Source organism: Klebsiella sp. CN_Kp106 (genome assembly GCF_040064575.1).
In the GTDB taxonomy this organism is placed as follows: Bacteria; Pseudomonadota; Gammaproteobacteria; order Enterobacterales; family Enterobacteriaceae; genus Klebsiella; species Klebsiella michiganensis.
Genome location: NZ_JBEAIG010000001.1, coordinates 115,344 through 173,014, shown reverse-complemented (window position 1 = coordinate 173,014; position 57,671 = coordinate 115,344). Strand labels below are relative to the sequence as shown.

Here is a 57,671-nt window from a genome sequence, read left to right as displayed (position 1 = left end):
AGACAGACTGGCGGAACTGGGCTGCCTGAAGAAAACAAGTCAGCTTGTCGTCTCGCATATTTCACACAGCGGCGGTCTTCTGCACGATGAGCTAGTAGCAGCATGCGATAAAGAGAACATTCTTGTTGCCTGGGACGGGCTTAACCTGAGCATTAACCAATAAAGGATATGCAATATGGACCTTAATAAAACACCACGCCTGTTAATTATGATGTTCATACAGTACTTTATGCAGGGTGCCTGGAATATGACCATGGGGCTGGTATTAAGTACCTATGGAATGGCGACCATAATCGGCTCATCCTATGCCTTGCTCGGATTAGCGACAATTATTTCACCGTTATTTATTGGTATGGTGGCCGATCGCTTCTTTGCATCACAAAAGGTCATGGCGATCCTGCACTTAATCAATGCTGGCGTTCTGCTGTTTGTTCCGCAATTTATTGAAGCACAAAATACCGGCATGACGCTGACCATGATTTTCCTCGTTGGTCTGCTGTTTTATCCGACAACTGCGCTGGCTAACAGTATCAGTTTTAGCCATATCAATGGGGTTAAATATTTCCCATTCATCCGCGTTTTTGGCACCTTCGGCTTTATGGCAATCGGCTTTATCATTGGTGAAATGGGATATTCCGGCAACACGGTTACCTGGTATATTTCGGCAGCTTCCGGCGTCGTCCTGGGCTTATATTGCTTCACATTGCCGAATACGCCGCCAAAAGCAAAAGGAAACGCTTTTGCGCTGCGCGATCTGTTATGTCTCGATGCTCTGGCACTCTTCAAAGATCGTAGCTTCAGCGTGCTGATGCTGAGTATCTTTGTCTTAATGATCCCCAAAACCGCATATTCCGCCTATATTCCGGTCTTTTTGAAAGCGCTGGGGTTCGATAATGCCGCATCAATGATGCAGATCGGGATTGCCTGCGAAGTGATTTTCATGTTCCTGCTGTCGTTCTTCTTACTAAAAGCCGGCTTTAAAATCACGCTGATGCTGGGGGCCGTTTGCTGGATCATCCGCACGCTATTGTTTGCTCATGCCTCGCTGGATGCCAACATGATGTTTGTGCTGATTGGCCTGATGTTACAGGGATTCTGCTGGGACTTTTTCTTTACCGTCGGCGATATTTATGTCGACCGCAAAGCCGCGCCAGAGATCAAAGCGCAGGCGCAAAGCTTGAGGTTTATCGTCTCCAACGGCGTCGGGCTGCTGTTTGCTTCTACCGTTTGCGGGCAGATTTTTAACAATACCGTGACAGAGCAAGGGCCGGAAGCATTACCGCAATGGGAAACATTCTGGTTAGTTTCAGCCGGTGTGGCCGCGGTAGTGAGCGTCTTCTTCCTGATTTTCTTCCGCGACGATCTGTCAAAACGCAAAACGGATCTCGCATTGAAGAAAGCGAATTCCTGATTGATAACGGATCTTTCATTAAGGTAATAATATGAATAATCTGGCCGCCACGATCGTCGATCACGGATGGTTTCCGTTATTGACCATCGTCAAAATCAGCATTGCGTTTATTCTGGGAGGCATCATTGGTCTGGAAAGAGAATCGAAAGGGAAACCTGTCGGATTCAAAACCTGCGTCATTTTGTCTGTCGCCAGCTGTGTGTTAACCATCGTTTCAATACAGTCGGCGGAATACTATGCTGAAATTTCGATGAACATTCGTAGCGATCCGATGCGCCTGGCGGCCCAGATTATCAGCGGCGTCGGTTTTCTGGGGGCGGGAGTGATTCTGCATCGACACGACGATGCTATTTCAGGCCTGACGACGGCGGCCATTGTCTGGGCATCTGCCGGGGTTGGAATTACCTGCGGCGCCGGTTTTTATTTTCATGCTTTTTTCGCCACGGGTTTGTTCTTATTGGCGATAAAATTAAGCCCGTTCATTATATTCCTGCAAACTAAAAATCAGTTCCCCGGAAAAGTGAAAGTACGGGTGGTTCTTGATGAACGAGGGGCCCTTGAAAAGCTGATAAGCCGTATTCATCAGCAAAAAAATATTATTGAGAATATTACGATTAGAGATCTTAAAAAGGGAAAGATTGAGGTTAATTTGAAAATGGTTATTCGCCAGAAAATGACCTTACCTGACTTATACCACGATCTGTCTCATGTTGATCATGTCTGCGCGCTCGCTCTTGAACACTAAGCTGGCGAGCACATTTGGGATGTAATGGAATTATATCGTCCGGGGAACGCTGAATACGCCGGTTATGACCTGCGTCTTTACTTTGGACCACTGAGCGACAGATATCTGTCGAGGCCAGAAGCGCTGATAAAACCCGGCGACTTACGCCGCCGGGAACGCCATTACTTCATTGCCCCCTCAAGGATAAGTTTGTCCTTTTCTCCGCGGGTGATGCTCTGCTGATGCAGACTGTCAGCGAGCGTCACGTCATTGACGGCGAAAAAAGCCCAGGCCTGCGGCGTATTGGCGAACGTCACCTCATCAAACTGACTGTCGTGCAGGAAGGAGATACTGGTCGCTTTGGTGTTACGGAAGCTGACGTTGGAAAAACGCAGATTCTGGTGATAGGCATCGCGAGAATAGGTAATACCAAACGACTCCGCCATTTCGGCTACCGTCATGCCGTCAATCAGGATGCTGTGCTTAGCCGAAGTACCATCGACGGTGACGTCCTGCACCTGAACGTCGCGGAACTGAGCGGGCTCGTCGGCAGGGGTCGTATCATTCACGTCGGCGCTGTATTTGATAGTAAAAACGAACGGCTCTTTGGCGATATCTTTCATCGCATTATGACGGAACAACACATCCCGCACCCCACCGCCATAGTAGGGGCGGCTTTTCATGCGCAGGCCGACATCGGTCATATACATGACGTTATCCTCGGCGCGGACGTTTTCGATCCACGCGCCGGTGTGGCTACCGGTCACCACGGCGCCGTGGCCTTTGCGGAAATAGTTATTAAAGATCCACGCCCCGCTTTGCGGCTGTTGATGAAAAGTTTCCGCGCCTTTACCAAACCCGGCGGCGAAATTGACGCAATCATCTCCGGTATCGAAGAAGTTGTTGAAGACCAGCGCATTCTGGCTATTGCCGAACTCGACGCCGTCGGCGTTATTGCCGTCAAAGGTCTGGTGGACCAGGCCATTCAGGGTGATATTTTTTGACTCCAGCGCCATTACCCCGTGGAACGCGGGGTTGCGGATTGTCAGCCCGGCAAGATAGAGGTTCTGCACACCGCGCAGGGTCATCAGGCTGGAGCGGCGATTTTTATAGGCGCTATTGCTTTCGATGCCTTCCGCAATAGCCGCTTCGGTCTGATGCTTTGCCAGAATGCCGTCCGCGCTGACTTTTGCCGCACTGCTGGCCCGGTATTGCGGCAGCGCGTTCCCCATTTCGTCGATGATGGTGGCCTCGCCGCCGCTTTTGACGCCCCGGGTCCAGCCGTTGCCGTCAATCGTGCCTTGACCGACGATGCGAATATTGCGAAACGTTCCGGCCGGAGACTCGCCCTTATCGTCCGCTTCCAGCACGTTAATTAATGACGGCGGGCGGCGGGGCTGCGGATGATCGCTGTAGGGATAGAGGTAATAGCCTTTTTCCAGCGGATACTGGGCCGGATCGTCCGAACCCAGCAGGGTGGCGCCAGCGGCAATCTCCAGGGTCATATCGCTGTGCAGAAACAGCGCGCCGGTTTTGAATTCGCCGTCGGAAATCAGCACCTTACAGCCCTGAGGATAGTGCGCGACGGTGCAGCTATCGATCGCCTGCTGCAGCGCCTGGGTATTCAGCGTGGTGCCGTCACCCTTCGCGCCAAAGGTTCTGGCTTCGATGATGTGCGGCGTTTTGCTGGTCCGCGCTTTAATCACCGCGCTATCCGGCGACTCTTTGCCATTGGCGTAGACCGCACGTACCGTAAATGCGTATTCCGTATCCGGCTCCAGGTGGGTGACCGTAAAGGTACGCAAGTCGATTGGCTGCTGCCAGCCGTCGCTGGCGACCCGCTGATAGAAGTTATCAATATAGGGTTTGGCCGGTGAAAAATGGTTTTGATTTTCGCGCGCCAGACCCAGCCGCTCGCCCTGACGGTAAATCGCGTAGTCCACCACCTGCTGCGTCTCTGATTCCGGCTTTTCCCAAACCAGCACCAGGCTATTTTCATCGGCAGAAAGCGCGGGAACGAAGACATTCTGCGGCGCGGAGGCGGGCGCATCCTGCTGATTGTCGCGTGGGGCGCCGCTGTCATTACAGCCGCCCGCGAGGCCAGCCAGCGCGATAGCCAGCGCCAGCATACTGCGTGAAGGTCCAAAGGTATTGCACATAAATTTCCCTTAATGTCATATCGCTTGTAAAAAACAAAATGCATATTCATTTAAAATAAAATGATATTTTATATTTATGGCAAAAAATAAACGCGAGTCAGTTCAATCTTTCAGCAGGTGAAAAATAAAGCGTTGTTGGATAAGAAAAGGCGGCCAGGGCGTTAACCTCCGGCCCGCTTTCTCTTTACGGCGCGGAATATTGAATACGATAGCCGTGCGAGGTCGGTACGATATGCGCAAATCCCGACCCGCCAAGGTGCATACCGGCAATCAGCAGGTTTTCGCTGACGGCCTGGGCGAGGATCGCTTCCCGCGTCGCTCTGGCCTGCGCGGGATCGCAATCAAAAGCAACGGCGGCGGCGGGTCGGGCGGTCTGAATATGCGGAAAATGGACGATGTCGCCCCAAATCAGCAGGCTTTGCGCCGCGGCGTCGATGCGAAACCCAATATGGCCTGGCGTGTGCCCGGGTAGCCATAGCGGGCGGATACCCGCGACGGCCTCGCGCTCATCCAGAAAACCGAGGCTGCGGGAATAGGCGTCCAGGGCGCGGCGGGCGAGCGTGAAGTTGCGCTGCCCCCGCGCATTGGCCCGGTTTAGCATGGCGTCGTCCTGCCAGTACTCGGCTTCCAGAGGGTGCAGATAAAGACGGGCGTGGCGATAGCGCGGCGCGCCGTTGGCATCCAGCAGGCCGCCGATATGATCCGGGTGAGCGTGGGTCAGCAGGACAGTATCCACGTCGTCTGGCGCACTCCCCGCCGCTCGCAGACTGGTTTCCAGCACGCCGCCTCCCGTACCCGCGTCGACCAGAATCGTTCTTCCCCGACCGCGAATAAGATAGCCACTAATGTCGATATTGCCGGGGTCAATGACGCCCGCGCTGCGCTGAATGTCTGCGGCATCGTCGATATTAATACCCGACAGCAGCGCCAGGCCAGCGGCCATGCTGCCGTCGCTGAGGGGCGCCACCTGAAAATCGCCAATCTGGCGGGAGAGAAAAGCGGGTTTGTGCATATCAACCTCTTAGCGTGATGGGGGCTGTATTTCAGTCGGGCTTTGCAACTGACCGGCCATGGGCTCATACATCGAGACGTTTTCCCGTCCCGCCAGCAGCATGGCCTCCCGGCGCGGCAGAACGTACGCCACGCGCTGCGGCGGGTTGTTATCCAGCCCGGCGGCCGAAAGGTTTGTCGGCGGATATCCCAGTTCCGACTCAACGACGTCCAGCGGCTCGGGGTTCAGTAGCAATACATCCCCCTCAGCGACGGCAGGAAAGACGCCGCCGTAGCGATACAGGTTTCGCCGCCAGTCGCGAATATGCGCCTGCCAGCGGGAAAAGCTGCCGCCGCCTTTCTGGCGATACGCTTCACTGGCGAGCGTATCGCCATGCTCGATGGTATGAATAGCAAGATAGACCGGGCAGCCGGAGGAGAGCGCCCTGAAGCGCTGCGAGGCGCGGAATCCGCTGACGGACACCAGCGCAGGCAGCTTGTCCTCGCTGTAAAACCTGTTCCAGCCGGCTTCGCTTTGCGGGTCGGCGTAGCTGCACTCAACGATATATAACATGGGCTGCCCTCTGCATGATGGAATGATGTTATTGACGTTTGATCATGCTACGTTGGGCACTAAGCGCTATAAAACGATATTATTTCACCACTCAATGACATTTCGTCATTGATAAACCTTCAGCAGAGGCGGCGTTCGTGCGAAAAAAACTCCCCAGCAGTACCTCGCTGCAGGCCTTTGAGGCTGCCGCCAGGCACGGTAACTTTGCCCGCGCGGCGGAAGAGCTGTCGCTTACCGAAGGCGCGATCAGCCGGCAAATCGCCCGCCTGGAATCGCTGTTAAACTGCAAGCTGTTTGAGCGGACGGGGAGTCGGGTGCGGCTGAACCCCAACGGCGCGCGCTATGCGCACCATGTCCGCGAGACGCTGGAGCGTCTTGAGCGAGATACGCAGTATCTGATGGGGGCTGCGGACGGCAGCCGAAGCCTGGAAATCGCCGCGCCGCCGACCTTTGCCAGCCGCTGGCTCATTCCCCGACTGGGGGATTTTCAGCGCCGGAATCCGGATATCACGCTGAATATCGCGGTCAGAACCGACCCGTTTATCCTCACCGGCAGCGGTTTTGACGCGGCGGTTCATTTCGAGCATCCCGCATGGGCAGGAATGCGCTTGCGGTTTCTGTTTGAAGAGAGACTGGTGCCGGTATGCCACGCCGGGCTACTTACGGGAGAAGATCTCGCCAGCCAGCTGAACGCGCTGCCGCGTATTCATCGACGGCAGAATCCTGACGCCTGGCAGCGCTATGCTGAAGAGTGCGGGATCGCGCTGGATAATCCGGCGCGGGGCGTGCGCTACGATCTGCATGAGATGGCGATAGCCGCCGCGCTGGCCGGGCAGGGCGTTGCGCTGGTACCGCACGTGTACGTTGAAAAAGCGCTCGAAAACGGGACGCTGGCTGCGCCCTGGCCGCAGGCCCGCAGCCTGAGCAAGCGCTTTTGCCTGGTGAGGCCGCTGGAAAACGGCGTCAACGAATCGGCGCTACAGGCGTTTGAACAGTGGTTATTGGCGCAATAAGGCCCGGTCGCGGGCCGTAGACGCGTTAAGCGCAGCCTCAGGCGTGGGATAAAAGCGGGAACATCAGCTTATTCTCTTTGAAGATATTTTCTTTTTGTCCGTAGATAAACAGAATATCTTCGCCTTCGATTTTTTCATACTCGCCGGTCCGATTCTCTTTGGGGGTAAAGCCGAGAATAGCCTGGTACGTATTTTCATCGGCGAGCTCGTTAATAATGGCCGACAGGGAGCGTCCGCTGTCGCAGAAAATATCAAAACAGATCAGCGCCGGACCGTTTTGCATCGCAATCGCGATGGCCTGGTTTTTGTCGGAATAATAGACGAAGTGCTTCATAAAGGCGGAGCAGTAGAACATCAATAAACCGAAGTTATCCTCTACCCGCAGCTGTGAAAACGGATTCGATTTTTGATAGTACCGCTGTAATCGCGCAACCTCTTCCGGCTGGTCCATATCGAGCTTGCGGAAGTCGCCCGCTGCCGGTACCACCGGCATAATATATTGATGTTCGGCGGTGCGCTCGAAGCCAAATTTCGGATAAAAATCAACGGTTGTCGGGTTAGCAAACAGGAAAAAGGCGTCGGCCTTATCCTGCCAGTCCGTCAGAATCTCCCTGACGAGCTGCCCGGCCAGGCCCTTATCACGATGATCGATATCGGTCATCACGGTGCCGATTTGAATATAGCGGCGGGGTTCGCCCTGCCAGATCAGATCGATAATATTGGCGGAGGCGTTAGCAATCACTTTATTGTTGCTCACCAGGGCGTAGGGAATATAGGCGTCGGTCCAGTACCCTTTGCGGTACCACTCTTTAAAGGAGAGATCGAAGGTTTTAATCGCCAGGTCAATGAAGCTATTTCTTAACACGTCATTGTGCACAATTTGCTTATCTAATTTGTAGTTCATCGTCGACATTCCTTACGCTGCGGGTGAGGCACTGTTTTCGGCCATCTGTTCGGCGGTCCGATCTCTGTCGGGCGAGCTAAAAATAGCATATCCCCACGGATGGGCGACGATTGTCGCGCCTAAGCTTTGCTCAGGTCACACATTCGGGGAAAATAGGGCTAAAAATAGCGCGCTTTCGTCGCCCCAGGGAACATCGCCCTCAGGCAAAAGACGCCTTTAGCAAATGAAAGTTTGCCAGTCATCAAAAACGAAGAGGAATATATTGCGTTCATGGTCATGACCCCTATCATTAATAGGTAGGGTAAATGTGGTATCATCGCGCCTTTCCCTTTTCGTCCTGGGGCTCTTTTTTATGCAACAACCTGTTGTTCGCGTTGGAGAATGGCTGGTTACTCCCTCTGTTAACCAAATTAGCCGCAAGGGGCGTCAGCTAACTCTCGAACCGCGCTTAATCGATCTTCTGGTTTTCTTTGCCCGTCATCCCGGCGAAGTACTCAGTCGGGATGAGCTCATCGATAATGTCTGGACCCGCAACGTTGTCACCAGTCACGTCGTCACGCAAAGCGTTTCCGAGCTACGTAAGTCGCTGAAAGATGGCGACGATGGCAGCCTTGAATATATCGCTACCGTACCCAAACGCGGCTATAAGCTGACGGTGCCGGTGATCTGGTGTACCGAAGAGGGGGAGGAGCCGACGCCGGTTATTCCCGCAGAAACGCCGACGGTCGGGTTTGAGGCGCCGTTGACCTCCCCGCAGCCCGATGCGGCTGCGCCAGACAGCACAGCGGTGGCGAAGCCGGAAAAACGCAAGCGGCTGAGCACGTTTATCGTCTGGGGTCTGTTCCTGCTGGCCCTCGCGAGCTGCGTGGCGCTGGTGGCCCTGTCAACCCTGCAGTCGCGCCCGCCGGTCACGAAAACCCGGCTGCTGCTTAACCCGCGTGATGTCGATATTCACCTGCTCAGCGGCAACACCTGCAACAACTGGTCATCGCAGCACTCCTATGCCATCGGTCTGGGGAGCCTGATTACCACCTCGCTGAACACCTTCTCCACCTTTATGGTGCACGACAAAACCAACTACAACATCAATGAGCCGAGCAGTTCCGGTAAAACCCTGACCATTGAGTTCGTCAACCAGCGGCACTATCGCGCACAGCAGTGCTTCATGTCGGTGAAGGTGGTGGATAACGCCGACGGCTCGACCATGATGGATAAGCGTTACTTTGTCACCAGCGACAATCAGCTTTCGATTCAGAACGACCTGCTGAGCAGCCTCTCTGAGGCGCTGAAGCAGCCGTGGCCGGCGCGGATGCAGGAGATGTTAAAGCAGTATCAGCCGTCGCAAAGTATCGCGCTTACCCATTTCTATCAGGCGCATCAGCTATTAATGAACGGAGACGTTGATTCGCTGGGCAAAGCCAGTAGCCTGCTTGCCGACGTGAATAAGCAGTCGCCGGACTTTACCTATGCGTGGGCGGAAAAGGCGCTGGTTGACGTATTGCGCCATTCTCAGCAGCCGCTGGATGAGAAACAGCTCGCCGATCTTTACAGCGAAATAACCCGGGTGGGTAATATGCCGGGGATTAAAGATATGGCAATATTTTATCAGATTAAAACGGTGGATATGCTGGGCAAAGGAAAAGTGGATGAAGCCTATGACGCGATTAATGCCGGGATTGATCTGGAAATGTCGTGGATGAATTACGTGCTGCTGGGCAAAGTCTACGAAATGAAAGGGCAGAACCGGGAAGCTGCCGATGCCTACCTGACGGCGTTTAATTTACGCCCGGGTGAGAATACATTTTACTGGATTGAAAACGCCGTATTCCAGACCTCCGTGACCCGCGTGGTTCCGTATCTCGATAACTTCCTCGCTTCAGAATAAGTAAACCCTCATCATGGTCATGGTTTTGGTCGTGGTGAGGTTAAAATTATGTTTCTCATGAGCCACAAGGTTGTTATTTTTTATAACCAATCTGGTCCCGCACGCAACACTTTTTCAACACGGAGTTGACCTCATAACCCAATGAAAAACATCTATATTTACCTTTTCCTGATATCAACATGTCATCCTGATATGTTGCGCGAAAAAGGTCAAAATATCATTTGTCTGATGTTTGCAGTTATTTCACTTTATCTTTAGGACTTATCTCGTACTAATCCGTAATCTTGTTGGCAGTTGGTCGGGTCAATAAAAGGTTCATCATCATGATCTGTACCTCCCAAATAAACTTAGGAGAAAAGCAAACATGAGTTCTGCCAAGAAGATCGGGCTATTTGCCTGTACCGGCGTAGTCGCCGGTAATATGATGGGGAGCGGTATTGCATTATTACCTGCAAACCTCGCTAGCATCGGTGGTATTGCCATCTGGGGTTGGGTGATTTCTATTATTGGCGCGATGTCTCTGGCTTATGTTTATGCCCGGCTGGCGACCAAGAATCCGCAGCAGGGTGGCCCAATTGCCTACGCCGGTGAAATATCCCCAGCGTTCGGTTTCCAGACCGGCGTGCTTTATTATCACGCCAACTGGATCGGTAACCTGGCAATCGGTATTACCGCCGTCTCTTATTTATCAACATTCTTCCCAATTTTAAATAACCCGGTGCCGGCAGGTATTGCCTGTATCGCCATCGTATGGATATTCACCTTCGTGAATATGCTCGGCGGGACCTGGGTGAGCCGCCTGACAACAATTGGCCTGGTACTGGTACTTATTCCTGTGGTCATGACCGCGGTGGTCGGCTGGCACTGGTTTGATGCCGCAACCTATCAGGCAAACTGGAACACCTCCAGCACCACTGACAGCCACGCGGTAATCAAAAGTATCCTGCTCTGCCTGTGGGCCTTTGTCGGGGTAGAATCTGCCGCCGTGAGTACCGGGATGGTGAAAAACCCGAAACGCACCGTGCCGCTGGCCACCATGCTGGGCACCGCGATGGCCGGTATCGTCTACATCGCCGCGACCCAGGTGATTGCGGGTATGTATCCTGCCTCTCAGATGGCCGCATCCGGTGCGCCGTTTGCAGTGAGCGCCTCCACCATTCTCGGCGGCTGGGCTGCGCCGATGGTTTCCGCCTTCACCGCCTTTGCCTGCCTGACTTCGCTGGGTTCGTGGATGATGCTGGTGGGTCAGGCCGGCGTACGTGCCGCCAATGACGGTAACTTCCCGAAAGTGTATGGCGAACTCGACAGCAACGGTATTCCGAAAAAAGGCCTGCTGCTGGCCGCGGTGAAAATGACCGCGCTGATGGTGCTGATTACCCTGATGAACTCTACCGGCGGCAAAGCGTCTGACCTGTTCGGTGAGCTGACCGGTATCGCGGTACTGCTGACCATGCTGCCTTATTTCTACTCCTGCGTTGACCTGATTCGCTTCGAAGGCATCAATGTACGCAACTTCGTCAGCCTGATTTGCTCCGTACTCGGCTGCGCGTTCTGCTTCATCGCCCTGATGGGGGCAAGCTCCTTCGAACTGGCCGGTACCTTTATCGTCAGCCTGATTATCCTGATGTTCTACGGTCGCAAAATGCACCAGCGTCAGAACAACGACAACTCCGCTGATAGCAGCACCGCCAGCGCGCATTAATCAGCAACCCTATTCCTGAGGCTCCTTCCATCACCTGTCACGACGTGGCGGGAGGGGCTTTCTTTATCTGGAGATTTGACTATGAACGTTATCGCAATCATGAATCACATGGGTGTCTACTTCAAAGAAGAACCCATCCGTGAACTGCATCGCGCCCTCGAACGCCTGGACTTCCGTATTGTCTACCCGAACGACCGTGAAGACTTATTAAAACTTATCGAAAACAATGCGCGTCTGTGCGGCGTGATCTTCGACTGGGATAAATACAATCTCGAACTGTGCGAAGACATCAGCAAAATGAACGAATACATGCCGCTGTACGCCTTTGCGAACACTTACTCAACGCTGGACGTGAGCCTCAACGATCTGCGGATGCAGGTTCGCTTCTTCGAATATGCGCTGGGCGCAGCGGAAGATATTGCCAACAAAATCAAACAGAATACCGACGAGTATATCGACACCATTCTGCCGCCGCTGACCAAAGCGCTGTTTAAATACGTGCGTGAAGGCAAATACACCTTCTGTACCCCAGGCCATATGGGCGGTACCGCGTTCCAGAAAAGCCCGGTCGGCAGCATCTTCTACGATTTCTTTGGTTCCAATACCATGAAATCCGATATCTCGATTTCGGTTTCTGAACTCGGTTCTCTGCTGGACCACAGCGGCCCGCACAAAGAAGCGGAAGAGTACATCGCCCGCGTCTTCAACGCGGAACGCAGCTACATGGTGACCAACGGGACCTCTACCGCCAACAAAATTGTCGGCATGTATTCCGCCCCGGCCGGTAGCACCGTGCTGATTGACCGTAACTGCCATAAATCGCTGACCCATCTGATGATGATGAGCGACATTACGCCAATCTACTTCCGCCCGACCCGCAACGCCTACGGTATCCTCGGCGGTATCCCGCAGAGCGAATTCCAGCATGCGACCATCGCGAAGCGCGTGAAAGAAACCCCGAACGCGACCTGGCCGGTGCACGCGGTTATCACCAACTCCACCTATGACGGTCTGCTGTACAACACGGACTACATCAAGAAAACCCTGGATGTGAAATCCATCCACTTTGACTCCGCGTGGGTGCCTTACACCAACTTCTCGCCGATTTATGAAGGCAAATGCGGGATGAGCGGCGGCCGCGTCGAAGGGAAAGTGATTTACGAAACCCAGTCCACGCACAAACTGCTGGCGGCGTTCTCTCAGGCCTCGATGATTCACGTTAAAGGCGACGTGAACGAAGAAACCTTTAACGAAGCCTACATGATGCACACCACCACTTCTCCGCACTACGGCGTGGTGGCCTCGACGGAAACCGCGGCGGCGATGATGAAAGGCAACGCCGGTAAGCGCCTGATTGACGGCTCTATCGAACGTTCAATCAAGTTCCGTAAAGAGATCAAACGTCTGAAAGGCGAGTCCGACGGCTGGTTCTTCGACGTCTGGCAGCCGGAACATATCGATGGCGCTGAATGCTGGCCGCTGCGCTCCGACAGCGCGTGGCACGGCTTCAAAAACATCGATAACGAGCACATGTATCTCGACCCGATTAAAGTCACGCTGCTGACTCCGGGGATGAAGAAAGACGGCACCATGGATGAGTTCGGTATTCCGGCGAGCATCGTGGCGAAGTATCTCGACGAGCACGGTATCGTGGTCGAAAAAACCGGTCCGTACAACCTGCTGTTCCTGTTCAGTATCGGTATCGACAAAACCAAAGCGCTGAGCCTGCTGCGTGCGCTGACCGATTTCAAACGCGCGTTCGACCTGAACCTGCGGGTGAAAAACATGCTGCCGTCGCTGTATCGTGAAGATCCGGAATTCTACGAAAACATGCGCGTTCAGGAACTGGCGCAGAACATTCATAAACTGATTGAGCACCACAACCTGCCGGATCTGATGTTCCGCGCGTTCGAAGTGCTGCCGACCATGATGATCACGCCGTACGCCGCGTTCCAGAAAGAGCTGCACGGTCAGACCGAAGAGGTGTATCTCGAAGAGATGGTGGGCCGCGTCAACGCCAATATGATCCTGCCGTATCCTCCGGGAGTGCCGCTGGTCATGCCGGGTGAAATGATCACCGAAGAGAGCCGTCCGGTGCTGGAGTTCCTGCAGATGCTGTGCGAAATCGGCGCCCACTATCCGGGCTTCGAAACCGATATCCACGGCGCCTATCGTCAGGCGGATGGTCGTTACACCGTTAAAGTGCTGAAAGAAGAAAATAACAAATAATCGATGCACAACAGGGAAGTGGCTTGCCACTTCCCTTTTTCACGCTGCAAGGAGAACACATGAAAACACCCTCACAGCCGCGCGCGATTTATTACATCGTTGCGATCCAAATCTGGGAATATTTCAGCTTTTACGGCATGCGTGCCTTACTCATCCTCTACCTCACCCATCAGCTCGGCTTTGATGACAGCCACGCTATCAGCCTGTTCAGCGCTTACGCTTCCCTCGTGTACGTCACTCCTATTCTCGGCGGCTGGCTTGCCGACCGCCTGCTCGGCAACCGCACGGCGGTGATTGCCGGCGCGCTGTTAATGACGCTTGGCCACGTGGTGCTGGGCGTGGAATCCGATTCCACCTGGAGCCTGTACCTCGCGCTGGCGATCATTATCTGCGGCTACGGCCTGTTCAAATCCAACATCAGCTGCCTGCTGGGCGAGCTCTACGCCGTTGACGACCCTCGCCGCGACGGCGGTTTTTCGCTGCTGTACGCCGCCGGTAACGTCGGCTCCATCGCCGCGCCTATCGCCTGTGGGCTGGCGGCGCAGTGGTACGGCTGGCATATCGGCTTTGCGCTGGCGGGAATCGGCATGTTTGTCGGCCTGATGATTTTCCTCAGCGGTAGCCGCTACTTCCGCCACGCGCGCGGCGTCGATAAACAGGCGCTGCGGGCGGTAAAGTTTGTGCTGCCGACCTGGGGCTGGCTGGTGGTGATGCTCTGCGTTGCGCCGGTGTTTTTCACGCTGCTGCTGGAGAATAACTGGTCCGGCTATCTGCTGGCGATCGTGTGCGTGTTCGCCGCCCAGATGGTGGCGCGCATTATGGTCAAATCGCCGGAGCATCGCCGCGCGCTGTGGCAGATCGTTCTGCTGATGCTGACCGGGACTCTGTTCTGGGTTCTGGCGCAGCAGGGCGGGAGTTCGATCAGCCTGTTCATCGACCACTTTGTTAACCGTCGTCTGCTGAATATTGAGGTGCCGACCGCGCTGTTCCAGTCGGTTAACGCCGTGGCGGTGATGGCGGCTGGCGTCGTGCTGGCGTGGCTGATGCGGCCGGAAGGCGCGACCCGCTCGGCGCTGCGCGTGTGGCTGAAGTTCGCCTTTGGCCTGGTGCTGATGGGCTGCGGCTTTATGCTGCTGGCGCTTAACGCGCGCCACGGCGCGGCGGAAGGGCAGGCATCAATGGGCATGATGGTGGCCGGCCTGGCGCTGATGGGCTTTGCCGAACTGTTTATCGACCCGGTAGCGATGGCGCAGATCACCCGCCTCAATATGCCCGGCGTCACCGGGGTACTGACCGGGATTTATATGCTGGCGACCGGCGCGGTAGCCAACTGGCTGGCGGGAGTGGTGGCGCAGCAGACCACCGAGTCGCAGATCAGCGATACGGCGATTGCCGCGTATCAGCACTTCTTTGCCCAGATGGGCGAATGGACGCTGGGCTGCGTGGCGGTGATTGTCGTCGTCGCCTTCGCCGCCGCGTTTAGCGTCGGCAAACGTCGCGCGGCCGCCGGTGAACTTCCCGGCGGCGGCGCCTAGCCCCGTCTGGCGACAGGTCCGGCTTACCGGGGCTACAAAATCGTGCTGCCTGGTAGCCCGGCTAAGGCGTTTACGCCGCGAGCCGGGGATCGGTAACCCCAACAGTGGAGCGACAAGCAGCTCCTTGCACCGTTTACTGAACAGGAGGAGGATATTCTGGCAGGCGCGGAAGCCGAAGATAAAAAACTGTTACTGAAGCGATGGCTGAGCGAAATCAGCCGGAATTGAAGCCAGGCTCCTTAAGATTGTTCTTTGGCGTCGACGCCGGAACAGGCCGCGCTGGAGAGTGACCTGGTTCAATTATCGAAGCAAGTTTGCAAGCAGGGTTATGAGGAACCAACATGTCTGAACAACAAGCACAAGGTGCCGATGAGGCAATTGACCTTAATAATGAACTGAAAACCCGTCGTGAAAAACTGGCCGCGCTGCGCGAGCAGGGCGTGGCGTTCCCGAATGATTTTCGCCGTGACCACACTTCTGACCAGCTCCATGCGGAATTTGATGGTAAGGAAAACGACGAGCTCACCTCTCTGAACGTCGAGGTCGCCGTGGCTGGCCGCATGATGACCCGCCGGATTATGGGGAAAGCCTCTTTCGTCACCTTACAGGACGTCGGCGGCCGCATTCAGCTGTACGTCGCGCGCGACGATCTGGCGGAAGGCGTCTACAACGAACAGTTTAAGAAATGGGATCTTGGCGACATCATCGCCGCCCGCGGTAAGCTGTTTAAAACCCAGACCGGCGAACTCTCCATTCACTGCACCGAGCTGCGCCTGCTGACCAAGGCATTGCGCCCGCTGCCGGACAAGTTTCACGGCCTGCAGGATCAGGAGGCGCGCTATCGTCAGCGCTATCTGGATCTGATCTCCAACGAAGAGTCGCGCCACACCTTCAAGGTGCGTTCGCAGATCCTCGCCACCATGCGTCAGTTCATGGTCGCGCGCGGCTTTATGGAAGTCGAGACTCCGATGATGCAGGTGATCCCCGGCGGCGCCTCCGCGCGTCCGTTTATCACCCATCACAACGCGCTCGATCTGGATATGTATCTGCGCATCGCGCCGGAGCTGTATCTGAAACGGCTGGTGGTCGGCGGCTTCGAACGGGTGTTCGAAATCAACCGCAACTTCCGTAACGAAGGCATCTCCGTGCGCCACAACCCTGAGTTCACCATGATGGAACTCTATATGGCGTATGCGGATTACAAAGATCTGATCGAACTGACCGAATCTCTGTTCCGCACGCTGGCGCAGACCGTGCTGGGGAAAACCGAAGTCCCGTACGGCGACCAGGTGTTCGACTTCGGCAAGCCGTTTGAAAAACTGACCATGCGCGAAGCGATCAAGAAATACCGTCCGGAAACCGAGATGGCGGATCTGGATAACTTCGAGGCGGCAAAAGCGCTGGCGGAATCCATCGGTATTCACGTTGAGAAGAGCTGGGGGCTGGGGCGTATCGTCACCGAGATTTTCGACGAAGTAGCGGAAGCCCATCTGATCCAGCCAACCTTTATCACCGAGTATCCGGCGGAGGTTTCGCCGCTGGCGCGCCGTAACGACGTGAACCCGGAAATCACCGATCGCTTCGAGTTCTTTATCGGCGGGCGTGAAATCGGCAACGGCTTTAGCGAGCTGAACGACGCGGAAGACCAGGCCCAGCGTTTCCAGGATCAGGTCAACGCCAAAGCGGCGGGGGATGATGAAGCGATGTTCTACGACGAAGACTACGTCACCGCGCTGGAATATGGCCTGCCGCCGACGGCCGGTCTGGGCATCGGTATCGACCGCATGGTGATGCTGTTTACCAACAGCCATACCATTCGCGACGTGATTCTGTTCCCGGCAATGCGTCCGCAGAAGTAAATCCCGCTAAAACCAGGTCCCCTCGTTTCCCTGAACCGGGGGGCCTTTATTTCGACGTGTTTAATTCCGACGAGTAATAATTGCGAATCAGCTTACTCCGGACACCTTATGTGCTATAACAGCGCGCATAAAAAACATAAGGTGTTAATTAAATGAAAAAAATAAAATTAATTGTTGGTGGCGTGATCTGTGCAAGTTATTTATTTACGTCAGTGTTATCAATGGCAAGTGATAATATCAACAACCATACCGTTCATTTTGATAAAGGCAGCAACGGCACGATAATAAAAAGCACCGTGACCGGTGACGGTGTTAACGACTATACGCTGGAGGCGAAAGCGGGCCAGATGATGCATATCAATATGAACAGCCAGCGGCCGCATCCTTATTTTAATGTTATCGCTCCTGATAATAATTCGATTTTTAACGGTTCTCTGAGCGGTGATACCTTTGAGCAACGTCTGATGAGCAGCGGTAAATATACGGTGCGGGTTTATCAGATGGGCGGAGCGCGCGATGAAAGGAAAACCAGCGCTTACGCGCTGACGTTTAAAATTACCGACTAATATTTGGCGGCTGTCTATTCAGGCTGTCCCGGAGGCGGCGCGCTGCGCCTGTCCGGGCTACCGGCCCGCAGACGGCGGTGGACCCGTAGCCCGGTCAGCGCAGCGCCACCGGGAAACAAAGCGCAGAGTGTTGCAGAGGGGCCTGTTCCCGGGTTAAAGCCCTTCGGTGACGATTTTTGCCGCCGCGGCTAACACCTCTTTGCGGCTTTTCGCATCCTGCTGCGGCTGGGTAAAATAGGTCACCAGCACCAGCGGGGCATGATTTTCGGGCCAGATCACCGCGATATCGTTGGTGGTGCCGTAATCTCCGCCGCCGGTTTTATCCCCGACCACCCAGCTTGCGGGCAGGCCTGCGCGAATGCTTTGCCCGCCGGTGGTATTGCCTTTTAGCCACGTTACTAACTGGGCGCGCTGCTGTTCGCCCAGCGCATTGCCCAGCGTCAGCTTGCGCAGGCTTTCGGCCATCGCCAACGGGGTGGTGGTATCGCGCTTATCGCCGGGAATCGCGCTGTTCAGCGCCGGCTCCGTACGATCGAGACGAAAAGTGACATCCCCGATACTCTGGGCGAATGCGGTCACCTTTTCCGGTCCGCCAAGGTAGCTAATCATCTTATTCATCGCGGTATTGTCGCTGTACTGCAGCGCCGCCGCGCTGAGTTCCGCCAGGGTCATTCCGCTTTGCAGATGTTTTTCGGTGATCGGGCTCCAGACCACTAAATCCGATTTTTTAATCTCCAGCCTTTTATTCACCACCTCTGGATTGCTTTCGCTCTGTTTTAACACCGCGGCGGCGGCCATCACTTTACCGGTGCTGCACATGGCAAAACGTTCATCGCCGCGATAGAGGGTTTGCGAATCATCTGCCGTGTTAATCAGCGCTACGCCCAGCCGACCGCCGGAACGTTTTTCTAAATCAGCCAGCTTTTGCTGGATAGCATCGGCACTGGCCCATAATGAACCGCTCGCCAGCAGCAGCGGAACGGCGGCGGCGGCCATCAGGGCGGTTTTACGCCACGAACTTTTCAACATCTCAGACTCCTTGATAGTGATGAGCTGCCCGGACTATCCGCGACTCCCGCGCTTTTGACAAGCAGTATGTCGATGATGGAATTCCATCATAAATTCGTTATTCGTCCTCCTCTGCGCCTGCTTATAGTGTCTCTCCCCGGCAAAATAAAATCAGGAGCCGCTATGTTCCCGTCACAGTTACCCAAACCGCGCCATCCCGCCGCCTCGGCGATCCCCTCGCTGCGTTGGGCCATTATTGGCCCCGGCTGGATTGCCGAGCGCTTTGTGAAATCGTTAAAAGAGCTCAGCCGCCAGCGGGTGGTTGCCGTCTCCTCGCGCACGCAGCAAAAAGCCGACGATTTCGCCGCCCGCTGGGGGATCCCGCAGGCTTACGCTCAGGTGGATGAGATGCTGGCGCGACCGGATATTGATGCGGTTTACGTTGCCACGCCGCATAACCACCACTTTCCCGACGGGCTGCGGGTGCTGCAGGCGGGCAAACATGTGCTGATTGAAAAGCCGTTTGCGCTGAACCGGCGGGAAGGCGCGGCGCTGAAAGCGGAGGCCATGAAGCAGGGGACGCTGGCGATGGAGGCGATGTGGTGCGACTACGCGCCGAAGTATGACGTGATTCGCCAGCTGCTGGAGGACGGCGTGCTGGGCGATCTGCACACGCTGCTCGCCGATCACGGCGAGTTTTTTACCCCGGATCATCGCATTTTTAATGCCGATCTCGCCGGCGGGCCGATGATGGATCTCGGCAGCTATCTGACCTCATTCTGCGTGATGGTCGGCGGCGTGCCGCAGGACATTATCGCCCGCGGGCGTCCCGCCCAAAGAGGCGTCAACGGGCAGATTTCGATGCTGTTTAACTGGGAAAACGGCTTACAGGGATTGCTCAATACCACCCTGTTCAGCAACACGCCGGGCGGCGCGGTGGTGGCCGGGCGCGATGCGACCCTTACCCTCGACGGGCAGTTCTACGCGCCGGGGAATTTTACCCTCGCCGCCAGCCAGGGCGGGCAGGTGCTGCGCTGGGAGGAGCCGCGCAACCGCTACGACCAGCTGTTTTATCAGGCCGAACATTTTGCCTGGTGCGTGGGGCAAGGGCTTGCGGACTCGCCGATCCGCCCGCTGGCCAGGGTGTTGGAAAACCTGAGCGTGATGGACGAAGTGCGGCGGCAGATTGGCGTGATATTTAACGAGGAGCGTTAACGGCGCGCCGTTGCCCCGTATGCCGACCGCATACGGGGCTTTTTTACGCCAGCGGTTCGACGCTGACAAACTGCCCTTGCCGCAGGGAAAGCACGGCGGCTTCGGCGATAGCCTGCGCCCGCAGCCCGTCCAGCAGCCCCGGCAGGTCCGGCACCGCTTCTCCGCCTAGCGAGCGGACAAAAGCATCCAGATGCGCGTAGTACGACCCCTCGACGCGACTGAACCAGTCCGGATAGAGGCCGGGCTGAATGCAGCGCGCTCCCTGCCACAGCGTGACGCCGCGCGATGCCTGACTGCCGGACTCTATCACCCCCTGCGGGCCAAGCAGGCTAATGCGCTCATCGTAGCCGTGGCCGGTGCGCCGGGTGTTGTCCAGCTGCGCCAGCGCGCCGCCGCGCATCCGCAGCATGACAATAGAGGTATCGACATCGTCGAATTCGGCAATTTCCGCCAGCGCCAGCGCACCCCCCAGCGCCGCGACGGTCGTCACTTCATCACCGGTAAGAAAGCGCAGCAGGTCAAAGAAGTGAATCGCCTGGTCGCGCATCTGGCCGCCGGAGCTGCGCAGATATTCCAGCGGCGGCATAACCGATGCCCGACACACCATCTGAACCAGTTCGATTTGGCCAATCGCGCCCGCCTCGATCTCCCGGCGCAGCTGTTGGTGGCTGGCGTCGAAGCGGCGGTTAAAGCCAACGGTCACCGGTACCCCGAGCGGCAGTACTTTCTCGACGACCTGGCGGGCGCGGGCCAGCGAAAGATCGATCGGTTTTTCGCAGTAGACCGCTTTTCCCGCGCGCGCGGCGGCTTCCAGCAGCGCCGCGTGTGAAGGCGTCGAGCTGGCGATCAGTACCGCGTCAATGGCGTCGCTATTGATGGCTTCGGCGACGGTTACCGCCCGCGCGCCGTAGCGGGAAGCCAGCGCTTTCGCCCGCTCGGGATCGGCGTCGGCCACCATGGCCAGAACGGTCCGCTCATGGCGAGCGAGGCTGGCGGCGTGAACCTGGCCAATAAAACCGCTGCCCAACAATGCAAAACGAATGCAGGTCATTTTTTTCTCCAGAAAGAGGGATTTAGCGTTGCCAAAGTAATCCGTTTGCTACACTGACCGACACGGGCGTTTTGATGGATTTCCATCATGGGGGAGACGAGACGATGAAAAGCATTTCGCTGGAGGCACTGGCTAAACGGATTGGCGTGGGCGTCGCGACCGTTGACCGGGTGCTTAACGAACGCGGCGGCGTGTCGCCGGAAACCACGCGCAGGGTGCTGGAGGCCGCGCGGGAGGCCGGGCTGAAGCGCATTCTGCCGGAAGAGCGCCGTCTTCCGTGGCAAATAGAAGTGTTTCTCAGCGATAACGATTCGCGCTTTTTCTCCCGTCTGACGCAGGATTTCGCCGACGTGGCGGATAGCCTTGGCTATCGCCGACTGACGCTGCACCGCACGCTGGTGGCGGAGTCCGCGCCGGAAAAGCTGGCGAAAAGCCTTATCCGCAGCAGCAAAAAGCGCCATGCGATAATTGTCTTTGGCAACGAACATCAGCGGGTCTATGACGCCTTGCGCCAGTGTCGCGAGGCGAACGTGCCGGTGATTACGCTGGTCACCGATCTCCCCGGCGCGCAGAGGCTTTGCCACGTCGGGATCGATCAGCAGCAGGCCGGCCGCACCGCGGGCATGATGATGGGGTTAATGGCGCACCGTCCTGGAGAAGTGCTGATGCTCAGCGGGCGCCAGGACTTCAGCGCTCATCGCTTACGGATTCAGGGATTTCGCGAGGTGATTAGCCAGCGCTTTCCGCATCTGCTGCTGGGCGAGGTTTTGGCGGGGGAGGACAACCGACAGCGAATCGACCGCGTGCTGGAAGAGGCCCTGCGCCGCAACCGCGACGTGGTGGGCATCTACAATACCGGGCTGGGCAACACGCAGGTGGCGCAGGCGCTGGCTCGCCATCGCTGCTACGGCGAGTGCTGCTGGATGACCCATGAACGCTACAGCACCACCCGTGAACAGCTGGCCCTGGGGGGAATGGCGCTGACGATCGATCAAAACCCGCGCCAGCATGCCCGTCTGGCGGTGGAGCTGGCCCTGCGCCATCTGGAAACCGGCTATCAGCCGCATCTCTTCAGCGACGGCAAGGTCGAATTTATCCTTTACAGCGCTGAAAACGTCGACTGAGCGCCCGCCGCCCGCGGGGCGACATCCCCTTTTACACCCTATATCCTGTCTCGTTTTAAACCGCTGCCGCTATCGGCGCGCCGCGCGGCAAACCGTCGCCTGCCTCTCATTTTTTGCGCATTTATGCGTCAATGTTAGATGTGTGTCAAAGTTCTGTTAACACGCAGTTTTAAAATTTTCATTTCAGTTATTTACTTATAAAAGTTTCATATGTGTTGTTAATGAAATAAATAGTCTGGAATTTTTCTTCCGCTATAAATGGACTAATGTTTCAAAAAACCATTTTAAAACAACTGAATTTTGTGATTTCGATCAACAACAAAAAATGCACCAGCGCGCGGGCTGTTTTTTCAAAAAGCTGGAAAAGCAGGCGCTTAACGCACAATTAATGAAACTATTTTTTCATTTTACCTTACCTAACCGATGTACCTGAAAATAAAGGATCAACGATGAATATTAAGAAAACGGTTGTTGCCTCTTTGATAGCCTGCATGCTGCCAGCGGTCGTGATGGCGAAAGATATTTCGGTCGGTGTTTCCATGGCGCTATTCGATGACAACTTCCTGACGATTCTGCGCACCGCAATGCAAAAAGAGATGCAAAAAGATGGCGTTAAGGCGCAGGTGGAAGATGCCAAAGGCGACGTCTCCCAGCAGCTACAGCAGGTGCAGAACTTTATTGGCCAGGGCGTCGACGCGATTATCGTCAACCCGGTCGACACCAACGCGGTCAAACCGATTATGGACCAGGCGACTAAAGCGGGCATTCCGCTGATCTTTGTTAACCGCCGCCCGCAGGCGCAGCTGACCGACAAAATGGCCTACGTTGGCTCCGACTCGGTGCTGGCGGGGCGCTTACAGATGGAAGCGTTAGCCAAAGCGATGAACGGCAAAGGGAACGTCGCCATTCTGCTCGGCGACCTGGCGAATGAATCGACCCGTGACCGCACCAAAGGCGTCGAAGAGGTGGTGGCGAAGTACCCGGATATCAAAATCGTGCAGAAGCAGACCGCGAAATTTACCCGCAACGATGCCGTTGACGTGGTCAGCAACTGGATGACCAGCGGCGAAGACATTCAGGCCATCGCCTCCAACAACGATGAAATGGCCATCGGCGCGCTGCAGGCGCTGGGTAAAAATCCGAACCATATCCTGATTGCCGGGGTGGACGGGACGCCGGATGCCCTGCAAATGCTCAAAAACGGCAAGATGATCGCCACGATTTTCCAGGATGCCAAAGGGCAGGGCGAAGGCGCGGTGGATGCCGCCATTAAGCTGGCCAACGGCGAGAAAGTGGAAAAGATCATCGACGTCCCTTACCAGCTGATCACCAAAGACAACATGGCTGAGTTCGTTAATCGCAACCAGAAATAGTCGCTCAGGGTACGGAGGTGAAGTATGAACGCTTTTGCACTTGAAGCCGAAGGGATCAGCAAATTCTTCCCCGGCGTGAAGGCGCTCGACAACGTCTCATTACGCGTGCGCCCGGGGACGGTGCACGCGCTGATGGGCGAAAACGGCGCCGGAAAATCCACGCTGATGAAATGCCTGATCGGGATCTACCGTCCCGATAAGGGCGCGATTCGCGTTAAAGGGGAGCCGGTCCAGTTTCAGGATACGATGGACGCGCTGCGCGCCGGGATCTCGATGATCCACCAGGAGCTGAATCTGGTGCCGCATATGACGGTGGCGGAAAATATCTGGCTCGGCCGCGAGCCGATGAAATACGGTTTTGTCGATCATCGCCAGCTTGCCCGCCAGACGCAGGATCTGCTGGATAAACTCAATATCCGGCTATCCGCCGACCGGCTGGTGGGGGAGTTAAGTATCGCCTCCCAGCAGATGGTGGAAATTGCCAAAGCGGTTTCGTGGAACGCGGATATTGTGATTATGGATGAGCCGACCTCGGCGTTAACCGAAAGCGAAGTGGCGCATCTGTTTACCATTATTCGCGATTTACGCCAGCAGGGAAAAGCCATTATTTATATCAGCCATAAAATGGATGAGATTTTCGCGATTACCGATGAGATCAGCGTATTTCGCGATGGCACCTGGGTCGGCAGTAAACATACCACCGAGTTTACCCGTCAGTCGCTGATCACCCAGATGGTCGGCCGGGAGCTCACCCAGCTCTTTCCCAAGTTCAATAACGCCATTGGCGAAGAGGTGCTGACCGTCCGCAATCTGTCGCGCAAGGGGGTCTTTCACGATATCAACTTTAGCGTACGCCGCGGCGAAATCCTCGGCGTGGCGGGGCTGGTGGGGGCCGGGCGTAGCGAAGTGATGGAGAGCCTGTTCGGCATGGATAAAGCCGATAGCGGCGAAGTGCTGATTGAGGGAGTGCCGGTCACGATTGACTCGCCTTCGACGGCGATTGAAAAAGGGATGGCGCTGCTGACGGAAGACCGCAAAAAGTCCGGACTGTTTCTCGTACTGTCGGTGCTGGAGAATATGAGCATCGTCAAAATGCCGGAATATATCGGTAAAACCGGCTTTGTTCAGCACCTCAAAATGGCCGAAGACTGCATGGAGCAGATCCGCCGCCTGAATATTAAAACCCCCACCATGGATCAGATTATTAATAACCTCAGCGGCGGTAATCAGCAGAAGGTACTGATTGCCCGCTGGCTGCTGGCCCAGCCGAAAATACTGATTCTCGATGAGCCGACGCGCGGAATCGACGTCGGGGCGAAAGCGGAAATTTACCATCTGATCAGCGAGCTGGCCAACCGCGGCGTGGCGGTGATTATGGTCTCTTCAGAATTGCCGGAGATTCTCGGGATGAGCGATCGGGTGATGGTCATGCATGAAGGGCGTATTACCGGCATCCTCAATAAAGAGGACGCCGACCAGGAAACCATTTTGTCGTTGGCATCCCATTGAGGCACAGAGAATGAGCAATATGAAAATAACGGCGACCCCGATCACTGAGAAACCCTCTTTCTTTGGGCAATTACGCCACCGGCTGCCGAAAGATACCGGGATATTTATCGTCATGCTGGTGATTGCCCTGACGTTTGAAATTGCCGGCTGGTACGTCCGCGACCAGTCCTTTTTATTAAACACCAATCGCCTGATATTAATTGTTTTGCAGGTAGCGATTATCGGTATTATCGCCGTCGGGGTCACCCAGGTCATTATTACCACCGGCATTGACCTCTCCTCCGGCTCGGTGATCGCTCTCGCCGCCGTGGTGGCGGCAAGCCTCGCGCAAACCTCCGATAGCCTGTCGCCGATGTTCCCGTCGCTGGTCAATATGCCGGCGATTATCCCGATTGGCGCCGGCATCGGCGTCGGTCTTCTGTGCGGCTTAACCAACGGTTTTCTGGTGACCCGCACCGGCATCCCGCCGTTTATCGCGACGCTTGGAATGATGGTGTCGGCGCGCGGTCTGGCGCAGTACTACACCCAGGGCAACCCAATCAGCTTCTTATCCGACAGCTTTACCGCCATCGGCCAGGGGGCGATGCCGGTGATTATTTTCTTCGTCGTCGCCGCGGTCTTCCATATCGCCCTGAAGCATACCCGCTACGGTAAATACGTTTACGCTATCGGCGGTAACATGACGTCGGCCAAGGTCTCCGGTATCAACGTGAATAAATACCTGGTGATCGTCTATGCCATCGCCGGGGCGCTCTCCGGCCTGGCGGGCGTGGTGCTGGCGGCGCGCGTCAGCAGCGGGCAGTCGAGCATGGGCATGTCCTACGAACTGGATGCTATCGCCGCGGCGGTTATCGGCGGCAGCAGCCTGATGGGCGGGGTGGGGCGCATCACCGGGACCTTAATCGGCGCGATGATCCTCGGCCTGATTAAAAGCGGGTTTACCTTTGTCGGCGTCGACGCCTACGTGCAGGATATTATCAAAGGCATCATTATCGTCGCGGCGGTGACTATCGATATGCGCCGCAACCGCAAAAAGCATTGATCGGCAATAGCCCACGGCCTTGGCTGGCGTGGGCTGTATCGCGCTTTACGTCGCGCCGCAAGCGGGCTCATCCGCGGCAAGACGTAAACTGTTGAGCAGCACGTTCGCCCCTTTCTCCGCCCATTCCGGCAGAATGTTCTCCGCTTCGTTATGGCTAATTCCCTTCTCGCAGGGAATGAAAATCATGCTGGCGGGCGCGACCTTGCTGATATAGCAGGTATCGTGCCCGGCGCCGGAAACCATGGTTCGCGCGCTATAGCCCAGTTCGTCCGCCGCCCGCTGGCTGCGCGCCAGACATCCGGTATCAAAGGCAATGGGCGCGTAATCAAAAATACGCTCGACGTTTGCCGTCACGCCGCGCGCCGCCAGCGCTTCAGCGGCGCGATGCAGGGCGAGTTCCATCGCTTCCAGCGCCGGGGATTGCGGATGACGAAACTCGACGCTGCACGCCACGCCTCCCGGCACCACGTTGCGCGATCCCGGAATGACCTGCGCCATGCCGATAGTCGCACGCCCGTCTGGATTATGGGCGATACCGATTTGCTCCACCGCCAGCGCCAGCTCGGCGAAGGCGGTCAGCGCGTCGCGGCGGCTGCCCATCGGCGTGGTTCCTGCGTGGGCGGAAAAGCCCTCCAGAGTGACGTTGAACCAGCGCTGGCCCATTGCCGCGTGAACGAGGCCGATATCAACGCCTTCTTCTTCCAGAATCGGCCCTTGTTCGATATGCACTTCGTAGCAGGCGTGGAGCGGGAAGGCGGCGGCAGGACGCTCCCCGCGATAGCCGATAGCCTCCAGCGCCGCGCCAACGCTGATGCCGTCGCGATCTTCGCGGGCGAGGGCGAAAGCTTCGCTAAACTGCCCGGCCCACACGCCGGACGCCAGCATCGCCGGGGCAAAGCGCGCGCCTTCCTCGTTGGTCCAGTTCACCAGCACGATATCGCGTTCGGTCTCAATGCCGCGATCGTTCAGCGTGCTCAGCGCCTCCAGCCCGGCGAGGACGCCGTAAATGCCGTCATAGCGGCCGCCGAGCGGCTGGGAGTCGACGTGGGAACCGGTCAGCACCGGGGCTAACTGCGAATTTTTACCGGCGCGGCGAATAAACATATTGCCCATGCTGTCGACGTCGCAGGGAAAGCCGGCCTCCTGAGCCCACTGGCGCAGCAGGTCGCGCGCCTGACGATCCTCTTCGCTGAGCGCCAGCCGGGTCACGCCGCCCGCCGGCGTGGCGCCGAGCAGCGCCATCTCGTTGAGCGTCGACCACAGACGTGCGCCGTTGACGGTTATCATGACTTGTCCTTTTGCACGCGATAGCGGAAGTCGCAGCATTTACCGCCCTGCATGATGGTGGTGGTGCGGGTCAGCTCCACGTCCGGGGCGTAGCCGACGATAAATTTATCGTCGCGGGCGCAGGAGAGCAGGTGGCCAATCTCGCCGAGGCCCATTTCGTGGTACATCTCGGCGTAGCGGCAGCGGTTCACGTTGTAGTTATACTGCTGGTCGTCGGCGTCCAGCACCGTGACTTCCAGGGCGTTATCTTTCTCCCACAGATACTGCAGCGCGACAAAGCTCTGGATATCCGCACCGTTCGGCTCCTGGCGGGCAAACGCTTTTCCCGCCTCAATGGCGGCGTTTTCAATCGCTTCGCCGATGACCGCCTGGGCGCGAGCTTTCCCTATCTCGCGCACCAGGATGGCGTAAATCGGCTTGATTATTTCTGCTTCAATTTTGCGGCGGGCGAGAATGCCCAGCTCGTTATTATCACTCATCACATTGCCTCACTGCGTTACTTCGTTGTTGCGCCGCCGAGTACGGTTTGCGGCTGCCATTTTCCGTCGACGACTTTATAAACGGTAAAGGTTGGCGATTTCAGGTTGCCCTCTTTATCAAAGGCGATTTGTCCGGTCACGCCGGCGTAGTTAATGGCGCGCAGGGCGGGCAGATAGTCGGCAGGGTCGACGGAGTCGGCTTTTTCCATCGCCGCGACCAGCACGCGGGTAGCGTCATAGGCGAACGGCGCGTGCAGTTCGATATGGGTGTGATAGCGCGACTGGTAGGCCTGCTCGAAGGCTTTACCGCCCGGCATCTGCTCGACCGGCAGCCCCGGCTCCAGCGCCACCACGCCGTCGCCCTCTTTTTGCGCCAGCTGGAGGAAGGTCTGGCTAACGAAGCCGCCTGCGCCCATCAGGGTGGCGTTCATACCCAGCTGTTTGATGCGGCGCGCCAGCGGGGCGGCCTGGCTATCGACGCCGCCAAAGAAAATCAGGTCGGCGTTTTTGCTGCGGATCGCGGTCAGCACGGCGCTGAAGTCGACGGTTTTGTCATCGACGTACTGGCGGTCGACGATGTTGATTCCCTGCGCTTCCAGCGACTTAATAAACTCATCCGCCAGCCCCTGGCCGAAGGCGGTACGGTCATCGATGACCGCGATGCGTTTGGCCTTCAGGGTTTGTACCGCGTACTGTCCGGCAAACTGCCCGCCGTCATCGTCGTGGCCCATCACGCGGAAGCTGGTGTCGAAACCCTGTTTGGTGTAGGCGTGCCCGGTGGCGACCGGCGCGACCTGGGCGATGCCCGCATCGTGATAAACCCGCGCAGCGGGAATGCTGGTGCCGGTGTTCCAGTGGCCGACGACGCCCGCGACGCCGCTATCCACCAGACGCTGGGCGACGGCAACGGCGGTGCGTGGGTCGGACTGATCGTCTTCCGATTGCAGCTTGAAGGTTACCGCCTTGCCGCCGATGGTCGGGTGCTGCTTGTTGATATCGTCAATCGCCAGCTGCGCGCCGTTTTCCAGATCCTTGCCGATACGCGCGGAAGGGCCGGTGAGCGGGCCAGCCAGGCCGATAATAACGGTTTCGCTGGCCGCGGACCACGCGGCGGATGAGGCAAAACCACTGAGCAGAATAGCGGCGCTGAGCGCGCTGATTTTTACGGTTTTCATTGTTTTTCCCTGATGCTGGTTGGTGTGTTAAACGGGCATTTCGCCCAAATAAATCTGTGCAATACGATCGTCGGCCAGCAGCGTCTGCGACGGACCGCGCTCGACGATGCTGCCGCTATCCATTACCCAGGCGCTGTCGGTCGCCTCCAGCGCCAGACGTGCGTTCTGCTCGATCAGCAGCAGCGCGACGCCGCGCTGGCGCAGGGTGGCGATAACGCGAAAAATGTTCTCGACCATCAGCGGCGCCAGGCCCATTGACGGCTCGTCGAGGATCAGCAGGCGCGGCTGGCTGAGCAGGGCGCGGTTGAGCGCCAGCAGCTGCTGTTCACCGCCGGAGAGCAGCCCCGCCAGCTGATGCTGGCGTTCGGCGAGGCGCGGGAAATTAGCGAAGATGGCGCCCATCTCCTGCTTTACCGCCGCCGCGTCGCGTCGGAGCCAGGCGCCCATTTGCAGGTTTTCCAGCACCGTCATGCGCGCAAAGATGCCGCGTCCTTCCGGCACCATCACGAGACCTTCGCGCAACAGGGATTCGGCCCGACGTTTGCGGATCGGCTTGCCGTTAAACAGAATTTCGCCGCGAAAGGGGTCCAGCCCGGTAATGGCGCGGACGGTGGAGCTTTTGCCCGCGCCGTTGGCGCCGATAAGCGTGGTCTGCTCGCCCTCTTTCACGCTGAATGAGACGTCGCGCACCGCCTGGATGCCGCCGTAGTGGACGCTAAGCTGGTTAACGGTTAATAAATCAGACATGGACATTGCCTCCCAGCCAGGCGGCGATCACCGCCGGATCGCGGCGTACGGTATCCGGCGTGCCGCTGGTTAACGTTTTGCCGTAATCCAGCACCATCAGGCGATCGCAGATCCCCATCACCAGCTTGACGTCATGCTCGATCATCAGCAGCGTTTTGCCGTCGTCGCGAATGCGCAGCAGCAGTTCGCCAAGGGCCATCTTCTCGGCGGCGTTCATCCCGGCCGCCGGTTCATCCAGCGCCAGCAGGCGCGGTTCGGTGGCCAGCGCGCGGGCAATCTCCAGCCGCCGCTGGTGGCCGTAGGCGAGGTCGCAGGCGCGATAGTGGGCGAACTGCGCGATGCCGGTATAGTCCAGCAGGTGCCAGGCCAGCTCGCGGGTTTGCGTCTCCTCGGCGCGGGCGCGTTTATGACGGGAGATCGCGGCCCACAGGCCGTTGCGGGTGCGGACATGGCGGCCCACCATGACGTTTTCCAGTACCGACATGTCGTTAAACAGCCGCACGTTCTGGAAGGTGCGGGCGATGCCCGCGGCGGTCACTTTCTCAATATTGTTCGGAGAATAGGCTTCGCCGCCGATAGCGAACTCGCCGCTGTCCGCCGGGTAGAGCCCGGTAATCAGGTTAAAGCAGGTGGTTTTCCCCGCGCCGTTGGGGCCGATCAGGCCGTAGATTTCACCCTGATTAATGCTCAGCGATACGTTGTCGACCGCCGTCAGACCGCCGAAACGCTTCGTCATATGGCGTACGCTTAACAGGCTCATGCTTTCGCTCCTTGATGTCGCGCGGGCCAGATGCCCTGAGGGCGCAGCAGCATGACCAGCACCAGCGCCAGGCCGTAGAACAGCTGGCGCAGCACTTCCGGGTCAATCAGCACTTCGCCAAACAGCGCCTGCTGTACCGGCGCCGCCTGGCTGCGCAGCAGCTCCGGCAGCGCGGTCAGCAGCACCGCGCCTAGGATCACGCCGGGGATATGCCCCATCCCGCCCAGCACCACCATCGCCAGGACCGCTATCGACTCCTGCAGGGTAAAAGATTCCGGTGAAACGAAGCCCTGAAATGCGCCGAACAGCGCGCCCGCCACGCCGCCGAATGAGGCGCCGATAGCGAAAGCCAGCAGTTTGTAGTTCCGCAGGTTGATGCCCATCGCGCGGGCGACGTCTTCATCCTCGCGGATGGCGTGCCAGGCCCGGCCAATGCGCGAATGCTGCAGCCGCAGGCAGACGAAAATAATCGCCACAATCACCAGCATCAGCAGGTAGTACCACAGCCACAGCGCCGGGACTTTAAAGCCAAACCAGTGATAAACGCCGCTAAACTTGAGGCCGAACAGATTCAGCGAATCGACCCCGGAAATGCCTTTTGCGCCGTTGGTGATGTTGACCGGACGGTCGAGGTTGCGCATCAGGATGCGGATAATTTCGCCGAACCCGAGGGTGACGATGGCCAGATAGTCGCCGCGTAGCTTCAGCGTCGGCGCGCCCAGCACGATACCGCAGCCTGCCGCCACCAGCGCGGCGAGCGGAATAATCACCAGCCAGGAGGTGTGCAGGCCGTCCGGAAACCAACTATTTAAAATCGGGAAGACGTCCAGTAGATGCGGTGAGGCCAGCAGCGCCGCCAGATACGCGCCGACGGCGTAAAAGGCGATAAAGCCCATATCCAGCAGGCCGGTGTAGCCGACCACAATATTCAGCCCCAGCGCCAGCATAACGTAGAGCAGGGCGAAGTCGATGACCCGCACCCAGTAGTTGCCGCCGAGCTGGCTGGCGACCATCGGCGCTACCAGCAGCGCGCAGACCAACAGGGTCATCCCGGACCAGAAGCGGCGGGAGACGACAGGCGTATCGAGTTGTGCCGTTGTCATGATTTTTCTCCTAAGCCCGGTGCGCGACGCGTTCGCCGAGCAAACCGGCAGGGCGGAGGACCAGCACCAGGATCAGCACCATAAAGGCGAAAATATCCTGGTAGTTGCTGCCGAAGACGCCGTGGGTCAGGTCGCCGAGATAGCCTGCGCCAAGGGATTCGATAAGGCCCAGCAGCAGGCCGCCGATCATCGCGCCACGAATATTGCCGATGCCGCCGAGCACCGCGGCGGTAAAGGCTTTAATGCCGGGCAGAAAGCCCATGGAGAAGCTGGCATTGCCGTAGTTGCTGGCCATCATCACGCCAGCCAGCGCGGCGAATATGCCGCCGATGGCGAAAGTGAGGGCGATAATTGCGTTAGGATTAACGCCCATTAGCGTGGCGATGCGCGGATTTTCCGCTACCGCGCGCATACCGCGACCTAAACGGGTGTACTCCACCAGCAGCCACAGGCCAAGCATCACCGCGAAGGCCAGCGCGACGGTGACGATTCCGGTGACGGTAACGAGAGCCGGTGGATGCGCTGCGTTGCCGTGGGTCACGGCGATCGCATCCATTGGCAGGATCTGCGGGAACATCAGCGGATTGCGCGACCAGACGATCATCGCCACGGTTTGCAGCAGCACCGAGACGCCGATCCCGGAGATCAGCGGCGCCAGGCGCGGGGCGTTGCGCAGGCGGCGGTAGGCAAAGCGTTCGACCGCCATCGCCAGCAGGGCGCAGACCGTCATGGCCAGCAGCAGCGCCAGCCCGAGCTGCGCCAGCGGTGGCAGAGTAGGGAAATGCGCGTTCAGGGCGTGCATCCCGGAAAGGGTGGTCAACGCGCCGACCATCAGAATGTCGCCGTGGGCAAAGTTAATAATGCGCAGGATGCCGTACACCATGGTATAGCCGAGCGCGATCAGGGCGTAGATGCTGCCGAGCATGACCCCGTTGATGATTTGTTGTATGAGTGTGTCCAACTGATTGTTCCGACAAGATGCTCAAATAATAGCTACCATCCAACAAATGAATTAAATTGTAAAATACGCATATATTCTTTCTTATTATAAATGTGTGGTTAACTATCCTTATGATTTTAAATATAATTTAATAACTCGCCGGATAGCGCAATGCGCTAAGAAAATCAACATATGAAAAAAACAGAACAATCAGAAGCGCCGGTTAGCTGGTCGGAGAGTACGTTGGCCAACGATCCGCCGCTGCGGGCGGTGCGCGCCTTCGAGGCGATCGCACGCCTGGGCAGCGTGACCCTGGCGGCGCAGGAGCTGGCGATATCGCCTTCGGCGGTCAGTCATCAGCTTAAGGTGCTGGAGGGCTATTTGCAGATCCCGCTTACCGAACGGCAGGGGCGGCGGCTGACTCTCAGCCAGCAGGGGCGGGAGTATTATCGCTCGATCCGCGCGGCGTTTAACGTGCTGCGTCAGGCCACCGAGCATCTGGTCGAGCAGGTGCAAACCCAGCAGGTGACGATCAGCCTGATCCCGCTGTTTGGCATGGGCTGGTTTATTCCCCGCCTGCCGTCGTTCGTGCACGCGAACCCGCATACCGAAATCAACGTGGTTTATGCTAACCACCGCAACTATCTTAGCGACGCTTCCGATATGTCGATCCGCTTTGGCAACGGTCACTGGGTGGGCTATCAAAGCGAAAAGCTGATTTCCGGCAAAATGGTGCCGGTATGCAGCCAGGCCTTTTTGCGCCTGCACGGGCATATTGATACCCCGGAACAGCTGTTGCAGATGCCGCTGCTGCACGATGAGGAGCGCACGACCTGGAATCAGTGGTTTGTGCAGCAGGGCGTGAAGCGCCCGCCGCGCTCGACCGGGCCGCTGTTTGAGGATGGCCTGTTGACCCTGGCTGGCGTACAGGCAGGGCTGGGCTGCGCGCTCATGCGCGAGCCGCTGATCGCTCCCTATCTGAAGCGCGGTGAGCTGGTGAAAATCTTCGATGCGGCAATTGATGATGGCCGGGATTATTATCTCTGCGTGCGTCAGGATAGCGAGATGACTCCCAACGGTAAGCTATTGCAGAGCTGGCTACGCCAGCAGGCCCTCGGTTGATATTTACTTAAGAATTTACTTAATCCAGTTCACACTTTTGTTCGGTCGCCATTGTCATTACGCAGGGGCGCTTAGATAATCCGCCGAAATAACCCATTTTTATGATGGCGTGCTACTGCGAAAGCAGGCAAGACCAAAATAGAAATGCTCTCCCGCCAAGGGGAGCGTCTCTGTTTTGGTCTTTTTTTTTGCCCCAACACCAGGGAACACTATGAACTATAACGAAACAGCAGACAAAATCCTCCACGCGGTGGGCGGTGCGGAAAATATCCGCATGCTCACCCATTGCGCGACCCGGCTGCGCATGGAGTTCAATGACCGCGCAAAGGTTAACGATGCGCAGATTGGCTCCCTCCCCGGCGTGATCAGCGTGGTGGAGAAGGGCGGCCAGTTCCAGATTGTGATCGGCAACGAGGTGCAGCAGGTTTACCGGCGGCTTAATAAGGCGCTGCCGGAGAAGAAAGGCCCGGCAGGCGGCGATAAAAACGCGAAGCCGGCCGGCATCGTCGCCCGGATTATCAGCGTCATTTCGACCACCTTTACCCCGGTGATCCCGGCGATTACCGGCGCGGGGATGATTAAAGCGCTGCTGGCCATTCTCAAGCTCACGGGGGTGATTAGCGAAACCAGCTCGACGTATCAGCTGCTGAATATTATTGCCGACGCCGCCTTCTTCTTCCTGCCGGTGCTGCTGGCCTACGGCGCGTCGCTGAAGTTTGAATGCAATCCGATTCTGGCGATGACCCTCGCGGGCGTGCTGCTGCATCCGGGCATCGGCCAGATGCTGGCGGCCGGTAAAGCGGTCGATTTTGTCGGCATCAACGTCCTGCTTTCCGATTACGCCGGTTCGGTGCTGCCGATTATTCTGACCGTGTGGCTGATGTCGTGGGTGGAGCGCTTCGCCGAAAAAGTGTCGCCATCGATTATCAAGTTTTTCGTTAAGCCGATGCTGATTCTGCTGATTACCGCGCCGCTGGCGCTGGTGGTGGTCGGCCCGGCGGGCATTTTGCTTAACGATCTGGTCGCCGCCGGGGCGGGCGCTATCGACCGCCACGCCAGCTGGTTAATCCCGATGCTGATGGGCACCCTGCAGCCCTTCCTGATCATTACCGGCACCGCCTGGGCGATGACGCCGATCGCCACCGGTCAGCTGAGTAAAAGCGGTTACGAGATGATTAACGGCCCGGGGATGCTGGCATCCAACGTGGCGATGGGAGCGGCGACGCTGTGCGTGGCGCTGAAAACCAAAAATAGCAACCTGCGCCAGCTGGCCTCTTCGTCGGGCTTTACCGCGCTGCTGGGGATCACCGAACCGGCGCTGTACGGGGTGCTGCTCAAGTTCCGCCGGGTGCTGATTGCCGCGATGATCGGCGGCGGCTGCGCCGGGGTCTACGCCGGGGTGAGCGGGCTGGTGCGCTACGCGTTTGTCTCGCCAGGCCTCGCTGCGCTGCCGGCGTTTATCGGCGAAAACCCGATGAACATCGTCCATGCGCTGGTGACCTGCGCGATTTCCATCGTGGTGACCTTTACCCTGACCTGGTTTATCGCTTTTAAAGACGTTCCTGAGGAACAAGACGCGGTGAGCGAGACGCCGCAGCCTGCGGTCAGCCCGACAAGCGAGGGGGAGACGGAAGTATTCAGCCCGCTGCGCGGCCAGGTGGTGGCGCTCAGCGACGTGAACGACGACGTCTTTTCCGGCGGCCTGCTGGGCGAGGGGCTGGCGATTCGTCCCGAAGAAGGGGTACTGCGCGCGCCGTTTAGCGGCACGGTAATGATGTTTCTGCCCTCCTGCCACGCCGTTGGCCTGCAGAGCGACAGCGGTCTTGAGCTGCTGATCCATATCGGTATCGACACCGTCAATCTTAACGGCCAGCACTTTAGCTCTACGCTGAAGGTGGGTGATAAGGTGGAAGCGGGACAGGCGCTGATCCGCTTTGATATTCCCGCCATCGAACAGGCCGGATACGACCTGATTACCCCGGTGATTGTGGTCAACGGCGACGCGCAGCGCGCTCTGCGCCTCACCGCCGCCGCGCAGGTGGATTACGGCGAACCCCTGATGGTGCAATCCGCTAAGGAGGCGCAGGTATGATTTATCAACAGCAGGCCCGGTTCCCGGACGGTTTTCTGTGGGGCGCCTCCACCTCGGCCTATCAGGTTGAGGGCGCGTGGAATGAAGACGGTAAAGGGCCGTCGGTGGTCGACATGCTCAGCCATCCGCCGGGAACGGCGGACTTCCGCATCGCCAGCGACCACTATCACCGGGTGGAGGAGGACGTCGCGCTGATGGCGCAGATGGGGCTGAAGGCCTACCGTTTTTCGGTGGCCTGGTCGCGGGTGATACCTGACGGCGATGGCCCGGTGAATCCGGATGGGCTGGCCTTTTATCACCGCCTGATCGACGCCCTGACGCGCCACGGGATCACCCCCATCGTGACGCTCTACCACTTCGATCTGCCGTGGGCGCTGGAGCTAAAAGGCGGCTGGCTGAACCGCAAAACCGGGGAGGCATTCGTGCGCTATGCCAGGCTGCTGTTCAGCGAATTTGCCGCCAAAGTTCCGCTCTGGCTGACCATCAACGAACAGAACACCATGATTCTGCATCCCGGCGCGATTGGCGTGCCCGCCGATCGTGAACTGCCGGATAAGAAGGCGCTGTACCAGCAGAATCATCATATGATGCTGGCCCAGGCGCAGATCTTCGCCCTGTGCCACCGTGAGTTCCCCGGGCTGCGCATCGGCCCGGCGATAAACACCACGTCGATGTACGCCGAAAGCTGTAAGCCGGAGGACGCCATCGCCGCGCATAACTGGGAGACGCTGCGCTGCTGGAGCTTTTTGGATGTTGCGGTGCATGGGCGCTACAACGCCCTGGCGTGGGCCTATATGCAGGATCGCGGCCTTGCGCCGGAGGTGCAGCCGGAAGATGCGCTGATTTTGCAGCAGGGGAGGCCGGACTTTATCGCCATTAACTACTACTCGACCGCCACCATTGCCGCCAGCCGGGGCGACGGCGGCGACGTTGCGCCCCGCGCGGGCGATCAGCAAATTATGCTGGGCGAAGAGGGGGTTTATCGTCCGGCGGAAAATCCGTGGGTTGGCAAAACCCCCTACGGCTGGGTTGTTGACCCGGTGGGGCTGCGCCTGACGCTGCGTAAAGTGTGCGAGCGCTACGGTCTGCCGATTCTGATTAGCGAAAACGGGATGGGCGCGCCGGACAAGCTGGAGCATGACGGGACGGTAAATGATGACTATCGCATCGCCTTCTTACAGGCGCATATCGAGCAAATGCGGCTGGCGATAGCCGACGGCGTCGAGCTGATGGGCTACTGCCCGTGGGCGGCGATTGACGTGGTCAGCACTCACCAGGGATACGCCAAGCGCTACGGTTTTATTTATGTCGATCGCGGCGAGGATGACCTGAAGCACCTGCAAAGGATCCGCAAACGCAGCTTCTGGTGGTATAAGGATGTCATCGCGCAGAACGGCAACCACGACGAGTCGCAGAGATGATTGTTCAGAAGGTGCTCAATAATAGCCTCGTGCTCTCTACGGATGACGATAACAGGGAGGTTATCGTCATGGGGAAAGGCATTGGTTTCAATAGCAGACCCGGGGACGAGATCGCCCCGGAGAAGATAGAGAAGCTGTTCGTGACCCAGACGCTCGGCGCGCGCAGCGGCTATCTTGAGGCGCTCTCCGCCATTCCGGATGAGGTCATCGAAATGGCGGCGATGATTATTTCCCGCGCCAATCTGCAGCTCGCCGGCAAGGTTCGCGAGCAGATTTTCTTTACCCTCGCCGACCACCTGACCTTTGCCATCGAGCGCAGCCGTAAAGGGATCGCCATTCAAAATCGCCTGCTGCCGGAAGTCAGGCGTTTTTATCCGCAGCAATTCCGCGTCGCCAGCGAGGCGGTGACGATTATTCGTCAGCAGTACGGGATCGAACTACCGGAGGAGGAAGCCGGGAATATCGCCTTTCATCTGGTAAACGGCCAGAGCGAGGGCGACGACGTGGCGCAGACCATGCAGTCGGTGAAAATGCTGAAGGATATTTTTAATCTCGTGCAGTACCACTTTAAGCAGCAGATAGACACCGACTCGATAAACTACTCGCGCTTTCTGGTCCATATGCAGTTTTTCCTCCAGCGTTTACAGGAGGGGGAGCTGGACGGCGCGCGGGACAGTTTTCTGCTGGTGCAGGTGATTAAGGCGTATCCGGACGCATACCGCTGCGCGCTGCTAATCCGCGATTACGTCAAAGCCCAGCTCGATATCACCCTCGGCGGCAACGAGCTGCTGTGGCTCACCGTTCATCTGGTGCGGATCGCGGGACTGGATGCGTGAATCACCGATGCCGAAACTGCAGCGTCGCCGGCAGGTAGCGCTGTAGCGGCTCAGGCGTATTGCCGTCAATCAGCTGGCTGATTAAATCGTAGCAGTGCCAGGCCAGCTGGCGGTTGTCCTGCTGGACGGTATCAATACGCAGCGACAGCGAATCATAGAGATAGTGATCGTCAAAACTTGCCAGGTGGATGTCTGAATCCAGCAAATGGTGCTGGCTCATATAGCGCAGCACCCCTTCCAGCAGACCACAGGCGGCGGTAAACAGCGCCTTTGGCGGCCGGCCCAGGCGCGCGCAGAGGGCGGCGAACATCTCATAGCCGGAGCTGGGGTGATAGTTGCCGTTGATCACCCACTCCGGGCGCAGCGCAATGCCCGCCTGAGTCAGACCCTGCGTAAACCCGGCCAGGCGATCGCGGGAGGGCGACAGACGCGGCTGGCCGCCTAAAAACCAGAACTCATCGTGATGCTGAGGCGCGATGCGGGAAATCAGCTCCGCCGTCGGGGTAATCGAATCGGTCATCACCAGCGGCAGCGCGCTTTCAGTAGGACAGCGGTCAAACAGCACCACCGGCAGCTGTTCGCTGAGCTTCAGGTAGTCGGCATCGCTGTGCATACAGGAGGCGACGATCAGGCCGTCGACCTGGCGGGCAATCATGTTATTGACCACCATGCTCTCCTGACCGGGGTTTTCATCGGTACAGGAGATCAGCAGCTGGACGCCCGCTTCGCGGCACAGCATCTCCAGCTCATGGGAAAAGACCGCAAAGCCGTAGTTGGTGATCTCCGGCACCACCAGGCCGATGGTGTGGCTGCGGTTATCGCGCAGCGAGCGGGCGTGAATGCTCGGCTGATAGTGCTGCTCGCGGGCAATCGCCAGCACGCGCTCGCGCGTTTCCTGCGCCACGCGCAGTTCCTTGCCACGACCGTTCAGCACCAGGCTGGCGGTCGCTTTGGAAACGCCCGCCAGTTCGGCGATATCTTTAATGGTTACGCGTTTGGTTTTCATTACGACGCCATGAGCCTGAAAGCAAAACGCTTATTCTATCATGCATGTTCGCAGCGGCCAGTAGCAGAATGCATCCGGCGCGCTGCCGGAGAAAATCAGCTGCGCCGGATAATCCGGGAAGCAGCGGCTGCTCATCACCCCCTCGCCGTCGTTGATGAAAATCTCCACGCTCGACCGATCGATGAAAATCCGCAGCGAGCGCACCTCGCCGCGCCAGTAGCGATAGTGCATTTCGTCGCTGGCGAGGCTGCGTCGCGCCAGACGGATACCGCTGGCGTCGCGCTCCAGGGTTAACGCGCCGCCGAAATCAAGGCTTAGCGCGTCGTCGCCGGCGGCTTGCAGGGCGATTTCCATCGGCGCCAGCGGCAGTGCGTTCCCCTGCCAGCCGTGCGCCTCCCCGCGCAGGGCGGTCAGCTCGCGCAGCGGATGCTGGTAGAGCCGGCCGTCGATAAATTCCAGCTCGCGCAGGCAGGTCATCTGGTGGATCCAGCCGCTGGCAAGCGTCGGCTGAAGCATCTCTTCGCCGTCCGGGACGCCCATCCAGCCGACCAGCAGGCGGCGGCCATCGCTGGTGTGCATGGTTTGCGGGGCATAAAACTCAAACCCTGCGTCCAGCTCGTGCAGCTCGCCGTGTTTGAACGCGGCGCGATGGTCGTCGAAACTACCGGCCATCCACACCGCCGGATAGGTATTGAGGAAGCGCTCTTCTTCGCGGGCAATCCCCTGCGGGCAGCAGATCAGAATATGCTGGTCGCCGAGCGGAAACAGATCCGGACACTCCCACATATAGCCCGCGTCGCTCAGGCCGTTAATGCCGTAGCCGGCGATTTCGCCCTCGCTGCGCCACTGATGAAGGTCCGGGGAGCTGAACAGCAGCACCTTACCGCGCTTTTGCCGATCCTGCGCACCCAGTACCATGTACCAGCGGTCTTTATGCCGCCAGACCTTCGGGTCGCGCACGTGGCCGGTATAGCCCTCCGGCAGCGGCAGGACCGGACCGATTTTGCGGAAGGTACCGTCGGCGTTTTCCGTCGCCAGGCACTGCCACGCGGTTCGGCCGCCGTCGTCAAACTTCACGTTGCCGGTATAGCACAGGGTGAGCGTACCGTTGTTATCCACCGCGCTACCGGAGTAGCAGCCGTTGCGGTCGTACTCTTCATCCGGCATCAGCGCAATAGGCTCATGCCGCCAGCGCAGCAGATCCTCTGAACTCCAGTGCGCCCAGCACTTGAACTTATGATCGCAGGCGAGCGGGTTCCACTGGTAGAACAGATGATAGCGCCCGGCAAACTCGACAAAGCCGTTGGGGTCGTTCATCAGCCCGGTCACCGGCGCATGGTGCCAGCGCGGATAATGGCTATCGGCCAGCGCGCGCGGCTGGCCCTGCATAACGGCCTGCAAAATCGCAGGCAGACGTGATGGTAGTGACATTATTCAGCGTCCGTTTTGTATTTCAGCAGCAGAGAGACGACGAAAGCGACGCCAAAGGCGATGACCATGCCGATAATGTAGTTCAGCAGCGAGCTGGTCTGCACGATGGCCATGCCGGGAATCGCCGTCAGGCCGACTGCGGTCATATAGACGTGCACTGACACGACCCACGCGCCGCCCGCCGCGCCGCCGATCAGCGCCGCGATAAACGGCTTCATGAAGCGTAAGTTGATACCAAAAATCGCCGCCTCGGTGATGCCCAGCATAGCGGAAAACGCCGAGGGCAGCGCAATGGCTTTGATTTTGACGTCTTTGGTTTTAAACCATACCGCCAGGCAGGCGCCGCCCTGGGCGACGTTGGCCATGGACCAGATCGGCAGCAGGAAGTTGACCCCGATGGACGGGTTGCCCAGCAGTCCGGCTTCGATGGCGTGGAAGCTGTGGTGAATACCGGTAATGACGATGACCGAATAGAGACCGCCAAACAGCAGCCCGGCGAGCCAGCCGGCGTGGCTAATCAGGGTGCTGAGGACAAACGAAATGCCGTCGCCGAGCGCGCGACCGGCCGGGCCGATAATCAGCAGGGCGATAAAACCGGAAATAATCACCGTCAGGAACGGCGTCAGGATCAGGTCCAGGGCATCGGGGATCGCGCGGCGCAGCTGCTTCTCAACGATGCTCATAAACCACACCGCCAGCAGCACCGGGAACACCGTCCCCTGATAGCCGATCATGGCGATTTCGAGGCCGAAGAAGTTCATGGTATGGAAACCGGCGGCCACGCCCCAGGCGTTAGTCAGCGCCGGGTGGGTCAGAATGCCGCCGAGCGTCGCGCCGAGATAGGGGTTACCGCCGAATTCGCGGGCCGCGGTAAAGCCAATCAGGATTGGCAGAATGATAAACGCCGCCGAACTGCACATATCCAGCATGATGTAGAGGGCGTTGCTCGGATCAACCCAGCCGTAGGTTTTGACCATCCCCAGCAGGCCCATCAGCAGGCCGGAGGCGACGATAGCCGGGATAATCGGTACGAAGATGTTCGACAGCAGGCGCGCGATGCGCTGGAAAGGATTAAGCTTTTTCGCCGCGATGTCGGCGGCCTCCGATTTGCTGGATTCGCTTATACCTGCCGCCTGAATAAAGGCGGCGTAGACTTTATTCACCACCCCGGTGCCGAAAATAATCTGCATCTGCCCGGCATTGCGGAAACAGCCCTTAACCCCTTCAATTTTGCCGATAGCCTGCTGGTCGGCCAGCGCGTCATCGACCAGCACCAGGCGCAGGCGCGTGGCGCAGTGCGCGGCGCTGGCGATATTTTCCTTGCCTCCCAGAAGCGGAAGCAGCGAGCGGGAAATCTGTTCAAAATCCATAGTACCCTCTGAATGCGTAAAAAAATTCGTGTTGTCGTCCCGCGTTAACGGGGGGCGCAGTCTCTGCGTCGTTATTGTGTCCGGGGCGATGAAAGGCGCGTCGTCGCCCCGGAGGGGCCTGTCGTCAGGCGTTCACCGTCAGAACCAGGTTTCCATCTGCATACCGAACGACCATTCGCCGCCCGAGGTAAAACCATTGCTGCCCAGCGCGTCATCGCTGGCGTAATTATTCAGTTTTTTGCTCCAGTCCATCCACGAGGTGTAAAGGCGGATTTCAGGGCGGCTGAAGAAATCACCGATGCTGCCGACCTTAAATGTCGGGGCGAAGGTGAGCTTGTAGAAGCTACCGTTTACCGCATGACGATCGTTATAACCTTCGGGTTTGAGATCCATATACTGGTAGCTGCCTTCGTAAGCGAGAGCGAAGTTCTGGTTGATCTCCTGGATCAGGCGCATGTTGAGCGTGGCCCACTGATAGCTGTCGCCATCGGCATAACGGCCTTTACTGCTTTGCGCCAGGATCGCCGGGGCGATAGACCAGTTTTCGCTGAGCGGGGTGGTGCCATAGCTGGCGAAGCGCCAGGTGTTGGCTCCCGACCGTAGCGCGCCGTCAGAGCCGATACCTTTAACTTCCGCGCCCAGGCCGTGACCGTAGAGCAGGGCGGTTTTGCTGGTGCCTTCACGCAGACCGTAAAAACTGTCGTTGTGCAGGCCGAGCAGCGTATGTACACCGGTATTTGCCGCATCGCCTTTGACCGGGTTACCGTTGGTATCCTGACGGTCGTCGTTGTCTTTTGCCCGCATCCCGCTGACCATCACCTGCACCGGACCGATGAAGTTGTTCATGCTGAGGATATAGTTCTGCACGCTGTTGCTCGAGTCAGCAATATCGCCGAAATTGCGCCCGTAAAGCGAGAGGTTGCTGCGGATGCTGTCGTTCCACCTGACGTCGTAAATACCGCCGCCGGTACCGGCGAGGAACACAACGTCAGAGTCAATCCAGTGAATATCAAAGTTGTCCCGGTCGAAGCGTTTCCCGGCCCACAGGGTGGAGCCTTTAAACGCCCCTGTGAAGGTGGGCAAGTTGCCCAGTTCGACAAAGGCCTGACGAACGTTCAAATCGCTGCTGCTTGCCGTCCAGTCGTTATAAGTGGTTTGTCCGTCGGCGACCATCACTTTGAAGCGGGTCGTCGCGCCATTATCCAGGGTCTGCTTGTGTTCAAGGTTCATTTCAACATAGGTATCGGCCTGGTTTCCCAGACGACCGATAGCCCCGCCGGTTTCCCCCGCTGGCGTCATGTAGGCGCCGGATTTGGTGCTGGCGGCGGAATCATTCATTATCACGCCGGAGCGGGCGTAGCCGTGAAACTCAAAGCCGCTTTTCTCATCGGCCTTCTTCTCGAGTTTGGCGGTACGTTGAACCACTTCCTGCGTCGTGTCCTGATTTTTCTGCTGCTGCGCGATGAGCTGCTGGACCTGTTTCTCCGCCGACTCGGCGCGGTTTTCCGCAGTTTGCGCCCGGTTTTCCGCCTCCTGCAGGCGTTTTTCCAGGGCGATCAAACGGGCTTCGATCGTGCTGAGATCCGTTTGCGCGTGGGCTGAGGCGGCGCCGGTTAGCAAAGCGATAAGGACGGCGAGTGTGCTTTTTTTATACATGCTGGTTGCATCCCGAAAGGAAAATGTAAAATGTTGTTTTTTGCTAAACCGGTTTAGGCGCTATGTTAAGCATGACCCTTAACATTTTGAAATGGATTTTGCTAAACCGGTTTAATAAATGTGATGGATGCAACAAAGTGGGCCGCGCGCGGCGGCCTGAAGGATCAAAACTGGCGATTAAGATCGCGCTGGTATGGCAGGGCGGTCATGGCGCCTTTCGCCGTTGTCGCCAGGGCGCCGCAGGTTTGCGCCAGCGTGAGCGTCGGTTCCAGCGCAGCGATATCCGTCGGCATCCCGTTGGCAGCAAGGCTTGCGAGCAGTCCGGCGACAAATGCGTCGCCCGCGCCGGTGGTGTCCACGCTGACAACGGGCTTGGCGCTGAAATGGGTAAACTGCTGCTGAAAGGCGGCAAGTACGCCGGCTTTGCCCTGGGTCACCAGCAGCAGTTCAGGCTGATAGCGTTCGGTCACGCTGGCGATTCCGTAGGCTAAATCATCACTGCCGCTGATGAATACCAGCTCCTCTTCCGACAGCTTCACCACGTTGGCCATGCGCAGGGCGCGATCGAGGCAGGCGTGCAGTAGCTCCTGATCCTGCCAGAGGTCCGGGCGGATATTGGGGTCAAAGCTGACCCGGCCGCCGGCATGTTTGATGCTTTCCATCGCCGAGAAGGTGGTGCTGCGGCTGGGCTCGGCGCTGAGCGCGATGGAGCAGACGTGCAGCCACTGGTTGGCGGTAAACTGCGGCAGGTCTTCTTCCGCAAGAAACAGGTCCGCGCTGGGGCGCACCATAAAGGTAAAGGTACGTTCCCCCTGATCGTCCAGGTCGACCACCACGGTGGAGGTACGGTGCTGGCCGTCGAGGCGCATATGGCTGACGTCGACCTGCTCCTGTTGCAGGGTATGGCGCATAAAGCGGCCAAACGGATCGTCGCCGACGCGGCCGATAAATCCGCTGTCGCCGCCAAGGCGGGCGATACCGACCGCCACGTTAGCCGGGGCGCCGCCGGGGCAGCGCAGCAGGCGGCCTTCGCTCTCCGGCAGCAGGTCCACTACCGCGTCTCCCAGAACCCAAACTTTTGCATTCATGTTGAAAATTCTCCATAGCTAAACTTAATTAAACCGGTTTAGCACATTAAAGCATAGCGACAGAATGAGGGGAACGTCACGGGCGGAAAAGTGCCAATCAGGGCATAAAAACGTGAGCTGGTTAGCAAAAGAGTGATGATTCGGCCAGGCGGGAGGGGCTTCCGGTGGCGGCGGGCGAGATGGCGGCATAACGCGGTAGGCCGGAGAGGCGCAGCGCGCCGCCTCCGGCAAAGCCCTGGAGAGAGGGGATCTCAGGGCTTGATGTTCAACGCCGCAGCCGCTTAAGCCCCCGCCGCCAGACCGTCGATAATCACCTGCATCACCCCCTGAGAACAGGGCTCGATGCGCCCGCGCACGCCGTAAACCGCAGCCAGAGCCTGCGGGGTAATCACCTCGGCCGGCGCACCGTCCCCCAGCAGTTGTCCCTCTTTCAACATCAGCACGTGATCCGCGTGGCGCAGGGCGATATTGATGTCGTGAACCACCACCAGCGTGATGATGTTGCGCCTCTGCGTCTCCTCACGCACCAGATCCATCACGTGGAACTGATAGTTTAAATCCAGCGCGCTAAGGGGCTCATCCAGCAGCAGCAGGGCTGGCTGACGGATAAGCGATTGCGCCAGGCCGACGAGCTGCTTCTGCCCGCCGGATAGCCGGTCGAGATAGCTCAGCGCCAGATGTTCAATGCCTAGCTGGCGCAGCAGAGACATCACCTGTGCCTGATTTTCCGGGCTGTGCGCTCCTCCGGCGGCGCGTTGAGCGACAATAATCGACTCCAGCACCCGCAAGTGCACGCCGGCGGGCAGCGTCTGCGGCAGGTAGACCACTTTTTCCGCACGCCGGGCAAAGGGGAGGGCAAGCAGATTCTCACCGTCCAGCGACAGCTCGCCCGCGGACGGCCCCAGCCCGGCCATCGCCCGCATCAGGGTGGATTTCCCGCTGCCGTTGGGGCCGAGCAGCGCGGTGATTTTACCGCGCTGCAGCCGCGGTACCGTCAGGTCGCGGATCACCTGACGTCTGGGATAACCGGCGCTGAAATGGGTCAGCGCCAGTCCGGATACAACATGGCTCATACGTGCCCCCGATGGTGCAAAATGATGCTCAGGAAAAAAGGCACCCCCACCAGCGAGGTGACGATGCCCACCGGAATCACTGCGCCGGGAATCAGGTTTTTTGCCGCAACCGAAGCCAGCGACAGGACGAGGGCGCCGATTAACGCGCTGGCCGGCAGGTAAAAGCGGTGATCTTCGCCGAAAACCAGCCTGGCGATATGCGGCGCCACCAGGCCGATAAAACCGATTGGGCCAACGAACGCCACCGAAATCGCCGACAGAACGCTGATGCGCAGCAGGGTGGTCAGGCGCAGGCGGCGCACGTTGATGCCGAAGCTGACGGCCCGGTCCTCGCCGAGGCGCAGCGCGGTCAGCTTCCACGCGCTGCGCATTGATAGCGGCATGACGACCGCCAGTATCGCAAGCAGGATCCCCACCTTTTGCCATGAGGCGCGGTCAATGCTGCCCATCGTCCAGAACACCAGCCCCTGGAGGGTATCTTCATTGGCGACAAACTGCAGCATCGATACCAGCGCATTGAAGGTAAACACCAGCGCGATCCCGAACAGAATGACGCCGGAGGTGGCGACCTGGGTCCAGCGCGTAATACCGTCCAGCAGCAGCGCCGCCAGCAGAGCGAAGATAAAAGCGTTGGCCGAGACAAACCACTGGCCGGGAATGCCGGGAATCCCTATCCCCAGCACGATAGCCAGCGCCGCGCCGAATGCCGCCGCCGAGGAGACGCCGAGCGTAAACGGGCTCGCCAGCGGATTGTTAAGGATGGTCTGCATTTCCGCCCCGGCGAGGCCGAGAGCCAGGCCGACGACGATCGCCATCAGCGCATAGGGCATGCGGATATCCCAGACGATCGCCCGCGTCCCGGCGCTGGCGCTGGCCGGGTCGGTAAGGGTTTGCCAAAGCGCCTGCAGCGACAGGCCGGATGGCCCCATCACGAAGTCGAGCAGCAGCGAGGCGACAATCAACAGCGTCAGCAGCAGCAGCATGATGGCGCGGCGGCGCACAATGTGACGGTAGTTTGCCATTACGTCACGGCTATCGAGGCCGAACGCGACGATATCGGATTCAGGAGAGAGACTCATGGCTAATTACTCACCTTGTTGCCAGGAAAAAACAAACGGCAGATCGGGAAGGGTGGTGAAATGACGGACAATGTAGTGCCAGCTATCGTCAGGGTTGAGGTCGCTGAAGGTCTGGGGATAGATATCCTTCGCCAGATACGCCATCCCGACGATATTCCACGGATGGTTGTAGAAGTGGTGGTAAATGCCGTAAGCGCGTTTTGCTTCAATCGTCGGGATGTTGCTCACGCCGGTGCGCGACAGCAGCCGCTCCGCCTGACGATTGACCTCCTGGGGATCGGCCTGTAAACCGAGCGGCAGCACCTGGCTATTCCCGCGTTTTGAACCGGTCATAATATAGGCATCCGGCTTCATGCTAATCACTTTTTCCAGCGACACAAAGCCGGAAGCGCCCGGCAGCAGCTGCGAGCCGATATTGTTCGCGCCGACGGCTTCGACCAGACCACCCCAGCCGTTGTGGCCGTGGGTAAAGCAGCAGGCATCGCTATTACCCGCCAGCGCCTCGACAAAAACGTTAGCCTTCGGCGTGATGTTCGCGGTTTTCTGGCGGATGGCGTCCAGCTGCTGACGGTAATAGTCGGTATAGGCTTTGGCGTTTTCTTCACGGTTAAGGACTTTCCCCAGCAGATCGATACTCGGGGCGGTGTCTTTGCCGGGGTTGATTTCATAATCGACGAACAGCACGGGAATATTCAGCGCGCTGAGCTTGCTGATGACACCGCTCTCCTCCAGCGCGGGCTTCGCGCGAAGCTGGGCGATCATCAGGTCCGGCTGGCGGGAAATGACGCTCTCAAGGTCAACGTTGCCCTTATCGCTAAAGCCCATATCGAGGATCTGAGCGGATTGCGGCCACTTCTCTTGCAGCATTTTCCAGGTATTGATGTCCTGTTTTCTGGCCAGGTTATTCCATGCCACGACGCGCCTGAAGGGGTTGTCGCGGTCGAGCAGGGCCATGGCCATAATATCGCGACCATCCTGCAGGATAATGCGCTGTGGCTCATGCTGGAGCGTAATCGCGCGGCCGTCGAGATCGGTGACGGTGAGCGGATATTGCGCGGCAAAGCTACAGAGAGGAGTGGAAATCAGGGCAGTAAGGATGAACGAACCTACTGATTTTCTTGCCATAATATGCGTTCCGTTTGCTAATTTATAAATATAATGATTCTGAGAATTATTCTCGTGTAAACATAAACGGCAAGTATATCAACGGCAAATGACTTAAAATGTAACAAATTTGTTGGAATTTATTCGCGCATTCAGAAGCGGGACGCGGCAGACCAAAAGTCGATAGAAAAGTCCGAAATCAGTTTTAAGAACAATCCCTAAAGCCAGGCGGTAAAATCTTGTGCCATGCTAAATGCGACTCATAACATTAAGTTCGTTAGCGAGAGAGGACATTATGAAAAAAGCAATGATTGCGTTATCTGCGATTCTGGTAGCAGCTCCTGTTTTTGCTGCAACAACGACACACGCAACCGACGATACCGTCGCGGCGGCCCATGAAGGGGCGAACACCGCGAAAGAAAAACTGCACGAGGCCCAGCACCAGGGTGAAGAGCAGCAGCTGAAAGCCAAACACGCGGCAGAAGGCAAAAGCGACAGCGTAGGCAGCGAAGTCAGCGAAGGCGCGCAGAAAACCTGGAATAAGACCAAAGAAGGGACTGAGAAGGGCTGGAACGCGACTAAAGAAGGCACCGAAAAAGGCTGGAATAAGACCAAAGAGGTCAGCAAAGAAGGCTGGGATAAAACCAAGCAGGGTGCCGAAGAGCTAAAAACCAAAGTCACTGAGTAATCTCTGGCTATTTTCTAAAAAAGGTCGCGAAAGCGGCCTTTTTTGTTATTTGGTGCGCTTTGTTCAGCGTCGGGATAATATTTTAAAAACGTTATCATGCTCTCTCCCTGGATTTTTAGCCGCACAGCGGCGGCGAATTTATAAGTCCCCGGGAGCACCGGTCGCCAGGTGAACGGGGGGAATGCATGCAGCCAGGACATGCGCCTTAAAAGATGAAAGGTATAAGCCAGGAATTGTCCTGGTTATATTGTTACTCACTATTCCTCCACATTTTCCCGGTACAAAGGAAATATATCAGGAGGTGTATTATGAAAAAGATTCTTTCACTGGCGATTATTCTATCTTGTGCTTTGACTTCCGTCTCCTGGGCGGATGGTCCTGGCGGCAACAACCACGGTCAGCAGCAGGTCTGGCAGCAAGACGCCGGCCGCGGCGGCCCGGACGGCAACCGTCAGCAGGGGCCGGGCAAGGGGCCGCAGGCCAACAATCATCAGGGTAACGACGATAACCGTGGCCCGTCGCGCGGTGACAAGGGGCCGCAGGGTAACTCTCATCAGGAGCGCCATGAGCGGGACCATTTCGCGTGGAACGGCCATGATTTTCGCAAAGGTCAGCCGGCTCCGGAACGTTATCGCGGCAATGATTACCGGATAAACGACTGGAACGATCGCGGATTACCGGCACCGCCGCACGGGCAGCACTGGTCCTATATTGACGGTAACTATGTGCTGATTGCCGCCGCGACCGGGATTATTACGTCGATCCTGATTAACGGCGCGCTGAGCCACTAACCTTTTCTGCTTTAACCTCGCAACCGCCTCCTCCGGAGGCGGTGCTGTGCACCTGTCCGCGCTACCGATTTCCCCGCGTCTGAGGGACGGTAGTCCGGCCAGCCTGGCGCTATTGGGCACTGCCCACCCGCCCCTGTTCTCACATCAAATCCGCTTAAAAACCGCAAAGTTGAAAATATCATCCTTGCGCCTCTTCTTTGATGTTTTATCTGCTTATTTAGGCTTTATAAATGAGTATTGTGCTTCATGGTTAATAAAAGGCAGAGAATGTAAGACGTTTCCTGGTTCAGGTGATAGTAAAACTCGTCCGCTTCGCCGTTAAATCGCTATGAATAAATCAGATGAAAACCCCGCGCGGAATAAGAAATCCTGCTTGCAATAAACCCTTAGCACGTTAAGTTATTAAAGCTTAGCACTTGATTCTATATCCCGGAGACCGGCATGACCGACTGTGTAATTCCTGAAATTAAAGCTACCGAAGATGAAATGATTGCGATCCGTCATTATTTGCACGCCCATCCGGAATTAAGCCTGGAAGAGTTTAATACCAGCGAGCTGGTGGCCGGAAAACTGACCGAGTGGGGCTATACGGTGACCCGCGGGCTGGCGAAAACCGGGGTGGTAGGAACGTTAAGCAAGGGCGATTCGCCGCGTACTATCGGCCTGCGCGCCGACATGGACGCGCTGCCGATTTTCGAAGCGACCGATCTCCCCTGGGCCAGCACCGTGGCCGGAAAAATGCACGCCTGCGGCCACGACGGCCACACCACCATTCTGCTGGCGGCGGCGAAATATATCGCCTCGCCGGCCTGCCAGTTCAACGGCACGGTACACCTGATTTTCCAGCCCGCGGAAGAAGCGATCGGCGGCGCGGATTTAATGATCAAAGACGGCCTGTTTGAGCGCTTTCCCTGCGAGCGCATCTTCGGCCTGCATAATATGCCGGGCCTGCCGGTGGGGAAAATCGGCTTTTACGCCGGGAATTTTATGGCCTCGGCGGATACGGTAAAAATCACCATTACCGGCTACGGCGGCCACGGCGCGCATCCCGAGCGCACCGTCGATCCCATTGTTACCGGCGCGGCGCTGGTGATGAATCTGCAAAGCATCGTTGCGCGTAACGTACCGCCGGGCGAAACCGCGGTGGTGAGCGTCGGCACCTTCCAGGCGGGTATCGCCTCCAACGTCATCCCTGAGAACGTGGTGATGGAGCTGAGCGTGCGGGCGATGAAGCCGGAAATTCGCGACCTGCTGATTACGCGGATCAAGGAGCTCGCTGATTTTACCGCCAAAAGCTACGGCGCCAGCAGCGAGGTAGCGGTTTTTGACTCCTATCCGGTACTGACCAACAGTGTCGAAGAGACCGAATTCGCCAAAGCGCTGGCGCTGGACGTCTTTGGCGAGGAGGGCGTGCTGGAATCCATTTCGCCGATGAACGCCAGCGAAGATTTCGCTTTTATGCTCCAGCAGCGCCCCGGCTGCTACTTCCTGCTGGGCAATGGCGAGAAAGGCGGGAAGGGCAGCTGTATGGTGCACAACCCCGGCTATGACTTTAATGATGACATTATTTCTACCGGCGCGACGCTGTTCGCCCGGTTAGTTGAAACACACTGCCGTTGATCTCTGGAGTCCGTAAATAATGAAAAAATCTCTTCTGCTGTGGGTCGCGCTGATGGCCTCAACTTCAGCCCTGGCCGCAGAAAATAAGGAAATTCGCTTTGGCGTCGATCCGACTTTCGCGCCGTTTGAATGGAAAGATCCGCAGGGTAAGCTGGCGGGTTTTGATATTGACCTCGGCAACGCGATTTGCGCCCAGCTGCAGGCGAAGTGCGTGTGGGTGGAAAGCAACTTCGACGGCATTATTCCGGCGCTGAAGGCGCGTAAGTTCGACGCGATCCTCTCCGGCATGTATATGACCGAGAAGCGTAAAGAGCAGATCGGCTTTAGCGACAAGCTGTACAACGGCCCGGTGTTCCTCGTGGCGCGTAAAAACACCCTGGCCGGGAATACCGTCGAGCAGCTGAAGGGCAAAACCATCGGCGTAGAGCAGGGCTCGGCGCAGGAGACTTACGTTAACCAGCACTGGCGCACGGCGGGGATCAATATCGTCGCCTATCAGGGGGCGGATCGCGTGGTTCAGGATCTGGAGTCCGGGCGTATTGACGGCGCGGTGCTTTCCGGGATGATGGCCGACTACAGCTTCCTGCAGCAGCCGCAGGGTAAAGATTTTGCCTTCGTTGGCGGCCACCTGAAGGACGACAAGCTGTTCGGCGCCGGCGCGGCGATTGGCCTGCGCAAAGAGGACGATGCTCTGCGCCAGGAGATAAACGGCGCGATTGCCACTATTCTCGCCGACGGCACCTATAAAAAGTTAGCCGGGAAATATTTTAGCTTTGACGTCTATTCCGGGACATAATGTTGTTATGCATTCAGCGGGCACGGATAGCCCGCTTCAAGCTTCCTTTTTCTTACTATCCCGTAATTGTCCTTTTCTGGCCCTCACGGCGTTCCGAAGGATACTGAATATAAGCGATAAGGAGTGAACGGCATGATGACACGTCCCTTGGGCAAAACCGGATTTTCCATCGCCCCGCTGGTGTTTGGCGGTAACGTTTTTGGCTGGACCATCGATGAAAAAACCAGTTTTGCCATTCTTGATGCGTTTATAGACCACGGCTTCGATGCTATCGACACGGCGGATGTCTACTCCCGCTGGGCGGATGGCAACCAGGGCGGCGAGTCTGAAACCATTATCGGCCGCTGGCTACAGGCGCGGCCAGGCATGCGCGATAAGGTAAAGCTCTTCACCAAAGTGGGTTCCGATTTAGGCCTTCCCGGTCATAAAGGGTTGAAAAAAGCCTGGATCCAGCAGGCGGTGGACGACTCCCTGCGACGCCTGAATACCGATTATATTGACCTCTATTTCGCCCACTGGCCGGACCCGGAAACGCCGGTCGCCGAAACCCTCGACGCCTTCCACGCCCTACAGCAGGCGGGGAAAATCCGCGCCATGGGCGCCTCGAACCTCGATGCGCAGCAGCTTTCAGGCGCGCTGGAGGTGTCGCGTAAAAGCGGCCTGCCGGCCTGGCAGGTGCTGCAGCCGGAATACAATCTTTATCATCGCTCGGCTTTTGAGGGCGCGCTCTGCGACCTGTGCATCAGCCGCGATATCGGCGTGGTGACCTACTACAGCCTGGCGTCCGGCTTCCTGACCGGCAAATACCGCCAGCAGTCCGACCTGGCGCAAAGCCAGCGCGGGGGCGGTATCGGCAAATATCTCAATCCTCGCGGGCTGCGTATTGTCGATACCCTGGTTGAAGTGGCGGAGCAAAGCGGCGCTAAACCTGCCGAAGTCGCGCTGGCCTGGCTGATGAGCCGCGACGGCGTGACGGCGCCCATCGCCAGCGCCACCAGCCTCGCTCAGGTGGAGAGCTTTGCTCGCGCCGCCGCGCTGAGCCTGAGCGCCGGGCAGCTGGCGCGTCTGGATACCGCCAGCGCGTAGTGATTGAGGCCGGAGCCTGTCGGGTTCCGGCCTTTTGTCTCTCCGCGTTTTGCTGCGCGCGCTTCCTCACCTTTCGCCCAAACCTCTGCGGCGAATCCCTTTCAGCGAAAAATGAAACGTTTTTCCAGACGGCAAAAGCCAGGCTTGATTACGATAAGATAATGCGTATAGTTCTCATTCTTCTTCTTGTTTGCGGTTTTATCAGGAGATAACCTGCGTACGTCGCGGGCTCACAGGGAAACGGCGAAGGCACTGGATGGGGCTCACAGGCGCAAGACCGGAAATGCGAATTTCGGCGGCGGAGTCACTATCGGATCGTTGATTTTGTTCAGGACTGATCTTATGAAACGCACTCTCCCGGCGCTGGCCGTCTCTGCCAACTTAAGCGGCTGCGCCGCACCGGCTTTCCCGCTGCGGAAAACGCTGCTGGCGTTAACCATTGGCGCAATCTCCCATTCGGCAACGGCGGCGGAAAACGTCGCCGAACGCCAGAAAAGCGAAGAAACGATGGTCGTTCAGGCCGCATCCGCCAGCGATTTTAAAGCCGGCGGCGATTTGATAGTGCCCGCCTATCTCGATGGTCAGATAGCCAACGGCGGCCGTCTAGGGATGCTCGGCGAACAAAACGCGATGGACGTTCCGTTTAGCATCATCGGCTATACCTCGAAGCTTATCGAGGATCAGCAGGCGAAAACCATCGCCGATGTGGTCAGCAACGATGCCGGGGTTCAGCCGGTGCAGGGCTACGGTAACTACGCCGAGACCTACCGCATTCGCGGCCTTAAATTTGACGGCGACGATATGACCCTGAGCGGGCTGGCGGGCGTGGTGCCGCGTCAGGTGGTGGATACCGCCATGCTTGAGCGGGTCGAAATTTTTAAAGGCGCCAACGCTCTGCTTAACGGTGCGGCCAGCTCCGGCGTCGGCGGGATGATCAACCTGGAGCCTAAGCGCGCGGAAGATACCCCGACCGCCCGCGTGGGCGTCGACTATACCTCGGATTCTCAGGTCGGCGGTACGCTGGATTTGGGCCGCCGCTTTGGCGACGACAACCAGTTCGGCGCGCGGGTGAATCTGGTGCACCGCGAAGGCGAGGCGGCGGTGGAGAGTGATAAGCGCAGAACCACGCTGGCCTCCATAGGGCTCGATTATCGCGGCGAACGGATGCGCAGCTCGTTTGACTTTGGCTATCAGAAAAAAACCTTCCACGGTAGCCCGATGGGCATCAACATTTCGGGCGTCGATTTTATTCCGCGCCTGCCGGATAACACCCACAACTACACGCAAAAATGGGCTTACAGCGATATCGAAAATGAGTTCGGTATGCTGAGAATGGAATACGACATTGTCGATAAATGGACCGCCTACGCCGCTCTGGGGGCGCAGCATGCCCATGAAATCGGTCTCTATAGCGCCTCGAAGCTGATTGACCGGGCGGGCAACGCCACGGCGGGGCGCCTGGACACCAACCGCTATATGGATACCGCCAGCGGCATGGCCGGGATACGCGGCGAATTCGCCACCGGTTTTGTGTCGCACAAGGTCAACGTCGGCTATTCGGCGAAAACCCAGAACGACAAAACCGCGTGGCGGATGTCGAAGGCGGCGGATAATCCGCTGGTGAATATCTACGATACCCGTCCGGTTGCGCCCCCGGCGAACGCATCATTCGGCGGCGACTATGGCGATCCGCTCACCAGCGGCCGCACCCGTTCCCAGGGCTGGCTGCTGAGCGACACCCTCGGCGTGCTGGACGATACGCTGCTGTTCACCGTCGGCGCCCGTCATCAAAAAGTGGTGGTGCGCAACTACGATAAAGTCACCGGCCTGCAAAGCGATGCGTATGACGATAGCCGCTGGATGCCGACCTATGGCGTGGTCTATAAGCCGTGGCAGGTTCTCTCTTTATACGCTAACCATACCGAAGCCCTGCAGCCGGGCAGCAATGCGCCAACCTCCGCCGCTAACTATGGGGAAAGCGTCGGAATTATTCACTCAAAACAAAACGAAGTCGGGATGAAGGCGGATTTTGGCCGCATTGGCGGCTCGCTGGCGCTGTTTGAAATTAAAATGCCTTCCGCCTTCCTGGATAGCCAGAAACGCTATGGCCTTAACGGCGAGCAGCGCAATCGCGGCGTGGAATTTAACGTTTTCGGCGAACCGCTGTACGGCCTGCGCCTTAACGCCAGCGCGACCTGGCTGAAAGCCGAACTGTCGAAAACCAAGGATGGCGTCAATGATGGTAAAACGGCCATCGGCGTACCGGGCTTCTACGCGGTGCTTGGCGCAGAGTATGACATCAAACCTATCGACGGCCTGACCGCCACCGCACGCCTCAATCACTCGGGTTCGCAGTATGCCGACCAGGCGAACAGCAAGAAGATTGATAGCTTCACGACCCTGGATCTCGGCGTGCGCTATCGTCTGGCGCTTAACGAGAACCAGAATCAGATGACGGTACGCGCGGGCGTCGATAACGTGACGGATGAGAACTACTGGTCCGGCGCGGACGACAGCGGAACCTATCTGTTCCGCGGCGAACCGCGCACGTTCAAGGTTTCGGTCGGCTACGAATTTTAAGGCAAAACCGCAGGAGCGGGCAGGGCGGCTCGCCGGTTGTAATAAATCAATGAATGTATAAAGCCAGGGCATCTGCGGCTTGAAGTATGACGATTTTATACCCTAAATAATTCGAGTTGCAGGAAGGCGGCGACGCAGGGAATCCCCAGGAGCTTACTCCAGTAAGTGACTGGGGTGAGCGAGAAAAGCCAACGCACATGCAGCTTGAAGTATGACGGGTATAAGTGTTAAAAGGTGCCCCTTCATATATATACACAGGGGATCGACGTGAAAGACGCGTCAACATCGTCGGATGCCGTAGAGGAAAGCGGCCCGACGCTTCATCGCGGTTTACAGAACCGACATATTCAACTTATCGCCCTTGGCGGCGCCATCGGTACTGGCCTGTTTCTCGGCATCGGGCCGGCGATTCAAATGGCGGGACCGGCCGTACTGCTCGGCTATGCCGTCGCCGGGATAGTTGCCTTTCTAATCATGCGCCAGCTGGGCGAAATGGTCGTCGAAGAACCGGTTTCAGGCTCCTTTGCCCACTTTGCTTATAAATACTGGGGCCCGTTCGCCGGTTTTCTTTCCGGCTGGAACTACTGGGTGATGTTCGTGCTGGTCGGGATGGCGGAGCTGACCGCCGCCGGGATATATATGCAGTACTGGCTGCCGGATGTGCCGACGTGGATCTGGGCCGCCGCGTTCTTCATCATTATCAACGCCGTAAACCTGGTGAACGTGCGCCTGTACGGCGAAGCGGAGTTCTGGTTCGCGCTGATTAAGGTGCTGGCGATTATCGGCATGATCGGCTTTGGCCTGTGGATGCTGTTCGGCGGCCACGGCGGCAGCAAGGCGGGAATCGATAACCTGTGGAAACACGGCGGTTTCTTCGCCACCGGCTGGCACGGCCTGATCGTGTCGCTGGCGGTGATCATGTTCTCCTTCGGCGGACTGGAGCTTATCGGCATTACCGCCGCGGAAGCGCAGAACCCGGAAAAGAGCATCCCGAAAGCGGTTAACCAGGTGGTATACCGTATTCTGCTGTTTTATATCGGTTCGCTGGTGGTTCTGCTGGCGCTCTATCCGTGGGTGGAAATCAAATCCGACAGCAGCCCGTTCGTGATGATCTTTCATAATCTCGACAGCAACGTGGTGGCTTCCGCGCTGAACTTCGTGATTCTGGTAGCGTCGCTGTCGGTTTATAACAGCGGCGTTTACTCGAATAGCCGGATGCTGTTCGGTCTGTCGGTGCAGGGCAATGCGCCGAAGTTTCTCGCCCGCGTCAGCAAGCGCGGCGTGCCGGTTAACTCCCTGCTGCTCTCGGGGATTATCACCTCGCTGGTGGTGCTGCTTAACTATCTGCTGCCGCAGAAAGCCCTCGGCCTGCTGATGGCGCTGGTGGTAGCAACGCTGCTGCTGAACTGGATTATGATCTGCCTGGCGCACCTCAAGTTTCGCGCCGCCCAGCGGCGCAAGGGGCGCGAGTCGAAGTTTAAAGCGCTGCTGTCGCCCGCCGGAAACTATATCTGTATCGCCTTTCTGGGGCTGATCCTGGTGCTGATGTGCACGATTGACGGGATGCGCCTGTCGGCGATTCTGCTGCCGGTGTGGATCCTGTTCCTGTTTGTGGCCTTTAAAACCCTGCGCCGTTCGGCGTAGCGCGATCGCCCCGTCGTCCGGCGGGGCATTATCTCTTTTATTGTGATCTTCTTCGCGCTTAGCGTATTTTGCCCGCGATCTTCTTTTTGTAATCGATTACTTTTTATTTGAGCGTATTTGTAATCGATTACTTTTTGAGGGCGGTCGAAATGGTCACAACAACCGAAGGTCGTGAAAGTCCCCGCGTAGCTCACCGTTTTCTGGTGCCGCGGCTGTCGTTAATGATGTTTATGCAGTTCTTTATCTGGGGTAGCTGGTCGGTGACGCTGGGGCTGGTGATGACCCGCTATGAGATGTCGCTGCTGATCGGCGATGCTTTCTCCGCCGGGCCGATTGCGTCTATTCTCTCGCCGTTTGTGCTGGGAATGCTGGTCGATCGCTTTTTCGCTTCGCAGAAGGTGATGGCGGTGATGCATCTGGCCGGAGCGGTTATTCTGTGGTTTGTCCCGCAGGCGCTGGTGGCGCAAAACGGCGCGCTGCTGATTGGCCTGCTGTTCGGCTACACCCTGTGCTATATGCCGACGCTGGCGCTGACCAACAACATCGCTTTCCACAGCCTGGCGAACGTCGATAAAACCTTTCCGGTGGTGCGCGTCTTCGGCACCATCGGCTGGATTATCGCCGGTATCTTCATCGGCGTCACCGGTATCTCCGATACCACCGGCATTTTTACCCTGGCGGCGCTCTGCTCGGCGGCGTTGGCCGTTTATAGCCTGACGCTACCGCACACGCCGGCGCCGGCGAAAGGAACGCCGGTCCAGTTTCGCGATCTGCTGTGCGCCGACGCTTTCGCGCTGCTGAAAACGCGCCACTTCCTGATTTTC

The 57,671-nt window shown here is 57.7% G+C and carries 48 protein-coding genes (2 of these 48 cut by a window edge); 27 read left to right on the top strand and 21 right to left on the bottom strand.

What is annotated here, in order from left to right; all coding sequences use genetic code 11:
- The 3 genes in view from ABLU96_RS00720 to ABLU96_RS00710 are tightly spaced (at most 31 nt apart) and all read left to right on the top strand, a layout consistent with a single transcriptional unit that may run on beyond the window.
- On the top strand, nt 1-163 hold the end of the coding sequence (locus ABLU96_RS00720; RefSeq protein WP_032748501.1) for an MBL fold metallo-hydrolase. It extends 662 nt beyond the left edge of the window; 163 of the gene's 825 nt are visible here — the last part of the coding sequence; the start codon falls outside the window, past its left edge; the stop codon is at nt 161-163.
- 12 nt (nt 164-175) lie between these two features.
- Nucleotides 176-1,411, top strand: a complete 1,236-nt coding sequence (locus tag ABLU96_RS00715; protein WP_064405439.1) for an MFS transporter — start codon at nt 176-178, stop codon at nt 1,409-1,411.
- A 31-nt stretch (nt 1,412-1,442) separates the two neighbouring features.
- Nucleotides 1,443-2,156 (top strand): MgtC/SapB family protein, encoded by a 714-nt coding sequence (locus ABLU96_RS00710; protein ID WP_025107119.1) that lies wholly within the window; start codon nt 1,443-1,445, stop codon nt 2,154-2,156.
- 161 nt (nt 2,157-2,317) lie between these two features.
- Here ABLU96_RS00710 and ABLU96_RS00705 read toward each other — a convergent pair whose 3' ends face one another.
- The 3 genes from ABLU96_RS00705 to ABLU96_RS00695 form a co-directional block, all read right to left on the bottom strand.
- Nucleotides 2,318-4,294, bottom strand: coding sequence for a glycoside hydrolase family 28 protein (locus ABLU96_RS00705; RefSeq protein WP_064405441.1), 1,977 nt, complete (start codon nt 4,292-4,294; stop codon nt 2,318-2,320).
- Nucleotides 4,295-4,478: 184 nt separating this feature from the next.
- Nucleotides 4,479-5,306: an MBL fold metallo-hydrolase gene (locus tag ABLU96_RS00700; protein ID WP_064405443.1), complete on the bottom strand. Its 828-nt coding sequence runs from the start codon at nt 5,304-5,306 to the stop codon at nt 4,479-4,481.
- A 9-nt stretch (nt 5,307-5,315) separates the two neighbouring features.
- On the bottom strand, nt 5,316-5,858 hold the full coding sequence (locus ABLU96_RS00695) for a hypothetical protein (RefSeq protein ID WP_025107116.1): 543 nt from the start codon (nt 5,856-5,858) through the stop codon (nt 5,316-5,318).
- Between the two features lie 137 nt (nt 5,859-5,995).
- On the opposite strand from ABLU96_RS00695, the gene ABLU96_RS00690 reads away from it, so the two are divergent.
- Nucleotides 5,996-6,871, top strand: coding sequence for a LysR substrate-binding domain-containing protein (locus tag ABLU96_RS00690; protein ID WP_025107115.1), 876 nt, complete (start codon nt 5,996-5,998; stop codon nt 6,869-6,871).
- A gap of 37 nt (nt 6,872-6,908) precedes the next feature.
- Here ABLU96_RS00690 and ABLU96_RS00685 read toward each other — a convergent pair whose 3' ends face one another.
- Entirely contained in the window at nt 6,909-7,775 is an 867-nt protein-coding gene (locus ABLU96_RS00685; RefSeq protein WP_042944490.1) for a GNAT family N-acetyltransferase, read from the bottom strand.
- A 352-nt stretch (nt 7,776-8,127) separates the two neighbouring features.
- On the opposite strand from ABLU96_RS00685, the gene cadC reads away from it, so the two are divergent.
- The 6 genes from cadC to ABLU96_RS00655 all read left to right on the top strand — a co-directional run bounded on the left by cadC (nt 8,128) and on the right by ABLU96_RS00655 (nt 17,551).
- Nucleotides 8,128-9,660, top strand: a complete 1,533-nt coding sequence (cadC, locus tag ABLU96_RS00680; protein ID WP_064405445.1) for a lysine decarboxylation/transport transcriptional activator CadC — start codon at nt 8,128-8,130, stop codon at nt 9,658-9,660.
- Nucleotides 9,661-10,024: 364 nt separating this feature from the next.
- Nucleotides 10,025-11,362: a cadaverine/lysine antiporter gene (gene cadB, locus ABLU96_RS00675; RefSeq protein WP_004848490.1), complete on the top strand. Its 1,338-nt coding sequence runs from the start codon at nt 10,025-10,027 to the stop codon at nt 11,360-11,362.
- 81 nt (nt 11,363-11,443) lie between these two features.
- Complete coding sequence (gene cadA / locus ABLU96_RS00670) at nt 11,444-13,591, top strand: lysine decarboxylase CadA (protein WP_004848492.1); 2,148 nt, start codon at nt 11,444-11,446, stop codon at nt 13,589-13,591.
- Nucleotides 13,592-13,650: 59 nt separating this feature from the next.
- Nucleotides 13,651-15,126 (top strand): dipeptide permease DtpD, encoded by a 1,476-nt coding sequence (gene dtpD / locus ABLU96_RS00665; protein WP_014228245.1) that lies wholly within the window; start codon nt 13,651-13,653, stop codon nt 15,124-15,126.
- 341 nt (nt 15,127-15,467) lie between these two features.
- On the top strand, nt 15,468-16,985 hold the full coding sequence (lysS, locus tag ABLU96_RS00660) for a lysine--tRNA ligase (RefSeq protein ID WP_004848495.1): 1,518 nt from the start codon (nt 15,468-15,470) through the stop codon (nt 16,983-16,985).
- Between the two features lie 152 nt (nt 16,986-17,137).
- Nucleotides 17,138-17,551: a hypothetical protein gene (locus ABLU96_RS00655; protein WP_014228246.1), complete on the top strand. Its 414-nt coding sequence runs from the start codon at nt 17,138-17,140 to the stop codon at nt 17,549-17,551.
- A gap of 153 nt (nt 17,552-17,704) precedes the next feature.
- On the opposite strand, the gene ABLU96_RS00650 is transcribed toward ABLU96_RS00655, so the two are convergent.
- On the bottom strand, nt 17,705-18,580 hold the full coding sequence (locus ABLU96_RS00650) for an extended-spectrum class A beta-lactamase OXY-1-2 (RefSeq protein WP_025107110.1): 876 nt from the start codon (nt 18,578-18,580) through the stop codon (nt 17,705-17,707).
- 162 nt (nt 18,581-18,742) lie between these two features.
- Here ABLU96_RS00650 and ABLU96_RS00645 point away from each other — a divergent pair, with 162 nt between their 5' ends.
- A complete protein-coding gene (locus tag ABLU96_RS00645; RefSeq protein ID WP_064405447.1) occupies nt 18,743-19,774 on the top strand; it encodes a Gfo/Idh/MocA family oxidoreductase in 1,032 nt (343 codons plus the stop codon).
- A gap of 43 nt (nt 19,775-19,817) precedes the next feature.
- Here the strand turns inward: ABLU96_RS00645 and ABLU96_RS00640 are convergent, their stop codons facing one another.
- Entirely contained in the window at nt 19,818-20,825 is a 1,008-nt protein-coding gene (locus ABLU96_RS00640; RefSeq protein ID WP_049079242.1) for a Gfo/Idh/MocA family oxidoreductase, read from the bottom strand.
- A gap of 104 nt (nt 20,826-20,929) precedes the next feature.
- Here ABLU96_RS00640 and ABLU96_RS00635 point away from each other — a divergent pair, with 104 nt between their 5' ends.
- The 4 genes from ABLU96_RS00635 (at nt 20,930) to ABLU96_RS00620 (ending at nt 25,873) form a co-directional block, all read left to right on the top strand.
- Nucleotides 20,930-21,949 (top strand): LacI family DNA-binding transcriptional regulator, encoded by a 1,020-nt coding sequence (locus ABLU96_RS00635; RefSeq protein WP_064405449.1) that lies wholly within the window; start codon nt 20,930-20,932, stop codon nt 21,947-21,949.
- Between the two features lie 449 nt (nt 21,950-22,398).
- Nucleotides 22,399-23,322 (top strand): sugar ABC transporter substrate-binding protein, encoded by a 924-nt coding sequence (locus ABLU96_RS00630; RefSeq protein WP_004848507.1) that lies wholly within the window; start codon nt 22,399-22,401, stop codon nt 23,320-23,322.
- A 24-nt stretch (nt 23,323-23,346) separates the two neighbouring features.
- A complete protein-coding gene (locus ABLU96_RS00625; protein ID WP_004848509.1) occupies nt 23,347-24,831 on the top strand; it encodes a sugar ABC transporter ATP-binding protein in 1,485 nt (494 codons plus the stop codon).
- 19 nt (nt 24,832-24,850) lie between these two features.
- Nucleotides 24,851-25,873: an ABC transporter permease gene (locus ABLU96_RS00620; RefSeq protein WP_170873311.1), complete on the top strand. Its 1,023-nt coding sequence runs from the start codon at nt 24,851-24,853 to the stop codon at nt 25,871-25,873.
- 45 nt (nt 25,874-25,918) lie between these two features.
- Here ABLU96_RS00620 and ABLU96_RS00615 read toward each other — a convergent pair whose 3' ends face one another.
- The 7 genes from ABLU96_RS00615 to ABLU96_RS00585 are packed head-to-tail and all read right to left on the bottom strand — an operon-like array spanning nt 25,919 to nt 32,385.
- Entirely contained in the window at nt 25,919-27,160 is a 1,242-nt protein-coding gene (locus ABLU96_RS00615) for a Zn-dependent hydrolase (protein WP_049082174.1), read from the bottom strand.
- Entirely contained in the window at nt 27,157-27,639 is a 483-nt protein-coding gene (locus tag ABLU96_RS00610; RefSeq protein ID WP_025107105.1) for an L-2-amino-thiazoline-4-carboxylic acid hydrolase, read from the bottom strand. Before ABLU96_RS00610 ends, ABLU96_RS00615 begins: the two co-directional genes overlap by 4 nt.
- Before the next feature lie 17 nt (nt 27,640-27,656).
- Complete coding sequence (locus tag ABLU96_RS00605; RefSeq protein ID WP_023320490.1) at nt 27,657-28,814, bottom strand: branched-chain amino acid ABC transporter substrate-binding protein; 1,158 nt, start codon at nt 28,812-28,814, stop codon at nt 27,657-27,659.
- A gap of 27 nt (nt 28,815-28,841) precedes the next feature.
- Nucleotides 28,842-29,561 carry an ABC transporter ATP-binding protein gene (locus tag ABLU96_RS00600; protein WP_064405451.1) on the bottom strand — a complete coding sequence of 240 codons (720 nt, stop codon included), beginning with the start codon at nt 29,559-29,561 and terminating at the stop codon, nt 28,842-28,844.
- On the bottom strand, nt 29,554-30,321 hold the full coding sequence (locus ABLU96_RS00595) for an ABC transporter ATP-binding protein (RefSeq protein ID WP_025107103.1): 768 nt from the start codon (nt 30,319-30,321) through the stop codon (nt 29,554-29,556). The genes ABLU96_RS00600 and ABLU96_RS00595 overlap by 8 nt, the downstream gene beginning before the upstream one ends.
- Complete coding sequence (locus ABLU96_RS00590; protein ID WP_046876915.1) at nt 30,318-31,424, bottom strand: ABC transporter ATP-binding protein; 1,107 nt, start codon at nt 31,422-31,424, stop codon at nt 30,318-30,320. The genes ABLU96_RS00595 and ABLU96_RS00590 overlap by 4 nt, the downstream gene beginning before the upstream one ends.
- A gap of 10 nt (nt 31,425-31,434) precedes the next feature.
- Complete coding sequence (locus ABLU96_RS00585) at nt 31,435-32,385, bottom strand: branched-chain amino acid ABC transporter permease (RefSeq protein ID WP_064405453.1); 951 nt, start codon at nt 32,383-32,385, stop codon at nt 31,435-31,437.
- Nucleotides 32,386-32,556: 171 nt separating this feature from the next.
- On the opposite strand from ABLU96_RS00585, the gene ABLU96_RS00580 reads away from it, so the two are divergent.
- The 4 genes from ABLU96_RS00580 (at nt 32,557) to ABLU96_RS00565 (ending at nt 37,835) form a co-directional block, all read left to right on the top strand.
- Nucleotides 32,557-33,486, top strand: coding sequence for a LysR substrate-binding domain-containing protein (locus ABLU96_RS00580; protein ID WP_025107100.1), 930 nt, complete (start codon nt 32,557-32,559; stop codon nt 33,484-33,486).
- Between the two features lie 211 nt (nt 33,487-33,697).
- A complete protein-coding gene (locus tag ABLU96_RS00575; RefSeq protein WP_046876913.1) occupies nt 33,698-35,578 on the top strand; it encodes a beta-glucoside-specific PTS transporter subunit IIABC in 1,881 nt (626 codons plus the stop codon).
- The gene (locus ABLU96_RS00570) at nt 35,575-36,999 is read left to right on the top strand and encodes a glycoside hydrolase family 1 protein (protein ID WP_064405455.1); all 1,425 of its coding nucleotides are present in this window, start codon (nt 35,575-35,577) and stop codon (nt 36,997-36,999) included. The genes ABLU96_RS00575 and ABLU96_RS00570 overlap by 4 nt, the downstream gene beginning before the upstream one ends.
- Nucleotides 36,996-37,835: a PRD domain-containing protein gene (locus ABLU96_RS00565; protein ID WP_064405459.1), complete on the top strand. Its 840-nt coding sequence runs from the start codon at nt 36,996-36,998 to the stop codon at nt 37,833-37,835. Before ABLU96_RS00570 ends, ABLU96_RS00565 begins: the two co-directional genes overlap by 4 nt.
- 1 nt (nt 37,836) lies before the next feature.
- On the opposite strand, the gene ABLU96_RS00560 is transcribed toward ABLU96_RS00565, so the two are convergent.
- The 8 genes from ABLU96_RS00560 to ABLU96_RS00525 all read right to left on the bottom strand — a co-directional run bounded on the left by ABLU96_RS00560 (nt 37,837) and on the right by ABLU96_RS00525 (nt 47,663).
- Nucleotides 37,837-38,841: a LacI family DNA-binding transcriptional regulator gene (locus ABLU96_RS00560; protein ID WP_032694592.1), complete on the bottom strand. Its 1,005-nt coding sequence runs from the start codon at nt 38,839-38,841 to the stop codon at nt 37,837-37,839.
- A 30-nt stretch (nt 38,842-38,871) separates the two neighbouring features.
- The gene (locus ABLU96_RS00555; RefSeq protein WP_064405461.1) at nt 38,872-40,272 is read right to left on the bottom strand and encodes a sucrose-6-phosphate hydrolase; all 1,401 of its coding nucleotides are present in this window, start codon (nt 40,270-40,272) and stop codon (nt 38,872-38,874) included.
- A complete protein-coding gene (locus ABLU96_RS00550; RefSeq protein ID WP_064405463.1) occupies nt 40,272-41,642 on the bottom strand; it encodes a sucrose-specific PTS transporter subunit IIBC in 1,371 nt (456 codons plus the stop codon). The genes ABLU96_RS00555 and ABLU96_RS00550 overlap by 1 nt, the downstream gene beginning before the upstream one ends.
- A gap of 138 nt (nt 41,643-41,780) precedes the next feature.
- Nucleotides 41,781-43,298: a carbohydrate porin gene (locus tag ABLU96_RS00545; protein ID WP_064405466.1), complete on the bottom strand. Its 1,518-nt coding sequence runs from the start codon at nt 43,296-43,298 to the stop codon at nt 41,781-41,783.
- 164 nt (nt 43,299-43,462) lie between these two features.
- On the bottom strand, nt 43,463-44,386 hold the full coding sequence (locus ABLU96_RS00540; protein WP_025107095.1) for an aminoimidazole riboside kinase: 924 nt from the start codon (nt 44,384-44,386) through the stop codon (nt 43,463-43,465).
- 281 nt (nt 44,387-44,667) lie between these two features.
- On the bottom strand, nt 44,668-45,459 hold the full coding sequence (locus ABLU96_RS00535; RefSeq protein ID WP_025107094.1) for an ABC transporter ATP-binding protein: 792 nt from the start codon (nt 45,457-45,459) through the stop codon (nt 44,668-44,670).
- Nucleotides 45,456-46,538, bottom strand: a complete 1,083-nt coding sequence (locus ABLU96_RS00530) for an iron ABC transporter permease (protein WP_064405468.1) — start codon at nt 46,536-46,538, stop codon at nt 45,456-45,458. The genes ABLU96_RS00535 and ABLU96_RS00530 overlap by 4 nt, the downstream gene beginning before the upstream one ends.
- 6 nt (nt 46,539-46,544) lie before the next feature.
- On the bottom strand, nt 46,545-47,663 hold the full coding sequence (locus ABLU96_RS00525) for an ABC transporter substrate-binding protein (RefSeq protein ID WP_009654147.1): 1,119 nt from the start codon (nt 47,661-47,663) through the stop codon (nt 46,545-46,547).
- A gap of 274 nt (nt 47,664-47,937) precedes the next feature.
- On the opposite strand from ABLU96_RS00525, the gene ABLU96_RS00520 reads away from it, so the two are divergent.
- From ABLU96_RS00520 to ABLU96_RS00485, 8 genes are all read left to right on the top strand, one after another.
- On the top strand, nt 47,938-48,330 hold the full coding sequence (locus ABLU96_RS00520) for a hypothetical protein (RefSeq protein WP_004130158.1): 393 nt from the start codon (nt 47,938-47,940) through the stop codon (nt 48,328-48,330).
- A 308-nt stretch (nt 48,331-48,638) separates the two neighbouring features.
- Nucleotides 48,639-49,121 carry an RcnB family protein gene (locus ABLU96_RS00515; protein ID WP_014228264.1) on the top strand — a complete coding sequence of 161 codons (483 nt, stop codon included), beginning with the start codon at nt 48,639-48,641 and terminating at the stop codon, nt 49,119-49,121.
- 441 nt (nt 49,122-49,562) lie between these two features.
- Entirely contained in the window at nt 49,563-50,741 is a 1,179-nt protein-coding gene (locus ABLU96_RS00510) for a M20 aminoacylase family protein (protein WP_064374595.1), read from the top strand.
- A gap of 19 nt (nt 50,742-50,760) precedes the next feature.
- Complete coding sequence (locus ABLU96_RS00505; protein WP_004848539.1) at nt 50,761-51,537, top strand: ABC transporter substrate-binding protein; 777 nt, start codon at nt 50,761-50,763, stop codon at nt 51,535-51,537.
- Between the two features lie 132 nt (nt 51,538-51,669).
- Nucleotides 51,670-52,623 carry an aldo/keto reductase gene (locus tag ABLU96_RS00500; protein ID WP_014228266.1) on the top strand — a complete coding sequence of 318 codons (954 nt, stop codon included), beginning with the start codon at nt 51,670-51,672 and terminating at the stop codon, nt 52,621-52,623.
- Between the two features lie 342 nt (nt 52,624-52,965).
- Nucleotides 52,966-55,203 (top strand): TonB-dependent siderophore receptor, encoded by a 2,238-nt coding sequence (locus tag ABLU96_RS00495; RefSeq protein WP_163556892.1) that lies wholly within the window; start codon nt 52,966-52,968, stop codon nt 55,201-55,203.
- A 267-nt stretch (nt 55,204-55,470) separates the two neighbouring features.
- On the top strand, nt 55,471-56,847 hold the full coding sequence (pheP, locus tag ABLU96_RS00490; protein ID WP_048261542.1) for a phenylalanine transporter: 1,377 nt from the start codon (nt 55,471-55,473) through the stop codon (nt 56,845-56,847).
- A 149-nt stretch (nt 56,848-56,996) separates the two neighbouring features.
- Nucleotides 56,997-57,671, top strand: the 5' portion of a protein-coding gene (locus ABLU96_RS00485; protein ID WP_025107089.1) for an MFS transporter. 567 nt of this gene lie beyond the right edge of the window; 675 of the gene's 1,242 nt are visible here — the first part of the coding sequence; the start codon lies at nt 56,997-56,999; the stop codon falls past the right edge of the window.

Bases quoted from the DNA above. Each gene is read 5' to 3' on its own strand.
- ABLU96_RS00715 (WP_064405439.1), top strand. From the start codon at position 176: ATGGACCTTAATAAAACACCACGCCTGTTAATTATGATGTTCATACAG.
- ABLU96_RS00710 (WP_025107119.1), top strand. From the start codon at position 1,443: ATGAATAATCTGGCCGCCACGATCGTCGATCACGGATGGTTTCCGTTA.
- ABLU96_RS00705 (WP_064405441.1), bottom strand. From the start codon at position 4,294: ATGTGCAATACCTTTGGACCTTCACGCAGTATGCTGGCGCTGGCTATC.
- ABLU96_RS00700 (WP_064405443.1), bottom strand. From the start codon at position 5,306: ATGCACAAACCCGCTTTTCTCTCCCGCCAGATTGGCGATTTTCAGGTG.
- ABLU96_RS00695 (WP_025107116.1), bottom strand. From the start codon at position 5,858: ATGTTATATATCGTTGAGTGCAGCTACGCCGACCCGCAAAGCGAAGCC.
- ABLU96_RS00685 (WP_042944490.1), bottom strand. From the start codon at position 7,775: ATGAACTACAAATTAGATAAGCAAATTGTGCACAATGACGTGTTAAGA.
- cadC (WP_064405445.1), top strand. From the start codon at position 8,128: ATGCAACAACCTGTTGTTCGCGTTGGAGAATGGCTGGTTACTCCCTCT.
- cadB (WP_004848490.1), top strand. From the start codon at position 10,025: ATGAGTTCTGCCAAGAAGATCGGGCTATTTGCCTGTACCGGCGTAGTC.
- cadA (WP_004848492.1), top strand. From the start codon at position 11,444: ATGAACGTTATCGCAATCATGAATCACATGGGTGTCTACTTCAAAGAA.
- dtpD (WP_014228245.1), top strand. From the start codon at position 13,651: ATGAAAACACCCTCACAGCCGCGCGCGATTTATTACATCGTTGCGATC.
- lysS (WP_004848495.1), top strand. From the start codon at position 15,468: ATGTCTGAACAACAAGCACAAGGTGCCGATGAGGCAATTGACCTTAAT.
- ABLU96_RS00655 (WP_014228246.1), top strand. From the start codon at position 17,138: ATGAAAAAAATAAAATTAATTGTTGGTGGCGTGATCTGTGCAAGTTAT.
- ABLU96_RS00650 (WP_025107110.1), bottom strand. From the start codon at position 18,580: ATGTTGAAAAGTTCGTGGCGTAAAACCGCCCTGATGGCCGCCGCCGCC.
- ABLU96_RS00645 (WP_064405447.1), top strand. From the start codon at position 18,743: ATGTTCCCGTCACAGTTACCCAAACCGCGCCATCCCGCCGCCTCGGCG.
- ABLU96_RS00640 (WP_049079242.1), bottom strand. From the start codon at position 20,825: ATGACCTGCATTCGTTTTGCATTGTTGGGCAGCGGTTTTATTGGCCAG.
- ABLU96_RS00635 (WP_064405449.1), top strand. From the start codon at position 20,930: ATGAAAAGCATTTCGCTGGAGGCACTGGCTAAACGGATTGGCGTGGGC.
- ABLU96_RS00630 (WP_004848507.1), top strand. From the start codon at position 22,399: ATGAATATTAAGAAAACGGTTGTTGCCTCTTTGATAGCCTGCATGCTG.
- ABLU96_RS00625 (WP_004848509.1), top strand. From the start codon at position 23,347: ATGAACGCTTTTGCACTTGAAGCCGAAGGGATCAGCAAATTCTTCCCC.
- ABLU96_RS00620 (WP_170873311.1), top strand. From the start codon at position 24,851: ATGAAAATAACGGCGACCCCGATCACTGAGAAACCCTCTTTCTTTGGG.
- ABLU96_RS00615 (WP_049082174.1), bottom strand. From the start codon at position 27,160: ATGATAACCGTCAACGGCGCACGTCTGTGGTCGACGCTCAACGAGATG.
- ABLU96_RS00610 (WP_025107105.1), bottom strand. From the start codon at position 27,639: ATGAGTGATAATAACGAGCTGGGCATTCTCGCCCGCCGCAAAATTGAA.
- ABLU96_RS00605 (WP_023320490.1), bottom strand. From the start codon at position 28,814: ATGAAAACCGTAAAAATCAGCGCGCTCAGCGCCGCTATTCTGCTCAGT.
- ABLU96_RS00600 (WP_064405451.1), bottom strand. From the start codon at position 29,561: ATGTCTGATTTATTAACCGTTAACCAGCTTAGCGTCCACTACGGCGGC.
- ABLU96_RS00595 (WP_025107103.1), bottom strand. From the start codon at position 30,321: ATGAGCCTGTTAAGCGTACGCCATATGACGAAGCGTTTCGGCGGTCTG.
- ABLU96_RS00590 (WP_046876915.1), bottom strand. From the start codon at position 31,424: ATGACAACGGCACAACTCGATACGCCTGTCGTCTCCCGCCGCTTCTGG.
- ABLU96_RS00580 (WP_025107100.1), top strand. From the start codon at position 32,557: ATGAAAAAAACAGAACAATCAGAAGCGCCGGTTAGCTGGTCGGAGAGT.
- ABLU96_RS00575 (WP_046876913.1), top strand. From the start codon at position 33,698: ATGAACTATAACGAAACAGCAGACAAAATCCTCCACGCGGTGGGCGGT.
- ABLU96_RS00570 (WP_064405455.1), top strand. From the start codon at position 35,575: ATGATTTATCAACAGCAGGCCCGGTTCCCGGACGGTTTTCTGTGGGGC.
- ABLU96_RS00565 (WP_064405459.1), top strand. From the start codon at position 36,996: ATGATTGTTCAGAAGGTGCTCAATAATAGCCTCGTGCTCTCTACGGAT.
- ABLU96_RS00560 (WP_032694592.1), bottom strand. From the start codon at position 38,841: ATGAAAACCAAACGCGTAACCATTAAAGATATCGCCGAACTGGCGGGC.
- ABLU96_RS00555 (WP_064405461.1), bottom strand. From the start codon at position 40,272: ATGTCACTACCATCACGTCTGCCTGCGATTTTGCAGGCCGTTATGCAG.
- ABLU96_RS00550 (WP_064405463.1), bottom strand. From the start codon at position 41,642: ATGGATTTTGAACAGATTTCCCGCTCGCTGCTTCCGCTTCTGGGAGGC.
- ABLU96_RS00545 (WP_064405466.1), bottom strand. From the start codon at position 43,298: ATGTATAAAAAAAGCACACTCGCCGTCCTTATCGCTTTGCTAACCGGC.
- ABLU96_RS00540 (WP_025107095.1), bottom strand. From the start codon at position 44,386: ATGAATGCAAAAGTTTGGGTTCTGGGAGACGCGGTAGTGGACCTGCTG.
- ABLU96_RS00535 (WP_025107094.1), bottom strand. From the start codon at position 45,459: ATGAGCCATGTTGTATCCGGACTGGCGCTGACCCATTTCAGCGCCGGT.
- ABLU96_RS00530 (WP_064405468.1), bottom strand. From the start codon at position 46,538: ATGAGTCTCTCTCCTGAATCCGATATCGTCGCGTTCGGCCTCGATAGC.
- ABLU96_RS00525 (WP_009654147.1), bottom strand. From the start codon at position 47,663: ATGGCAAGAAAATCAGTAGGTTCGTTCATCCTTACTGCCCTGATTTCC.
- ABLU96_RS00520 (WP_004130158.1), top strand. From the start codon at position 47,938: ATGAAAAAAGCAATGATTGCGTTATCTGCGATTCTGGTAGCAGCTCCT.
- ABLU96_RS00515 (WP_014228264.1), top strand. From the start codon at position 48,639: ATGAAAAAGATTCTTTCACTGGCGATTATTCTATCTTGTGCTTTGACT.
- ABLU96_RS00510 (WP_064374595.1), top strand. From the start codon at position 49,563: ATGACCGACTGTGTAATTCCTGAAATTAAAGCTACCGAAGATGAAATG.
- ABLU96_RS00505 (WP_004848539.1), top strand. From the start codon at position 50,761: ATGAAAAAATCTCTTCTGCTGTGGGTCGCGCTGATGGCCTCAACTTCA.
- ABLU96_RS00500 (WP_014228266.1), top strand. From the start codon at position 51,670: ATGATGACACGTCCCTTGGGCAAAACCGGATTTTCCATCGCCCCGCTG.
- ABLU96_RS00495 (WP_163556892.1), top strand. From the start codon at position 52,966: ATGAAACGCACTCTCCCGGCGCTGGCCGTCTCTGCCAACTTAAGCGGC.